Origin of the sequence: Streptomyces sp. NPDC058751, from assembly GCF_042746485.1 — a bacterium.
Classification (GTDB): domain Bacteria; phylum Actinomycetota; class Actinomycetes; order Streptomycetales; family Streptomycetaceae; genus Streptomyces.
Map to the genome: position 1 here is coordinate 1 of NZ_JBHYPZ010000006.1, position 57,671 is coordinate 57,671.

Annotated in this window: 46 protein-coding genes, 1 tRNA gene and 1 rRNA gene (1 of these 48 running past the window's edge); 31 read left to right on the forward strand and 17 right to left on the reverse strand. The window is 71.7% G+C overall.

Annotation, left to right across the window (positions count from 1 at the left end; genetic code table 11):
- The first annotated feature begins 164 nt into the window (after positions 1-164).
- The 3 genes from rrf to ACFW6B_RS07955 all read left to right on the forward strand — a co-directional run bounded on the left by rrf (position 165) and on the right by ACFW6B_RS07955 (position 1,213).
- A 5S ribosomal RNA gene (rrf, locus tag ACFW6B_RS07945) occupies positions 165-281 on the forward strand.
- A 113-nt stretch (positions 282-394) separates the two neighbouring features.
- Complete coding sequence (locus ACFW6B_RS07950; protein WP_386593545.1) at positions 395-1,057, forward strand: DegT/DnrJ/EryC1/StrS family aminotransferase; 663 nt, start codon at positions 395-397, stop codon at positions 1,055-1,057.
- 83 nt (positions 1,058-1,140) lie between these two features.
- Positions 1,141-1,213: transfer RNA gene (locus ACFW6B_RS07955), tRNA-Thr, on the forward strand.
- 105 nt (positions 1,214-1,318) lie between these two features.
- Here ACFW6B_RS07955 and ACFW6B_RS07960 read toward each other — a convergent pair.
- Entirely contained in the window at positions 1,319-4,069 is a 2,751-nt protein-coding gene (locus ACFW6B_RS07960) for a SpoIIE family protein phosphatase (protein ID WP_386593198.1), read from the reverse strand.
- A 421-nt stretch (positions 4,070-4,490) separates the two neighbouring features.
- Between ACFW6B_RS07960 and ACFW6B_RS07965 the strand changes: the two genes are divergently transcribed.
- The 10 genes from ACFW6B_RS07965 to ACFW6B_RS08010 all read left to right on the forward strand — a co-directional run bounded on the left by ACFW6B_RS07965 (position 4,491) and on the right by ACFW6B_RS08010 (position 19,574).
- The gene (locus ACFW6B_RS07965) at positions 4,491-9,986 is read left to right on the forward strand and encodes a HAMP domain-containing protein (RefSeq protein WP_386593200.1); all 5,496 of its coding nucleotides are present in this window, start codon (positions 4,491-4,493) and stop codon (positions 9,984-9,986) included.
- A 332-nt stretch (positions 9,987-10,318) separates the two neighbouring features.
- Positions 10,319-11,002: a two-component system response regulator gene (locus ACFW6B_RS07970; protein ID WP_037620357.1), complete on the forward strand. Its 684-nt coding sequence runs from the start codon at positions 10,319-10,321 to the stop codon at positions 11,000-11,002.
- Positions 11,003-11,138: 136 nt separating this feature from the next.
- On the forward strand, positions 11,139-13,889 hold the full coding sequence (locus tag ACFW6B_RS07975) for a DNA translocase FtsK (RefSeq protein WP_386593202.1): 2,751 nt from the start codon (positions 11,139-11,141) through the stop codon (positions 13,887-13,889).
- Positions 13,890-14,222: 333 nt separating this feature from the next.
- On the forward strand, positions 14,223-15,083 hold the full coding sequence (locus ACFW6B_RS07980) for a helix-turn-helix domain-containing protein (protein WP_386593204.1): 861 nt from the start codon (positions 14,223-14,225) through the stop codon (positions 15,081-15,083).
- Between the two features lie 92 nt (positions 15,084-15,175).
- A complete protein-coding gene (gene rimO / locus ACFW6B_RS07985) occupies positions 15,176-16,651 on the forward strand; it encodes a 30S ribosomal protein S12 methylthiotransferase RimO (RefSeq protein ID WP_386593206.1) in 1,476 nt (491 codons plus the stop codon).
- Positions 16,648-17,433 (forward strand): CDP-diacylglycerol--glycerol-3-phosphate 3-phosphatidyltransferase, encoded by a 786-nt coding sequence (gene pgsA, locus ACFW6B_RS07990; protein WP_386593208.1) that lies wholly within the window; start codon positions 16,648-16,650, stop codon positions 17,431-17,433. The genes rimO and pgsA overlap by 4 nt, the downstream gene beginning before the upstream one ends.
- On the forward strand, positions 17,430-17,975 hold the full coding sequence (locus ACFW6B_RS07995) for a CinA family protein (RefSeq protein WP_386593210.1): 546 nt from the start codon (positions 17,430-17,432) through the stop codon (positions 17,973-17,975). The genes pgsA and ACFW6B_RS07995 overlap by 4 nt, the downstream gene beginning before the upstream one ends.
- Before the next feature lie 109 nt (positions 17,976-18,084).
- Positions 18,085-18,462: a helix-turn-helix domain-containing protein gene (locus ACFW6B_RS08000; RefSeq protein WP_037620346.1), complete on the forward strand. Its 378-nt coding sequence runs from the start codon at positions 18,085-18,087 to the stop codon at positions 18,460-18,462.
- Positions 18,463-18,703: 241 nt separating this feature from the next.
- A complete protein-coding gene (locus ACFW6B_RS08005) occupies positions 18,704-19,174 on the forward strand; it encodes a Dps family protein (protein ID WP_386593213.1) in 471 nt (156 codons plus the stop codon).
- A gap of 100 nt (positions 19,175-19,274) precedes the next feature.
- Positions 19,275-19,574 (forward strand): hypothetical protein, encoded by a 300-nt coding sequence (locus tag ACFW6B_RS08010; protein WP_386593215.1) that lies wholly within the window; start codon positions 19,275-19,277, stop codon positions 19,572-19,574.
- Here ACFW6B_RS08010 and ACFW6B_RS08015 read toward each other — a convergent pair.
- The 3 genes from ACFW6B_RS08015 to ACFW6B_RS08025 are packed head-to-tail and all read right to left on the reverse strand — an operon-like array spanning position 19,522 to position 26,205.
- Complete coding sequence (locus tag ACFW6B_RS08015; RefSeq protein WP_386593217.1) at positions 19,522-20,283, reverse strand: SDR family NAD(P)-dependent oxidoreductase; 762 nt, start codon at positions 20,281-20,283, stop codon at positions 19,522-19,524. The genes ACFW6B_RS08010 and ACFW6B_RS08015 overlap by 53 nt on opposite strands.
- Before the next feature lie 32 nt (positions 20,284-20,315).
- Positions 20,316-21,149, reverse strand: a complete 834-nt coding sequence (locus tag ACFW6B_RS08020) for an Fpg/Nei family DNA glycosylase (RefSeq protein ID WP_386593219.1) — start codon at positions 21,147-21,149, stop codon at positions 20,316-20,318.
- Positions 21,150-21,180: 31 nt separating this feature from the next.
- Positions 21,181-26,205, reverse strand: a complete 5,025-nt coding sequence (locus ACFW6B_RS08025; protein ID WP_386593221.1) for an ATP-dependent helicase — start codon at positions 26,203-26,205, stop codon at positions 21,181-21,183.
- Between the two features lie 160 nt (positions 26,206-26,365).
- Between ACFW6B_RS08025 and ACFW6B_RS08030 the strand changes: the two genes are divergently transcribed.
- Genes ACFW6B_RS08030 through ACFW6B_RS08040 form a run of 3 tightly spaced genes read left to right on the forward strand, consistent with a single transcriptional unit; the run spans position 26,366 to position 28,399 of the window.
- Complete coding sequence (locus ACFW6B_RS08030; protein WP_386593223.1) at positions 26,366-27,268, forward strand: AraC family transcriptional regulator; 903 nt, start codon at positions 26,366-26,368, stop codon at positions 27,266-27,268.
- Positions 27,231-28,094: an AzlC family ABC transporter permease gene (locus tag ACFW6B_RS08035; RefSeq protein WP_386593225.1), complete on the forward strand. Its 864-nt coding sequence runs from the start codon at positions 27,231-27,233 to the stop codon at positions 28,092-28,094. The genes ACFW6B_RS08030 and ACFW6B_RS08035 overlap by 38 nt, the downstream gene beginning before the upstream one ends.
- Positions 28,091-28,399 carry an AzlD domain-containing protein gene (locus ACFW6B_RS08040; RefSeq protein WP_386593227.1) on the forward strand — a complete coding sequence of 103 codons (309 nt, stop codon included), beginning with the start codon at positions 28,091-28,093 and terminating at the stop codon, positions 28,397-28,399. The genes ACFW6B_RS08035 and ACFW6B_RS08040 overlap by 4 nt, the downstream gene beginning before the upstream one ends.
- Before the next feature lie 280 nt (positions 28,400-28,679).
- Here ACFW6B_RS08040 and ACFW6B_RS08045 read toward each other — a convergent pair whose 3' ends face one another.
- On the reverse strand, positions 28,680-29,624 hold the full coding sequence (locus ACFW6B_RS08045; protein ID WP_386593228.1) for a hypothetical protein: 945 nt from the start codon (positions 29,622-29,624) through the stop codon (positions 28,680-28,682).
- 80 nt (positions 29,625-29,704) lie between these two features.
- Between ACFW6B_RS08045 and ACFW6B_RS08050 the strand changes: the two genes are divergently transcribed.
- Positions 29,705-29,899: a DUF3046 domain-containing protein gene (locus tag ACFW6B_RS08050; protein WP_386593230.1), complete on the forward strand. Its 195-nt coding sequence runs from the start codon at positions 29,705-29,707 to the stop codon at positions 29,897-29,899.
- Between the two features lie 94 nt (positions 29,900-29,993).
- Positions 29,994-31,208 carry an AI-2E family transporter gene (locus ACFW6B_RS08055; protein ID WP_386593231.1) on the forward strand — a complete coding sequence of 405 codons (1,215 nt, stop codon included), beginning with the start codon at positions 29,994-29,996 and terminating at the stop codon, positions 31,206-31,208.
- Between the two features lie 3 nt (positions 31,209-31,211).
- Here the strand turns inward: ACFW6B_RS08055 and ACFW6B_RS08060 are convergent, their stop codons facing one another.
- Positions 31,212-31,991 (reverse strand): hypothetical protein, encoded by a 780-nt coding sequence (locus tag ACFW6B_RS08060; RefSeq protein ID WP_386593233.1) that lies wholly within the window; start codon positions 31,989-31,991, stop codon positions 31,212-31,214.
- A 476-nt stretch (positions 31,992-32,467) separates the two neighbouring features.
- Here ACFW6B_RS08060 and recA point away from each other — a divergent pair, with 476 nt between their 5' ends.
- Positions 32,468-33,592 carry a recombinase RecA gene (gene recA / locus ACFW6B_RS08065; protein ID WP_386593235.1) on the forward strand — a complete coding sequence of 375 codons (1,125 nt, stop codon included), beginning with the start codon at positions 32,468-32,470 and terminating at the stop codon, positions 33,590-33,592.
- Positions 33,593-33,595: 3 nt separating this feature from the next.
- Positions 33,596-34,546: a recombination regulator RecX gene (recX, locus tag ACFW6B_RS08070; protein WP_386593237.1), complete on the forward strand. Its 951-nt coding sequence runs from the start codon at positions 33,596-33,598 to the stop codon at positions 34,544-34,546.
- 87 nt (positions 34,547-34,633) lie between these two features.
- On the opposite strand, the gene ACFW6B_RS08075 is transcribed toward recX, so the two are convergent.
- The 8 genes from ACFW6B_RS08075 to ACFW6B_RS08110 all read right to left on the reverse strand — a co-directional run bounded on the left by ACFW6B_RS08075 (position 34,634) and on the right by ACFW6B_RS08110 (position 41,206).
- Positions 34,634-35,047 carry a rhodanese-like domain-containing protein gene (locus ACFW6B_RS08075; RefSeq protein ID WP_386593239.1) on the reverse strand — a complete coding sequence of 138 codons (414 nt, stop codon included), beginning with the start codon at positions 35,045-35,047 and terminating at the stop codon, positions 34,634-34,636.
- Positions 35,044-35,559, reverse strand: a complete 516-nt coding sequence (locus ACFW6B_RS08080) for a cysteine dioxygenase (RefSeq protein WP_386593241.1) — start codon at positions 35,557-35,559, stop codon at positions 35,044-35,046. Before ACFW6B_RS08080 ends, ACFW6B_RS08075 begins: the two co-directional genes overlap by 4 nt.
- A gap of 122 nt (positions 35,560-35,681) precedes the next feature.
- Entirely contained in the window at positions 35,682-35,768 is an 87-nt protein-coding gene (locus tag ACFW6B_RS08085) for a putative leader peptide (RefSeq protein ID WP_386593548.1), read from the reverse strand.
- Between the two features lie 107 nt (positions 35,769-35,875).
- Positions 35,876-37,528, reverse strand: coding sequence for an FAD-dependent monooxygenase (locus tag ACFW6B_RS08090; protein ID WP_386593244.1), 1,653 nt, complete (start codon positions 37,526-37,528; stop codon positions 35,876-35,878).
- A gap of 185 nt (positions 37,529-37,713) precedes the next feature.
- Positions 37,714-38,619 (reverse strand): amino acid ABC transporter permease, encoded by a 906-nt coding sequence (locus ACFW6B_RS08095; protein WP_386593246.1) that lies wholly within the window; start codon positions 38,617-38,619, stop codon positions 37,714-37,716.
- Positions 38,616-39,284 (reverse strand): amino acid ABC transporter permease, encoded by a 669-nt coding sequence (locus ACFW6B_RS08100; protein ID WP_386593549.1) that lies wholly within the window; start codon positions 39,282-39,284, stop codon positions 38,616-38,618. Before ACFW6B_RS08100 ends, ACFW6B_RS08095 begins: the two co-directional genes overlap by 4 nt.
- Before the next feature lie 179 nt (positions 39,285-39,463).
- A complete protein-coding gene (locus ACFW6B_RS08105; RefSeq protein ID WP_386593248.1) occupies positions 39,464-40,306 on the reverse strand; it encodes a glutamate ABC transporter substrate-binding protein in 843 nt (280 codons plus the stop codon).
- Positions 40,307-40,429: 123 nt separating this feature from the next.
- The gene (locus ACFW6B_RS08110) at positions 40,430-41,206 is read right to left on the reverse strand and encodes an amino acid ABC transporter ATP-binding protein (protein WP_386593250.1); all 777 of its coding nucleotides are present in this window, start codon (positions 41,204-41,206) and stop codon (positions 40,430-40,432) included.
- Between the two features lie 341 nt (positions 41,207-41,547).
- On the opposite strand from ACFW6B_RS08110, the gene ACFW6B_RS08115 reads away from it, so the two are divergent.
- Positions 41,548-42,234, forward strand: coding sequence for a response regulator transcription factor (locus tag ACFW6B_RS08115; protein WP_386593252.1), 687 nt, complete (start codon positions 41,548-41,550; stop codon positions 42,232-42,234).
- Positions 42,235-42,243: 9 nt separating this feature from the next.
- The gene (locus ACFW6B_RS08120; RefSeq protein WP_386593254.1) at positions 42,244-43,650 is read left to right on the forward strand and encodes a sensor histidine kinase; all 1,407 of its coding nucleotides are present in this window, start codon (positions 42,244-42,246) and stop codon (positions 43,648-43,650) included.
- 49 nt (positions 43,651-43,699) lie between these two features.
- On the opposite strand, the gene ACFW6B_RS08125 is transcribed toward ACFW6B_RS08120, so the two are convergent.
- Entirely contained in the window at positions 43,700-44,698 is a 999-nt protein-coding gene (locus ACFW6B_RS08125; RefSeq protein ID WP_386593256.1) for a TAXI family TRAP transporter solute-binding subunit, read from the reverse strand.
- Positions 44,699-44,789: 91 nt separating this feature from the next.
- Between ACFW6B_RS08125 and ACFW6B_RS08130 the strand changes: the two genes are divergently transcribed.
- The 3 genes from ACFW6B_RS08130 to ACFW6B_RS08140 all read left to right on the forward strand — a co-directional run bounded on the left by ACFW6B_RS08130 (position 44,790) and on the right by ACFW6B_RS08140 (position 47,753).
- On the forward strand, positions 44,790-45,284 hold the full coding sequence (locus tag ACFW6B_RS08130; RefSeq protein WP_386593258.1) for a MazG nucleotide pyrophosphohydrolase domain-containing protein: 495 nt from the start codon (positions 44,790-44,792) through the stop codon (positions 45,282-45,284).
- A gap of 49 nt (positions 45,285-45,333) precedes the next feature.
- Complete coding sequence (miaB, locus tag ACFW6B_RS08135; protein ID WP_386593260.1) at positions 45,334-46,860, forward strand: tRNA (N6-isopentenyl adenosine(37)-C2)-methylthiotransferase MiaB; 1,527 nt, start codon at positions 45,334-45,336, stop codon at positions 46,858-46,860.
- A gap of 143 nt (positions 46,861-47,003) precedes the next feature.
- Entirely contained in the window at positions 47,004-47,753 is a 750-nt protein-coding gene (locus ACFW6B_RS08140) for a class III extradiol dioxygenase subunit B-like domain-containing protein (protein WP_386593261.1), read from the forward strand.
- A gap of 183 nt (positions 47,754-47,936) precedes the next feature.
- Here ACFW6B_RS08140 and ACFW6B_RS08145 read toward each other — a convergent pair whose 3' ends face one another.
- Positions 47,937-48,200, reverse strand: a complete 264-nt coding sequence (locus tag ACFW6B_RS08145; RefSeq protein WP_386593263.1) for an antitoxin — start codon at positions 48,198-48,200, stop codon at positions 47,937-47,939.
- Between the two features lie 164 nt (positions 48,201-48,364).
- Here ACFW6B_RS08145 and miaA point away from each other — a divergent pair, with 164 nt between their 5' ends.
- The 6 genes from miaA to hflX all read left to right on the forward strand — a co-directional run bounded on the left by miaA (position 48,365) and on the right by hflX (position 56,875).
- A complete protein-coding gene (gene miaA, locus ACFW6B_RS08150; protein WP_386593265.1) occupies positions 48,365-49,303 on the forward strand; it encodes a tRNA (adenosine(37)-N6)-dimethylallyltransferase MiaA in 939 nt (312 codons plus the stop codon).
- A gap of 107 nt (positions 49,304-49,410) precedes the next feature.
- Entirely contained in the window at positions 49,411-49,950 is a 540-nt protein-coding gene (locus ACFW6B_RS08155; RefSeq protein WP_386593551.1) for a hypothetical protein, read from the forward strand.
- A 63-nt stretch (positions 49,951-50,013) separates the two neighbouring features.
- Positions 50,014-50,883: a diaminopimelate epimerase gene (dapF, locus tag ACFW6B_RS08160; RefSeq protein WP_386593267.1), complete on the forward strand. Its 870-nt coding sequence runs from the start codon at positions 50,014-50,016 to the stop codon at positions 50,881-50,883.
- Between the two features lie 314 nt (positions 50,884-51,197).
- Entirely contained in the window at positions 51,198-53,393 is a 2,196-nt protein-coding gene (locus ACFW6B_RS08165; RefSeq protein WP_386593269.1) for a RelA/SpoT family protein, read from the forward strand.
- Positions 53,394-53,656: 263 nt separating this feature from the next.
- Positions 53,657-55,153: a M1 family metallopeptidase gene (locus ACFW6B_RS08170; protein WP_386593271.1), complete on the forward strand. Its 1,497-nt coding sequence runs from the start codon at positions 53,657-53,659 to the stop codon at positions 55,151-55,153.
- Positions 55,154-55,378: 225 nt separating this feature from the next.
- Positions 55,379-56,875, forward strand: coding sequence for a GTPase HflX (hflX, locus tag ACFW6B_RS08175; protein ID WP_386593273.1), 1,497 nt, complete (start codon positions 55,379-55,381; stop codon positions 56,873-56,875).
- A gap of 142 nt (positions 56,876-57,017) precedes the next feature.
- On the opposite strand, the gene ACFW6B_RS08180 is transcribed toward hflX, so the two are convergent.
- A protein-coding gene (locus tag ACFW6B_RS08180) for a trypsin-like serine peptidase (protein ID WP_386593275.1) crosses the window boundary here: on the reverse strand, positions 57,018-57,671 show its 3' portion. It continues 531 nt past the right edge of the window; only the last 654 of its 1,185 coding nucleotides appear in the window; the start codon falls outside the window, past its right edge; it ends in the stop codon at positions 57,018-57,020.

The window sequence follows — 57,671 nt, forward strand, 5'->3', positions numbered from 1 at the left end:
GGTTGATAGGCCAGATCTGGAAGCCCGGTAACGGGTGGAGGTGACTGGTACTAATAGGCCGAGGGCTTGTCCTCAGTTGCTCGCGTCCACTGTGTTGGTTCTGAAACCACGAACAACCGTCGTAGCCGTCATGGCCTCGGCTCCGGTTGACAGTTTCATAGAGTTTCGGTGGTCATAGCGTGAGGGAAACGCCCGGTTACATTCCGAACCCGGAAGCTAAGCCTCACAGCGCCGATGGTACTGCAGGGGGGACCCTGTGGGAGAGTAGGACGCCGCCGAACAAATTTTAGAGAGCTGGTCCCCGAACTTCGGTTCGGGGACCAGCTCTTTTTCGTTTGGTTTCACTTGAAGTTCACGTTGCGCGACCAACCTCTCCATCATGAGTACTGCTGCAATGCTCAGGGCCGCGGGTGTCGGAGCCGGTGACGAGGTCGTCGTTCCGGCCTTCGGGAACGTGGAAGTCGCCGAAGCCGTCACCCGGGCCGGCGCAACGGTCGTCTTCGCCGACATAGACCCGGTGACGTATTGCCTCGACCCTGACGCGGTGGAAGCGGTCGTAACTCCCCGGACGGCGGCGCTCGTCGTCGTGCACCGCTTCGGGCGGACGGCCGACATGGCGCGGCTGCGGGAGCTGGGGCAGCGGCATGAAGTCCTGGTGCTGGAACAGGGTGAGTCCGAGGCGCCGTACGACGAGATCGCGCAGCGCAGGGAGCGGGCCGCCTACCTCGACGGCCGGCTCAGGGGCGTACGCACACCGCTCAGCGGCGACGGACACACCTACCAGCAGTACGTCGTACGGGTGCCCGGCAACGGGCGTCCGGACCGCGACGCCTTCGCTCGTGCCGTACGGGCCAGGGGAGTCGAGTGCCGGGTGCCGGTGAAGACGCCGGTGCACCGCATGCCCGGGTTCCGTCGCGACGTACAGCTTCCCGAGACCGAGCGGGCCGCCGACGAGACCCTTTCGCTGCCCGTGGACGGGACGTTGACCAAGCGCGAGATGCAGCGGATCGTCTCCGCCTGCAACGCGCTCGGCGGGCTGCTGCAACCGGCCTTCTGATCAGGGCCGGACTGGTTGGGAGCACGGCCCAATTCAGGGTATGATCTCTCTTGTTGGCGCGAGGGAAACCTCGAAAGCGACAGGCCCCCCTAGCTCAGTCGGCAGAGCGTCTCCATGGTAAGGAGAAGGTCAACGGTTCGATTCCGTTGGGGGGCTCAGAAAGAAAGGCCTCCGCCCTTGTGGGCGGGGGCCTTTCGCATGTCCTGGGTCGGACGGAACCCGGCTCCCGGGAGACAGGTCCCGGGAGCGTCGGTCGTCGGGTCAGTCCGTGGGGAGGCCGGGGACGCGCATCGCCAGGATCGCCATGTCGTCCGACGGGGCGTCGGAGGCGAAGCGTTCGACCGCGCGCATGATGCGCGCGGCGACCGCGCCGGCCGTCAGCCCCGTGCACGTGGTGAGGACGTCCGCGAGGCCGTCGTCGCCGAGCATGCGGGTGCCCTCGCGCCGCTCCGTGACGCCGTCCGTCACGCACAGCAGGACGTCGCCCGGATCGAGCGTCACCCGCTGCTCGTACAGCTCCAGGTCGTCCATGACACCGAGGAGCGGCTGCGGTTCGGCGGCCGGCTCGACCGTGCCGTCCTGGCGCAGGCGCAACGGGAGCGGATGGCCGGCGCAGACGACCTTCAGGACGGCGCTCCCGTCCTCCTGGGGCCACAACTCGCCGTAGAGGAGCGTCAGGAAGCGGCTGCGGGCGCCCTCGTCGAGGATCGCGGAGTTCAGCCGCTCCAGGACCGCGGGGCCGTCGTAACCCTCGCGGGCCAGCAGGCGCAGTGCGTGCCGGGCCAGACCGGTGACCGCCGCCGCCTCCGGGCCCGTACCGCAGACGTCGCCGATGGCGAAGCCGTACGCGCCGTCACGGATCGGGAAGAGGTCGTAGAAGTCGCCGCCGACCTCGTTGCCCTCGCCGGCCGCGCGGTAGATGACCTCGACCTCGACGCCCTCGATCTGGGGGAGTTCCGGGGGCAGGAGGCTGCGCTGGAGGGACTGGCTGATGGCCGTGCGCTCCGAGTACAGGCGGGCGTTGTCCAGGGCGAGGGCCGCTCGCCGGGAGAGGTCCTCGGCCAACTCCAGGATCTCCTGGCGGAAATGCTCGTCCGAGGGCTTGCCGAGGGTCAGCATGCCGATGACACGGTTGCGGGCGACCAGGGGAAGGACGACGGTCTCGCCGCCGACCGCCGCGGCCGTCGCCAGCGTCGGGCCGATGCCCGAGCCCATCGACGGCTGCCCGCCGAGGCCCAGGCTGCGCATGGAGGTCCGCAGGGCGGCGTCGTGGGCGGCCGCCGCCGGAGCCGACCAGACACGGGCGCCCGGGGTGGGCACCGGGTCCGGCGGGGCGATCTTCGACAGCAACGCCTTGAGGCCGTCGATGAGTTCCTCGTCCTCGTGCAGGACGTACGAGAGGTAGGGGTCGGAAGCCTGGTCGGCGATCGTGTACACGGCGCACCAGGTGGCCAGGGTCGGGACCGTCATCTGGGCCATGAGGGCGAGCGTCTGGTCGCGGTCCAGGGTGCCTGCGAGCAGGTCGGACGCCTCGACGAGGAACGACAGCGAACCGCGGCGCAGACGTTCCAGCTCGCCGAGGCGGGCCGACTCCACCGCGAGGGCGATGCGGTCGGCGGCGAACTGGAGGCGCAGGGCCTCCTCGTTGGAGTAGCGTCCCGGCGATTCGGCCGCGACGCCGAGTGAGCCGGTGAGGCGGCCCTCGACCTTCAGCGGGACCGTGACGACCGAGCGCATGCCGGTGCCGCCGAGGAGGGGTACGGCGCCGGGGACGAGGGTCAGGTCCTCGTGGACGGCGGGCATCCGGGCCGAGCCGTAGCGGCCGGGGCCCGCCTCGACGGGGACGCGGGCGAAACGCTGGCGCGCGGAGGGCAGGCCCGTGGAGGCGCGTACCTCCAACTCCGTCTCGTCGTCGGTCGCGAGGAGCAGGAAGGCGGAGTCGCCGTCGAGCATGTCGCGGGCGCGTTCCACCGTGCGCTGGAGGAGGCCGTCGAGGTCGTCCGGGGCCGGGGAGCCGATGAAGACCTCGAACGGGTCGGCGGCCTGGCCCTCCGCGTGGGCGCCCGTGTCGGCGGCGGGTCCGCGCAACGGGGTCTGCAGGACGGCGCGTTCGTGGTCGCGTACGAGGAGGCAGACGGTGGAGGGCTCGCCGCTCGTGTCACGGACCCGCAGGTGCGAGGCGTACACAGGTGTGACGCGGCCGTCGGCGCAGCGGACGCCGTAACTGCCTTCCCAGCGCGAGAGTTGGAGGGCTTCGGCGATGCCGGTGCCGGTGCCGGGGGTGTGCGGCCAGGCCGCGAAGTCGGTGAGCGGTTTGCCGGTGACCTGCTCGGCCGAGTACCCGAAGAGCTCCTCGGCGTCCTCGTTCCAGGCGTTGACGGCGCCGGTGCGGTCGATCTGGACGACCGCGACGCGCACGCGGCCGTCGGCCAGGGGGAGGAGGTCGGCGGGGAGGGAGGGGCCGGCGGCGCGGGTGCCGATCACGCGCTCGGGGAGGTCGAGCTGGAACCAGACCCGCTTGTGGGTGGGCGTGTAGTCGACGCCCCAGCGGCGGGCCAGGGCCGCACAGAGCTGGAGGCCGCGGCCGCCCTCGCGGTCGGGGCTGCCCATGTTGACGGCCGTGGCCTGGAGCGGGATCTCGCGTTCCGGGTAGCGGTCCGCCACCTCGACGCGTACGCCGTCGTCGCTGCGCAGACACAGGACGTCGGCGGAGGTGCCCGCGTGGACGACGGCGTTGGTGACCAGCTCGCTGGTCAGAACGACGGCGTCGTCGACGATGTCGGCGAAGCCCCAGCCCTGGAGGGTGTCCCGGACGAACGAGCGGGCGGTCGCGACGGACCGTCCCACGGGTTCGAAACTGGCGGCCGCGCGCGCGGTGATCACTGAACTCCCTGTCCGGTCGTCGGCGGCATGCGGGGTTCCGAGGCCGGCCCGCTCCTGCGTGGGCAGAGTGTGGTGCCCTGTCGGCCGGGGATCCTGGGGTGTCCCCCCGGGATGCAGTCCGGTGGTCATGGTGCGGTGCCCCTCCGATGCCTGCCCGCTCGTACTCGTGCCACCGCCCAGGCCGGACGGGACCGGCACGGCTGGACAGCCGCTTGCAAGGTTACTTACCTTCGCGGCCCCCGCGGATGCGGGTCGCGGGTGTTTCCGTCTTGAAGAGTGCGGTGTTTACGTTCGGGCGGACGCGTGGGAGCGCCTCCGGCCAGGGCCGGAGGATTGTCCCGTGGGTGTGCGGACGATGTGCGAAGCTGCCGAACTGTTATGGCCTGGTTGGGCCGGGGTGAAACACTGGGCAGGTTCCAGGAGAAGGTCCGGGCAGGTCGCACGCCTCCCGCGCACCACGGAGAAGAAGTACCCGAGCAGAAGCAGAAGTGCCGAGTAGAAGTACCCGAGTACGCCGAGCAGTATCGGTCGACCCTTGCGGAGGGACACAGTGGAGTCTGGCGCAGCGACGCGGGGCGGTAGGGCGCGCGCGAAAGGCGGACAGTCCCTGAACAGCGGGCGCACACCGCGCAACGGCACCACCGAGGTGGACACGGCGGCCCTGAACCGGCTGCTGGCGGCCCTGGTGTCGATGAGGGACGGCAACTTCCGCAAGCGGCTCACTGTTTCCGGTGACGGCGTGATGTCCGAGATCTCGGCCGTCTTCAACGAGGTGGCCGACCGGAATCTGCATCTGACGGGTGAACTGTCGCGGGTACGGCGCGTGGTGGGCCGTGAGGGCAAGCTCACGGAGCGGCTGGAGGCGGGCACGGGCGAAGGCGCCTGGGCGGCGGCGATCGACGCGTCGAACGCGCTGGTGGACGATCTCGTACGGCCCGTCTCCGAGGTCGGCCGGGTACTGTCCGCTGTCGCGGAGGGCGACCTGTCGCCCCGCATGGACCTGCGGGCGCAGGCGGCGGACGGGAACGGGCATCCGCTGCGCGGTGAGTTCCTGAAGGTCGGCCGGACCGTCAACAACCTGGTGGACCAGTTGTCGACGTTCACCGACGAGGTCACCCGGGTGGCCAGTGAGGTGGGCACCGAGGGCAAGCTGGGCGGACAGGCCCGGGTCCGCGGTATGTCCGGGTCGTGGAAGGACCTGACGGACTCGGTCAACACGATGGCGTACCGGCTCACCGCTCAGGTGCGTGACATCGCTCTCGTGACCACGGCGGTCGCCAAGGGTGACCTGTCGCGGAAGGTCACCGTCCATGTGGCCGGCGAGATGCTGGAGCTGAAGAACACCGTCAACACGATGGTCGACCAGCTCTCCTCCTTCTCCTCCGAGGTGACACGCGTCGCCCGCGAGGTGGGTACGGAGGGCGAGCTGGGCGGTCAGGCGCAGGTGCCCGGTGTGGCCGGCGTGTGGAAGGACCTCACCGATTCGGTGAACCTCATGGCCGGCAACCTGACGGCCCAGGTGCGCGGGATCGCGCAGGTGACCACGGCCGTCGCGAACGGTGACCTGTCGCAGAAGGTGACCGTCTCCGCACGGGGCGAGGTCGCGCAGCTCGCCGAGACGATCAACCAGATGACGGAGACGCTGCGGACGTTCGCCGACGAGGTCACCCGCGTCGCCAACGAGGTCGGTGGCGAGGGCAGGCTCGGCGGTCAGGCGAACGTGCCGGGGGCGGCGGGAACGTGGAAGGACCTGACGGACTCGGTCAACACGGTCTTCCGGAACCTGACGACGCAGGTGCGTGACATCGCGGCCGTGACGACGGCGGTGGCCAGCGGCGATCTGTCGCAGAAGGTCAGTGTCCAGGTCGCCGGCGAGATGCTGGAGCTGAAGAACACCGTCAACACGATGGTCGACCAGCTCTCGTCGTTCGGTGTCGAGGTCACGCGCGTGGCGCGCGAGGTCGGTGTCGAGGGCGAACTGGGCGGCCAGGCCCAGGTACCGGGAGTGGCGGGCACCTGGAAGGACCTGACGGACTCCGTCAACACGGCGTTCCAGAACCTGACCGGTCAGGTGCGCAACATCGCCCAGGTGACGACGGCGGTCGCCAACGGCGATCTGTCGCAGAAGGTCACCGTCGAGGTGGCCGGCGAGATGCTGGAGCTGAAGGTCACCGTGAACACCATGGTGGACCAGCTGTCCAGCTTCGCCGACCAGGTGACGCGGATGGCCCGGGACGTGGGCACGGAGGGCCGGCTCGGCGGTCAGGCCCGGGTGGACGGGGTGTCCGGCACCTGGAAGGAACTCACGGACTCCGTCAACTTCATGGCGGGGAACCTCACTTCGCAGGTGCGGCAGATCGCCCAGGTGACCACGGCGGTGGCGCGCGGTGACCTGTCGCAGAAGATCGACGTGGACGCGCGCGGCGAGATCCTGGAGCTGAAGAACACCATCAACACGATGGTGGACCAGCTCTCCGCGTTCGCCGACCAGGTGACGCGGGTGGCCCGGGACGTGGGTACGGAGGGCCGGCTCGGCGGTCAGGCGCAGGTGCCCGGCGTCGCCGGTGTGTGGCGCGACCTGACCGACTCGGTGAACGGCATGGCCGGCAACCTCACCGCCCAGGTGCGCAACATCGCGCAGGTCGCGACCGCGGTGGCGCGCGGTGACCTGTCGCAGAAGATCGACGTGGACGCGCGCGGCGAGATCCTGGAGCTGAAGAACACCCTCAACACGATGGTGGACCAGCTCTCGAACTTCGCCGAGCAGGTGACGCGGGTGGCCCGCGAGGTGGGCACCGAGGGAATCCTCGGCGGCCAGGCCGAGGTGCAGGGTGTCTCGGGCACCTGGAAGGACCTCACCCAGTCCGTGAACTTCATGGCCAACAACCTGACCAGCCAGGTGCGCAACATCGCCGAGGTCACGACCGCGGTCGCCATGGGCGACCTGTCCAAGAAGATCACCGTCGACGCCCGGGGCGAGATCCTCGAACTGGTCACCACCGTCAACACGATGGTGGACCAGCTGTCGTCGTTCGCCGAGCAGGTGACCCGGGTGGCCCGCGAGGTGGGCACCGAGGGAATCCTCGGCGGCCAGGCGCGGGTGCCCGGCGTCACGGGCATCTGGAAGGACCTGAGCGACAACGTCAACCTGATGGCCTACAACCTGACCATGCAGGTGCGGAACATCTCGCAGGTGGCGGCGGCCGTCGCCAACGGAGACCTGACCCGCACGGTGACGATCGAGGCGCGCGGTGAGGTCGCTCAGCTCGCCGACACGTTCAACACCATGGTGAAGACGCTGAGTTCGTTCGCCGAGCAGGTCACCAAGGTGGCCCGCGAGGTGGGTACGGACGGCATCCTCGGCGGCCAGGCGCACGTCCCGGGAGTCGCGGGGACGTGGAAGGACCTCACCGAGTCGGTGAACGGGATGGCGTCCAACCTGACCGGCCAGGTGCGCAACATCGCGATGGTCACCACGGCCATCGCCAAGGGCGATCTGACCAAGAAGATCGACATCGACGCGCGCGGCGAGATCCTGGAGCTCAAGACCACCATCAACACGATGGTCGACCAGCTCTCGTCGTTCGCGGAGGAGGTCACCCGGGTCGCCCGTGAGGTGGGCACGGAGGGGCAGCTGGGCGGTCAGGCGCGGGTCCGTGACGTCGACGGCACCTGGCGCGACCTGACCGAGTCGGTGAACGAGATGGCCGGGAACCTGACCCGGCAGGTGCGTGCCATCGCGCGCGTGGCGACCGCGGTCACCCGCGGCGACCTGAACCTGAAGATCGACGTGGACGCCTCCGGTGAGATCCAGGAACTCCAGGACTACATCAACAAGATGATCGCCAACCTGCGCGACACCACGATCGCCAACAAGGAGCAGGACTGGCTGAAGGGCAACCTCGCCCGCATCTCCGCGCTGATGCAGGGCCGCCGCGACCTCGACGACGTGGCCTCGCTGATCATGAGCGAGCTGACGCCGGTCGTCTCGGCCCAGCACGGCGCGTTCTTCCTCTCGATGCCGCTGGTCGACGGCAAGGACGCGGGCACCGAGGACGAGGAGGCGTACGAGCTGCGCATGCTCGGGTCGTACGGTTACTCGATGGGCTCCATGCCGACGTCGTTCCGGCCCGGTGAGGCGCTGATCGGGACGGCCGCGCAGGAGAAGCGCACGATCCTCGTGGAGAGCGCGCCGAGCGGCTACCTGAAGATCTCCTCCGGGCTCGGCGAGGCGCCTCCGGCCCAGGTCATCGTGCTTCCGGTGCTCTTCGAGGGAACCGTGCTCGGTGTCATCGAGCTGGCGTCGTTCACGCCGTTCACGCAGATCCAGAAGGACTTCCTGAACCAGATCGCGGAGATGATCGCGACGAGCGTCAACACCATCTCGGTCAACACCAAGACGGAGGTGCTGCTGCGGCAGTCGCAGGAGCTCACCGAGCAGCTGCGGGAACGTTCCGCGGAGCTGGAGAACCGGCAGAAGGCGCTCCAGGACTCGAACGCGGAACTGGAGGACAAGGCCGAGCTGCTGGCCCAGCAGAACCGCGACATCGAGGTCAAGAACACCGAGATCGAGGAGGCGCGGCAGGTCCTGGAGGAGCGCGCCGAGCAACTCGCGGTCTCCATGCGCTACAAGAGCGAGTTCCTGGCGAACATGTCGCACGAGCTGCGGACGCCGCTCAACTCGCTGCTGATCCTCGCCAAGCTGCTCGCCGACAACGCGGACACGAACCTCACGCCGAAGCAGGTCGAGTTCGCCGAGACGATCCACGGCGCGGGTTCCGACCTGCTCCAGCTCATCAACGACATCCTCGACCTGTCGAAGGTCGAGGCGGGCAAGATGGACGTGTCGCCGACCCGTATCGCGCTCGTCCAGCTCGTCGACTACGTGGAGGCGACGTTCCGTCCGCTGACCGCGGAGAAGGGGCTCGACTTCTCCGTACGGGTCTCGCCGGAGCTGCCCGCCACGCTGCACACCGACGAGCAGCGGCTCCTCCAGGTGCTGCGCAACCTGCTCTCCAACGCGGTGAAGTTCACCGACTCCGGGGCGGTCGAGCTGGTGATCAGGCCCGCCGGGGCGGACGCGCCGGTGGCCATCAGGGAACAGCTCCTGGAGTCGGGGGCGCTGCGGGACGCGGACGCCGACCTGATCGCGTTCTCCGTGACCGACACCGGCATCGGGATCGCGGCCAGCAAGATGCGGGTGATCTTCGAGGCGTTCAAGCAGGCGGACGGCACGACGAGCCGCAAGTACGGCGGCACGGGGCTCGGGCTCTCCATCTCGCGGGAGATCGCGCGGCTGCTCGGCGGCGAGATCTACGCCCAGAGCGAGCCGGGGCGCGGCTCCACCTTCACCCTGTACCTGCCGCTGCACCCGAGCGAACTGCCGCCGCAGGGCTACGGACAGCTCGCGCCGGCGATGGAGGCGGGGGAGCTGCTGGCCTCCGAGGGCGAGCTGCACAGCATCGGGATGCCGGCCGAGGTGAAGTCGTACCAGGACGCCCAGAACGGGCCCGCCGCGCTGTTCAGGAGGCGCCGCAGGACGCTGCCGGCGGCCGAGCAGCGAGCGGACGTCTCCGGGCAGCAGGACGGCGGTGACGGCGCCGCCCAGGAGGCGTGGGCGACCGCGGGGCAGCAGGACGCGGGACCGCGGCAGGGCCGGGGCGTCCGCTTCGAGGGCGAGAAGGTGCTGATCGTCGACGACGACATCCGCAACGTCTTCGCGCTGACCAGCGTCCTCGAGCAGCACGGGCTGTCGGTGCTGTACGCCGAGAACGGCCGCGAGGGCATCGAGGTCCTGGAGCAGCACGACGACGTGACGGTCGTTCTGATGGACATCATGATGCCCGAGATGGACGGCTACGCCACGACCACGGCGATCCGGCGGATGCCGCAGTTCGCGGGGCTGCCGATCATCGCGCTCACGGCGAAGGCCATGAAGGGCGACCGGGAGAAGGCGATCGAGTCGGGTGCCTCCGACTACGTGACCAAGCCCGTCGATCCCGATCATCTGCTGTCGGTGATGGCGCAGTGGATGCGCGAGGGGTGACACACTGGGGGGAGTGACCCGGGTCGTCACGGTGTGTCCGTCGTCGGAGCACCGTGCGGCACGGCCGTTCGCGCGGCCCGGCCTCGGATGACTGACTGTGCCCGAAACCGTGTAGAAGCCCGGGATACGGGGAACCTTCTGGTCTCCTGCCGCGTTTCTGCTACGTGCACAGTGACATCACGGTGACAGGGTGTGGCGACGGGCGGGGTACGGCTAGCATGACCGGCACAAGGACGGGCGGCGCAAGGGAGTCGTCCCCCGGGGCGGCGCCAGGCGCTTCCCCAAGTCCTGCGGACAGGGGAGGCCCCATGCCGGGGCGAGGAGGGCGGGCCATGGTGCAGAAGGCCAAGATCCTCCTGGTCGATGACCGGCCGGAGAATCTGTTGGCGCTGGAGGCGATCCTCTCCGCGCTCGATCAGACACTGGTACGGGCATCGTCCGGGGAGGAAGCGCTCAAAGCGCTGCTCACGGACGACTTCGCGGTCATTCTGCTGGACGTTCAGATGCCCGGCATGGACGGATTCGAGACCGCCGCGCACATCAAGCGGCGTGAGCGGACCCGGGACATCCCGATCATCTTCCTCACCGCCATCAACCACGGCCCCCACCACACCTTCCGGGGGTACGCGGCCGGCGCGGTGGACTACATCTCCAAGCCCTTCGACCCGTGGGTGCTGCGCGCGAAGGTCTCGGTGTTCGTCGAGCTCTACATGAAGAACTGCCAACTCCGTGAGCAGGCGGCTCTGTTGCGGCTCCAGCTGGAGGGCGGCGGCAAGGCGGCGCTCGGTGAGGCCAAGGAGCCCGCCGGACTCCTCGCCGAACTCTCCGCGCGGCTCGCGGCCGTCGAGGAGCAGGCCGAGGCGCTGTCCAAGCAGCTCGACGACGACTCCGCGGACGCGGCGGCGGTGGCGACCGCGGCTCATCTCGAGCGCAAACTCACCGGACTGCGCAGGGCGCTGGACGCCCTGGAGCCGGGCACGGGGAGCGGGGCACCGTCGGTGCCGTCGCAGAGCTGAGGTTTGTGCGAGCGGGTCCGGGCGGACCCGCCGGGCCTTGAGGAAGCGTCAGTTCCGCTCCCTGCGAGGGCGACACGATCGGGTGAAGCACTGGGCACACGTGTCCGCTGTCGTCTCCACCGGTAACCTCACACACATGGCCTCACGTCAGTCCGCAGCCAAGAAGCCGCCCGCGAAGAAGGCGGGCGCTCCGACGAAGGCTCCGGCGAAGAAGGCCCCGGCGAAAAAGGCCCCCGCGAAGAAGGCGGTCGCGGGCAAGGCGCCCGCCAAGAGGGCCCCGGCGCAGAAGCCCGCTCCCGCGCCGGCGCCCAACCCGACCGCGGGCGTGTACAGACTCGTACGCGCCCTGTGGCTGGGCATCGCCCATGCCGTAGGGGCCACCTTCCGCGGGATAGGGCGCGGCGCCAAGGGGCTCGACCCGGCGCACCGCAAGGACGGGCTCGCGCTCCTGCTCATCGGTCTCATGCTGATCGTCGCAGCGGGTACGTGGTCCAATCTGCGCGGTCCCGTGGGCGACCTCGTCGAGATGCTGGTCACCGGTACCTTCGGCCGCCTCGACCTCCTCGTCCCGATACTCCTGGCCGTGATCGCGGCCAGGCTCATCAGGCACCCCGAGCAGCCCGACGCCAACGGCCGGATCGTGATCGGTCTGTCGGCGCTCGTGATCGGTGTCCTCGGGCAGGTGCACGTCGCGTGCGGATCGCCGGCGCGCAGCGACGGGATGCAGGCGATAAGGGACGCGGGCGGGCTCATCGGCTGGGGAGCGGCCACCCCGCTGACGTACGCGATGGGCGAGGTCCTGGCCGTACCGCTCCTGGTGCTGCTCACGGTCTTCGGTCTGCTGGTCGTCACGGCGACCCCGGTCAACGCGATCCCCCAGCGGCTGCGGCTGCTCGGGCAGAGGCTCGGCATCGTCCAGGCCGACTCCGACGCGGACCTGCCCGGCGAGGACGACGAGTGCTACGACGAGCAGTGGCGCGAGGGGATCGCCGGGCGCTCCGGCGGGCGTTCGCGCGCCCCCGGGACGTACGGTCCCGAGGGCGCCGAGCAGGAGGCGCTCACCCGCAGGGGCCGCCCCCGGCGGCCCGGCGCGCAGCAGCCCGACATGAACCGGCCGATGGACGCCGTGGACGTCGCCGCGGCCGCCGCCGCGGCGCTGGACGGCGCCGTGCTGCACGGGATGCCGCCCTCGCCCCTGGTCGCCGACCTGACGCAGGGCGTCGCCGTCGAGCGTGACGGGTACGAGGAGACGACGCCGGTACCGGCCGCCCGGGCCAAGGCCGTACCGGGCGCCAAGCGGCCCAGGCAGGAAGTCCTGCCGGCCGAGTCGGCCGTGCCCGACCTCACCAAGGCCGCGCCCGACGCCCCGCGCGAGCTGCCCCCGCGCGCGGAGCAGCTCCAGCTCTCCGGGGACATCACCTACGCGCTGCCCTCCCTCGACCTCCTGGAGCGCGGCGGCCCCGGCAAGACCCGCAGCGCCGCCAACGACACGGTCGTCGACTCCCTGCGCCAGGTCTTCGCCGAGTTCAAGGTGGACGCCGACGTCACGGGCTTCACCCGCGGACCGACGGTCACGCGGTACGAGGTCACGCTCGGCCCCGCCGTGAAGGTCGAGCGGATCACCGCGCTCACCAAGAACATCGCGTACGCGGTCGCCAGCCCCGACGTGCGGATCATCAGCCCGATCCCCGGCAAGTCCGCGGTCGGCATCGAGATCCCCAACACCGACCGCGAGATGGTCAACCTCGGTGACGTGCTGCGCCTCGCGGACGCGGCGGAGGACGACCACCCGATGCTGGTCGCGCTCGGCAAGGACGTCGAGGGCGGCTACGTGATGGCCAACCTGGCGAAGATGCCGCACGTCCTCGTCGCCGGGGCCACCGGCTCCGGCAAGTCGTCCTGCATCAACTGCCTGATCACCTCGATCATGGTCCGGGCGACCCCCGAGGACGTGCGGATGGTCCTCGTGGACCCCAAACGCGTCGAACTGACCGCGTACGAGGGCATCCCGCACCTGATCACGCCGATCATCACCAACCCGAAGCGGGCCGCCGAGGCGCTGCAGTGGGTCGTACGGGAGATGGACCTGCGCTACGACGACCTCGCGGCGTTCGGGTTCCGGCACATCGACGACTTCAACGAGGCCATCAGGAACGGCAAGGTCAAGCTGCCCGAGGGCAGTGAGCGCGAGCTGACCCCGTACCCGTACCTGCTGGTGATCGTCGACGAGCTCGCCGACCTGATGATGGTCGCCCCGCGCGACGTCGAGGACTCGATCGTGCGCATCACCCAGCTCGCGCGTGCCGCCGGCATCCACCTGGTGCTCGCCACGCAGCGGCCGTCCGTCGACGTCGTCACCGGTCTGATCAAGGCGAACGTGCCCTCCCGGCTCGCCTTCGCCACCTCGTCCCTCGCGGACTCGCGGGTCATCCTCGACCAGCCCGGTGCCGAGAAGCTCATCGGCAAGGGCGACGGGCTCTTCCTGCCGATGGGGGCCAACAAGCCGACGCGCATGCAGGGCGCCTTCGTCACCGAGGACGAGGTCGCGGCGATCGTGCGGCACTGCAAGGACCAGATGGCGCCCGTCTTCCGGGACGACGTCACCGTGGAGACCAAGCAGAAGAAGGAGGTCGACGAGGACATCGGCGACGACCTCGACCTGCTGTGCGCGGCCGCCGAACTGGTCGTCTCCACGCAGTTCGGGTCCACCTCGATGCTCCAGCGCAAGCTGCGCGTGGGCTTCGCCAAGGCCGGCCGGCTCATGGACCTCATGGAGTCGCGCGGGATCGTCGGGCCCAGCGAGGGTTCCAAGGCGCGTGACGTCCTGGTGAAGGCCGACGAGCTGGACGGGGTGTTGGCCGTGATGCGCGGGGAAGCAGAAGCGTAGAACCCCGGCGAGGGGGGACGGGACGGCCGGTGACGGCGCGGTGAGCGCGGGGCGGCCGCTCAGTGAGCGGCCGTGTTGTCGGGTGAATGGCGGAACGTCATGTTCCGCACTCGGCTGATATGTGAATGTGACTCACCCGTAAGGAGTCGGTGGGCAACCGTTTCGCCTTGTCGCACGTCAAGTTGTGCGAAGGGACGTCACCATGTCCCTATATCAGGATGACCGGCCATTCTGATGGCGTACAAAGTCCCACCGCCCGGTTGCCCCACCCTTTCGTACCCCCCCTAGACTGAACCTCCAGCACAGGTGGCTACACGCTCGAAAGGCGCCCCCGTGTCCATCGCCAACTCACCTGACGGCAACTCCCCCGAAGACGAGCGTCCGTTCGAAGACGACCCTACGGCTGAGCGGCCCTCGATCGGCCGTGCCCTTCAGAAGGCACGCATCGAGGCCCGTCTGACCGTCGACGACGTCAGCAACGCCACCCGCGTCCGCATCACGATCATCCACGCCATCGAACAGAACGACTTCGCCCCCTGTGGCGGAGACGTCTACGCTCGCGGGCACATCCGGACCCTGGCCCGGGCCGTCCACCTCGATCCGGCTCCGCTGCTCGCGCAGTACGACGCCGAACACGGCGGACGTCCCGCGCCCACGCCCGCCGCCCCGCTGTTCGAGGCGGAACGCATCCGTCCCGAGCGCCGCGGGCCGAACTGGACGGCCGCCATGGTCGCCGCGATCGTCGCGGTGATCGGCTTCGCCGGGTTCACCATGGTCAAGGGCGGCGGCGACGGCGACGACTCGAAGACCCAGGTCGCCGAGGGGTCCACGCCGATCACCACCAAGAAGTCCGCGGCCCCGTCCGCGACCGCCACCAAGCCCGCCGACCCGAAGCCCGAACCGTCCGACAGTGCCATCGCGGCCGCTCCGCAGGACAAGGTGACCGTGCAGGTCAGCGCCGCGGACGGACGCAGCTGGATCTCCGCCAAGGACCACAACGGGCGGATGCTCTTCGACGGGCTGCTGAAGCAGGGCGAGTCCAAGACCTTCCAGGACAGCTCCAAGATCAACCTCATCCTCGGCGACGCCGGAGCCATCCAGCTGTTCGTCAACGGCAAGAAGATCGAGGATCAGTTCCAGCCGGGCGCGGTGGAGCGTCTGACGTACACGAAGGGTGACCCGCAGGTCGGATAGGGGTCACCGGCAGCACACCGTCGACGGGGTTGGCCAAGATCGGCCAACCCCGTCGACATTGGCTCTCGGCCAGACAAAGTAGTCTTGAGCCCATGCCTGAACGCCGTACCGTCGCACTCGTCACCCTTGGCTGCGCCCGTAACGAGGTGGACTCGGAGGAGCTCGCAGGCCGCTTGGAGGCGGACGGCTGGCAACTCGTCGAGGACGCCGAGCAAGCGGACGTCGCCGTCGTCAACACCTGTGGGTTCGTCGAAGCCGCCAAGAAGGACTCCGTCGACGCCCTCCTCGAAGCCAATGACCTCAAGGGCCACGGCAGAACCCAGGCCGTGGTCGCGGTGGGCTGCATGGCCGAGCGGTACGGCAAGGAACTCGCCGACGCGCTCCCCGAGGCCGACGGAGTACTCGGCTTCGACGACTACGCCGACATCTCCGACCGCCTCCAGACCATCCTCAACGGCGGCATCCACGCCTCCCACACCCCGCGCGACCGGCGCAAGCTGCTGCCGATCAGCCCGGCCGAGCGGCAGAGCGCCGGCGAGGAAGTGGCCCTTCCCGGCCACGGCGCGCCCACCGACCTCCCCGAGGGCGTCGCCCCGGTCTCCGGCCCCCGCGCGCCCCTGCGCCGCCGTCTGGACGAATCCCCGGTCGCCTCGGTGAAGCTGGCCTCCGGCTGCGACCGCCGCTGCACGTTCTGCGCCATCCCCTCCTTCCGCGGCTCGTTCATCTCGCGCCGCCCCAGCGACGTCCTGAACGAGGTCCGCTGGCTCGCCGAACAGGGCGTCAAGGAGGTGATGCTCGTCTCCGAGAACAACACCTCGTACGGCAAGGACCTGGGCGACATCCGTCTCCTGGAGACGATGCTCCCCGAGCTGGCCGAGATCGACGGCATCGAGCGCGTGCGGGTCAGCTACCTCCAGCCCGCCGAGATGCGTCCCGGACTCATCGACGTCCTGACCTCGACACCGAACGTCGTGCCCTACTTCGACCTGTCCTTCCAGCACTCGGCGCCCGACGTGCTGCGCTCGATGCGCCGCTTCGGCGACACCGACCGGTTCCTGGAGCTGCTCGACACCATCCGGGCGAAGGCCCCGGGGGCCGGTGTGCGCTCCAACTTCATCGTGGGCTTCCCCGGCGAGAGCGAGGCGGACCTCGCCGAGCTGGAGCGCTTCCTCACCGGCGCCCGCCTCGACGCGATCGGTGTCTTCGGGTACTCCGACGAGGAGGGCACCGAAGCGGCGACGTACGAGAACAAGCTGGACGAGGACGTCGTGGCCGAGCGCCTCGCACGGGTGTCCCGGCTCGCCGAGGAACTGGTCGCCCAGCGCGCGGAGGAGCGCGTGGGCGAGACCGTGTACGTCCTGGTCGAGGGCGTCGACGACGAGGACGGCGCGTACGGCCGGGCCGCCCACCAGGCGCCGGAGACGGACGGCCAGGTCCTCTTCACGAGCGGCGAGGGTCTGACCGTCGGCCGTATCGTCGAGGCCAAGGTGGTCGGTACGGAAGGTGTCGACCTGGTGGCCGAGCCGCTCCCGGGCTCGCTCGAGTGCGCTGAGGAGGCGGCCAGATGACCGGAGCGCCGGCATCCGCGGCAGGCGGCTCCCCGGGCGCCAAAGGCGCGACGGGCGCTCCCGGCGCTCCTGGCGCATCCGGTGCTCCGGGCGCCCCCGACACTTCGGGCGCATCCGGAGCCCAGGGCGCGTCCGGCGCCCCGGAAGGTCCGAGGACGCCTCGCGGCGGGAAGCTGGGCGCAGCGGCCGTCAACCAGGCCAGCCTGTGGAACATCGCCAACATCCTGACCATGATCCGGCTCGTCCTCGTGCCGGGCTTCGTGGTGCTGATGCTGGCCGACGGCGGATACGACCCCGCCATGCGCGCCTGGGCCTGGGCGGCCTTCGCCGTCGCCATGATCACCGACATCTTCGACGGTCACCTGGCGCGCACGTACAACCTCGTCACCGACTTCGGGAAGATCGCCGACCCCATCGCCGACAAGGCGATCATGGGCGCGGCGCTGGTCTGCCTGTCCGGCCTCGGTGACCTGCCCTGGTGGGTCACCTTCGTGATCCTGGGACGGGAACTCGGCGTCACCCTGCTGCGCTTCGTCGTGATCCGCTACGGAGTCATCCCGGCGAGCCGCGGCGGCAAGCTGAAGACGCTGGCCCAGGGCACGGCGGTCGGCATGTACATCCTGCCGCTCACCGGGGCGCTGGCCACCCTGAGGTTCTGGGTGATGGGCGTCGCGATCGTGCTGACCGTGGTCACCGGGCTCGACTACGTGCGACAGGCCGTGGTGCTGCGCCGCCGCGGAATCGCGGAGCGGCGGGCGGCCGCCGCGGAGGCCGAGCGGTGAGTCCCGCGGCCGCCGAGGTGGTGCGACTACTCACGGTGAGGGGCGAGACGCTCGCCGCCGCCGAGTCGCTCACCGGCGGTCTGGTGGCCGCGGAGATCACCGCGGTTCCGGGTGCCTCGAAGGCGTTCCGGGGCTCGGTGACCGCGTACGCCACCGAACTGAAGCATGAGCTGCTCGGCGTCGACGTCACTCTTCTGGCCGAACGTGGCGCGGTGGACGCGCAGGTCGCGGCGCAGATGGCGGCCGGGGTGCGCGAGGCGCTCGGAGCCGACTGGGGAATCGCGACCACCGGCGTCGCCGGGCCCGACCCTCAGGACGGACAGCCGGTCGGCACGGTCTACGTGGCCGTCCACGGCCCCTTCGAAGAGGTCTCCGGAACCCCCCGCGGCGGGAAAGTGGTGCCGCTGCGGTTGAACGGCGGCCGGGCGGAAATCCGTATGGAGAGTGTACGCAGCGTACTCGCGCTGCTTCTCCGGGAGCTCGCGGGCGAACAGACCGGGAATGAACGGGCACAGGATACGGAACAGAACGGGGGGTTTTGATGTTTGCAGCCCTGAGTGAACACGACATCGCTCCCCGCACGGCCGCGGCGCGAGGCGGTACGGTGGGGCGTGAAGGATGCGGCTACGCGGTCCGAGGAGGGAGCCACCGATGATTCTGCTCCGTCGCCTGCTGGGTGACGTGCTGCGTCGGCAGCGCCAGCGCCAGGGCCGTACTCTGCGCGAAGTCTCCTCGTCCGCCCGAGTTTCGCTCGGCTATCTCTCCGAGGTGGAGCGGGGGCAGAAGGAGGCTTCCTCCGAACTGCTCTCCGCGATCTGCGACGCGCTGGACGTACGGATGTCCGAGCTCATGCGGGAAGTGAGCGACGAGCTCGCCCTCGCCGAGCTGGCACAGTCGGCTGCGGCCACAGAACCGGTGCCCGCACCGGTGCGTCGCCCGATGCTCAATTCCGTGTCGGTGACCGGTGTGCCACCGGAACGGGTCACGATCAAGGCGCCGGCCGAAGCGGTCGACGTCGTCGCCGCCTGACGGCCCCAGCTCGCGTTCCCTGAGCTGAAGAAGTACCACCGAAGCCCCGGCCGGGGGCTTCCCCGGGGAGACCTGGAGAAGCCGGGCCGGGGCTTTCGCGTTCCCCGGAGTCCGTCGCGGGCCCGTTTGCCGGTATCCGGTGCGGCCTCCATGGTGGAGGGACCCGGCGAAGCCGGTGCCGGCCGTCGTGACCGGTGAGCCGAGGCCGGCCACCGGACCCGTCGTGAATCGGAGGATGCGGATGTACGTCGTGAAGAGCTCCCTGCCCGACGCGGACCTGAAGACCGTCTCCGAGGCGCTCCAGGGCGCCCTGGTCGATCTGCTGGACCTCTCCCTCGTGGCCAAGCAGGTCCACTGGAACGTGGTGGGGCCCCGCTTCCGGTCCGTCCACCTCCAGCTCGACGAGGTCGTGGACATCGCGCGGCTGCACTCCGACACCGTGGCGGAGCGTGCCTCGACCCTGGGTGTCCCGCCGGACGGGAGGGCGGCCACCGTGGCGTCGAGCAGCGGCGTCGGGAACACGCCCGCGGGCTGGATCAAGGACGCCGACGCCGTACGGACGCTCGTCGAGGCGCTCGGCGCGGTGATCGCGCGGATGCGGGAGCGGGTGGCTGTCACCGCGGATCCGGATCCGGTGAGCCAGGACATCCTCATCGCCATCACGGCAGACCTGGAGAAGCATCACTGGATGTTCCAGGCGGAGAACGGGTGAGCGCCCGGGAGCCGCTTCGCCCCGGCCCGCGCCGCGCGGCGCGGGTGTGCTCCGCTCGCGCGTGAGGCCGGCGGTCCGGTGCCGCGCCGGAGGAGGTGCCATGGCGGGGCGAATAGTGCGCCGGGGGGCTTGTGCGGCGCTCGGTGCGCTGTGGTGGTTCGGCGTGCTCCGGCTCGTTCTGGTGCCCGGTGCCGGGGTCCTCGAGGGAGCGGTCGCCGCGGGCGGGTGGGGGCTCAGCCTGCTGCCGGTGCACTGCGTGCCGAAGTCCCGGGCGGCCGGTGCCGTGGGGTCGGACCGATGGCGGCGGCGCCTGCGGGAGACCTGGCGCCGGCGCGGGGGCGGACGGATCACCAGGGCATGGCGACGCCGCCGTTGGGGCGGAGGATCTGGCCCGTGGTGAACGCCGAGGCGTCCGAGGCCAGGTACAGCACGGTGTGGGCGACGTCCTCGGGCTCTCCGACGCGGCCCAGTGGCGACAGGCGTGCCATGAACGCCTCGGTGTGGGCCTGGCGTTCGCCGTGGCGGTCGGTCATGGGGGTGCGGATCCAGCCGGGCGCCACGGCGTTGACGCGGATGCCGTGCGGGCCGACCTCGGTGGCCAGCGTCTTCGTGAGCTGTACGACGGCCGCCTTGGCCGCGCTGTAGCACAGCAGGCCCGGGCCGCCCGAGTCGATGGCGCCCGATGCCATGGTGATGACGCTGCCGCGGACACCGTTCGCGATCATCGAGCGCGCCGCCTCCTGGCAGGCGTACAGGACGCCCTTGAAGTTGACGCTCAGCACCCGGTCCAGATCCTCGTCCAGGGTCTCCAGGACCGGGCTGCTGTGCATGATCCCGGCGACCGCCGCCATGACGTCGACGCGGCCGCACGAGGCGACGGCCCGCTGGAGCCCGGCCCGGTCGGTGACGTCGAGGGGATGGCCGAGCGCGGTGCCGCCCCGCTCCTTGATCAGGGCCGCCGTCTCGTGCAGGCCCGGCTCGTCGCGGTCCGCGCAGTGCACGGTGGCGCCCGCCTCCGCGAGCAGCACCGCCGCCGCGCGGCCGATGCCGCCGGCCGCGCCGGTGACGAAAGCGGTGCGTCCGGTGAGGTCGTACGCGGGGAGACCCATGAGGGGACGGTACGAAGAGATCTGACGGTCCGTCAATTGGTCGCGCGCAGGCTGGCGGACGGACGGGCCGGCGGCGGGGTGGGGCCCGTCTGGCAGCGGGGGCACCAGTACGTGGGGCGCTCGCGGGATCCGTCGCCCTGGTTCCCCGAGCGGATCGACGTCCCGCAGCGCAGACACGGGCGGGGGGCGCGCCCGTACACGAACAGGTTGTGCTCGCGATGCCCGGTGGTGACGCGGACCGGACGGTCCCGGTTGAAATCCAGCAGTTTCCTGGCGAGCACCAGCAGTCGTGCGGCGCGGTCGGCGGGCAGCACGCCGATGGGAAGCCAGGGGGTGACGCCGAGCAGGAAGCACAGCTCGCTCTTGTATATGTTCCCGATGCCGGCGAGGTTGCGCTGGTCCAGGAGGGCTTCGCCGAGGGGGCGGCCGGGGTCGCGCAGGAGGTTCTCCAGGGCTTTGCCCGGGTCCCAGTCGGGGCCCAGGAGGTCGGGCCCGAGATGGCCGACGGCGCGGGCCTCGTCGGTGGTGCGGAACAGTTCCAGCACGGGCAGGCGGTAGCCGACCGCCGTGCGGTCCACCGTGCCGAGGACGGCCCGGATCTGGTGTGCGGGACCTCCGCTCCAGCGCCGGCCGGCCTCGTACACCTTCCACGAACCGTCCATCCGCAGATGCGAGTGCAGCGTCAGGCCGCCCTCGATCCGGGTCAGCAGGTGCTTGCCGCGCGGGGTGACGTCCAGGACGGCGCGGCCGGTGAGGTCGGCCGTGGCGTACCGGGGCACCCGCAGGTCGGAGCGGGTCAGGATCTTGCCCGCGAGGGCGACGTGCAGGCGCCTCGCGGCCTGCCAGACGGTGTCTCCTTCGGGCATGACTCCAGGGTGGCACGCGCGGGGCGGCCGGTCAGGCGCGAAGGCGGAGTCCGCGCGGGGTGGCGATGAAGCCCGCTCCTTCCAGGAGGGCGCCGAGGGGAGAGGTGAGGGCCGATACGCCGTTGACGCGCTCGACGGTGACCGTGCCGAGCGAGCCCGCGCGGGCCGCGGCGGCGAGGGCGCGGGCCGCCGTGCCCAGCCGGGTGTCCTGCGCGAGGGGGGCGTCCGGGTCGGCCGGCCAGGCCAGCAGGGTCTTGCCGCCGCGTTCCATGTACAGGGCCAGCTCGCCGTCGGCCAGGACGACCAGGGAACCCGCCTTGCGGCCCGGCTTGTGGCCCGCCCCGGTCGGGGACTCGGGCCAGGGGAGCGCCGCGCCGTAGGCGTTCGCGGGGTCGGCGGCGGCCAGCACGACGGCCGGGGAAGCGGTACGGGAACGAGGGCGGGCTCCGGCGGGACCCGCACCGCCGGGGTGGCCGGAACCGTTCGCCGCGTACTGCGGGCCGCCGCGGCCGGACCGGATGCTCCGGTCGCGGGGCGTGTCGGGGTGGGGGGAGCCGGCCGCGAGGGCGGAGTCGGCGGAGAAGGTGTGGTCGTCGCCGAAGTCGAGGCCGAGGGCGGAACCGGGGCCGGGACCGAGCGGGGAATCGGAGCCGAAGACGAGGTCACCGGTGAGTTCGTTCCACTCGGTCCACGTGTCCGGGCCGTCGGCGGCGCCGTCCGGGCCCGGGCCGGAGGGCGGGAAGACAGGGGTGTCCGGGAAGCCGTGGGCGGCGGGGGAGTCGTCCGGGACGGCGGGTTCGGGGAAGGCGGCGTCCCGGTCGCGCGCGTTCGCCACGGCACGGAGCCGGTCGACCGCGCCGTCCATGGCGAACTGGGCCGCGCCGAGCCCCTCGACCACGTAACCCCGCCGCGCCTGGCCGCTGTCCTCGAAGGCCGAGAGGATGCGGTACACCGCGGAGAAGCCGCCCTCGACACCCTCCGCCGCGACCGCTCCCCGGGTCACCACGCCGTGCCGGTCGAGCAGGGTGCGGGCCAGGGCGTGGGCGCGGACGGTGGCGTCGGGCTCACGCCCCGGCAGCAGCGACCAGCGGCCCGCCACCGTGGGGGGACCGGTACGAGACTGGGGACGCGCCCCTCCTGCCAGGGAGCCGTAGCGCCCGCGGGGGACCGAGCGCTTGGCACGGTGGGCCGTGGACCCGGCGGTGCGGCCCGAACCCAGGAGGGACCGCATCGGCGCGAGCGTGTCGTTCGTCAGGCGCCCGGACCAGGCCAGTTCCCAGATCGCGTCGGCGAGCTGCGGATCGGTCGCGTCGGGGTGCGTGGTGGCGCGGACCTGGTCGGCGATCTGCCGGAAGAACAGGCCGTAGCCCCCCGAGAGGGCGTCGAGGACCGACTGGTGCAGAGCCGTCGGCTCCAGGGGGTGCGCGGGCGGGAGGAGCAGGGGCGCTGCGTCCGCGAGATACAGCGACACCCAGCCGTCCTTGCCCGGCAGCGGTCCCGCCCCGGCCCAGACCACCTCGCCGGCGGCCGTGAGCTCGTCGAGCAGGGCGGGGGTGTAACCGGTGACCCGGGACGGCAGCACGAGCTTCTCCAGCGCGGACGCCGGCACCGAAGCTCCCTGCAACTGCTCGACGGCGCGCACCAGCCCGTCGACACCGCGCAGTCCGTGGCCGCTGCCCACGTGCTGCCACTGCGGCAGGAACTGGGCGAGCGCTGCGGGCGGTACCGGTTCCAGTTCATGGCGCAGCGCCGCGAGCGAACGGCGGCGCAGTCTGCGCAGCACCGCCGCGTCGCACCATTCCTGGCCGATGCCCGCCGGATGGAACTCCCCCTGGACGACCCGGCCGCTCGCGGCGAGGCGGTGCAGCGCGCCGTCGGTGACGGCCGTGCCGAGGCCGAAGCGGGCGGCGGCCGTCGCCGAGGTGAACGGCCCGTGGGTGCGCGCGTACCGGGCGAGGAGGTCGCCGAGCGGATCCTTGACCGGTTCGGTGAAGGCCTCCGGGACGCCGACGGGCAACGCCGTGCCGAGCGCGTCGCGCAGCCGGCCCGCGTCCTCGACGGCCGCCCAGTGGTCGGTTCCGGCGATCCGGACCCGGATGGCGCGGCGGGCGGCCGCCAGCTCCCCCGCCCACCCCGGCTCCGCGCCGCGCTCGGCCAGTTCGGCCTCCGTCAGCGGCCCGAGCAGACGCAGCAGGTCGGCGACACCCTCCACGTCCTTGACGCGGCGGTCCTCGGTGAGCCACTGGAGCTCGCGCTCCAGCTCGGCCAGGACCTCCGCGTCCAGGAGCTCGCGCAGTTCGGCCTGGCCCAGCAGTTCGGCCAGCAGCCGCGAGTCCAGCGACAGCGCGGCGGCCCGCCGCTCGGCGAGCGGTGAGTCGCCCTCGTACAGGAACTGGGCGACGTATCCGAAGAGCAGGGAGCGGGCGAAGGGGGAGGGCTCGGGGGTGGTGACCTCGACGAGCCGCACCTTGCGGGACTCGATGTCGCCCATCAGTTCCGTGAGCCCCGGCACGTCGAAGACGTCCTGGAGGCATTCGCGCACGGCTTCCAGGACGATCGGGAACGAACCGAACTCGCTCGCCACCTGGAGCAGTTGGGCGGCGCGCTGCCGCTGCTGCCACAGCGGGGTGCGCTTGCCGGGGTTGCGGCGCGGCAGGAGCAGGGCGCGGGCGGCGCACTCGCGGAAGCGGGCGGCGAACAGGGCCGAACCGCCGACCTGGTCCGTGACGACCTGGCCGACCTCGCCCTTGTCGAAGGCGACGTCCGCCGCACCGACCGGGGCCTGCTCCGCGTCCCACTCCGCGCCCGCCTTCGAAGGCGCCTGGTCGAGCAGGTCCAGGCCCATCAGATCGGCGTCGGGCAGCCGCAGCACGATGCCGTCGTCCGCGTGCATGACCTGGGCGTCCATGCCGTAGCGCTCGGAGAGCTTGGCGCCCAGGGCGAGGGCCCAGGGAGCGTGCACCTGGGCGCCGAAGGGGGAGTGCACGACCACGCGCCAGTCGCCCAGCTCGTCGCGGAAGCGTTCGACGACGATCGTGCGGTCGTCCGGGACGTGCCCGCACGCCTCGCGCTGCTCGGCGAGGTACGCGATGACGTTGCCGGCGGCCCAGTCGTCCAGGCCCGCCGCCAGCAGCCGCAGCCGGGCGTCCTCCTCGGGGAGCGAGCCGACCTCGCGCAGGAACGCGCCCACCGCGCGCCCCAGTTCGAGCGGACGTCCGAGCTGGTCGCCCTTCCAGAAGGGCAGCCTGCCGGGGACGCCGGGCGCCGGGGAGACCAGGACCCGGTCCCTGGTGATGTCCTCGATGCGCCAGGAGCTGGTGCCCAGGGTGAAGACGTCGCCCACCCGGGACTCGTACACCATCTCCTCGTCGAGCTCGCCGACCCGGCCGCCGCCCTTCTTGGGGTCGGCCCCCGCGAGGAACACCCCGAAGAGCCCGCGGTCGGGGATGGTGCCCCCGGAGGTGACGGCGAGACGCTGGGCGCCGGGGCGGCCGGTCACCGTGCCCGCGACGCGGTCCCACACCACGCGGGGCCTCAGCTCGGCGAAGGCGTCCGAAGGATAGCGGCCCGCGAGCATGTCAAGGACGGCGGTGAACGCCGACTCAGGGAGCGAGGCGAAGGGGGCCGCCCGGCGGACCGTGGTGAGCAGATCGTCGACCTGCCAGGTGTCGAGCGCCGTCATGGCGACGAGCTGCTGGGCCAGTACGTCCAGGGGATTGGCGGGGACCCGGAGGGACTCGATGGAGCCGGTGCGCATCCGCTCGGTGACCACCGCCGCCTGCACCAGATCGCCGCGGTACTTCGGGAAGACGACACCGGTGGAGACCGCGCCCACCTGGTGACCCGCGCGGCCCACCCGCTGGAGGCCCGAGGCCACGGACGGCGGCGACTCCACCTGGACGACGAGGTCGACCGCGCCCATGTCGATGCCCAGTTCGAGGCTGGAGGTGGCGACCACGGCGGGCAGACGGCCGGCCTTCAGGTCCTCCTCGACCTGCGCCCGCTGCTCCTTGGAGACCGAACCGTGGTGGGCGCGGGCGATGACGGGCGGCGCCCCCTGGGCCGCGCCCGATCCGCCCATCAGCTCGGCCGGCGCGTGGGCCTCCTCCAGGGGCTCGCCGGTCGCCCTCTCGTACGCGATCTCGTTGAGCCGGTTGCACAGACGCTCGGCCAGGCGGCGCGAGTTGGCGAACACGATCGTCGAGCGGTGGGACTGGACGAGGTCGGTGATCCGCTCCTCGACGTGCGGCCAGATGGACGGCTTCTCCGCGCCCTCCTTGCCGTCGGCGGCCGGGGAGCCGCCCAGCTCGCCCAGGTCCTCCACCGGGACGACCACGGACAGGTCGAACTCCTTGCCGGAGGGCGGCTGGACGATCTCCACCTTGCGGCGGGGCGAGAGATAGCGCGCCACCTCGTCCACGGGACGGACCGTCGCGGACAGGCCGATGCGCCGGGCCGGCTTCGGCAGCAGCTCGTCCAGGCGCTCCAGGGTGAGCGCGAGATGGGCGCCGCGCTTGGTGCCCGCGACCGCGTGCACCTCGTCCAGGATCACCGTCTCGATGCCGGTCAGCGCGTCACGCGTGGCCGAGGTCAGCATCAGGAACAGCGACTCGGGGGTCGTGATCAGGATGTCCGGCGGACGGGTGGCCAGCGCCCGGCGCTCGGCGGGCGGGGTGTCGCCGGACCGGATGCCCACCTTCACCTCCGGCTCGGGAAGCCCGAGCCGCACGGACTCCTGCCGGATGCCGGTCAGCGGACTGCGCAGATTGCGCTCCACGTCGACCGCGAGTGCCTTGAGCGGTGACACGTACAGGACCCGGCAGCGCTTTCGCGGGTCCGCGGGCGGTGGTGTCGAGGCCAGCTGGTCCAGCGCGGCGAGGAACGCGGCCAGAGTCTTGCCGGAACCGGTGGGGGCGACGACCAGCACGTCCGAGCCGGCGCCGATGGCCGCCCACGCCCCGGCCTGGGCCGCGGTGGGCGCGGAGAAGGCCCCCGTGAACCAGCCGCGGGTCGCGGGGGAGAAGCCGTCGAGGGCTCGGTGCGCGGAGCTGACCATGCGTCCATCCTGCACCCGCCCACTGACAATCACGCTGACCTGCGAGGACGCCGCCGCCGAGTGCGGCGGGGAGATCCACGTCGCTCCATATCCGGGCAGACGTGGGCGAAAGCGGTGGACGGCTGCGGCCGGGCGCGGTGCGGTGGCGGACAATGAGGAGGTGGCAGGTTCGGGACAGGAGCGGGCGCGGCACTGGCAGTACGCGGAGCTGCCCGGCGTCGACCTGCTGCGGGCCCGCTACGTCGAGAAGATCTTCGTGCGGCACACCCACGAGAACTTCGTCATCGCCGCCGTCGCCGAGGGCGTCGAGGTCTTCCACCACGGCGGCGCCGACCAGTACGTCGGCCCGGGCTCGCTGGCGCTGGTCAACCCCGACACCCCGCACACCGGGCGCGCGGGCGTCCCCGAGGGCTGGAGATACGGGGCGGTGTACCCCTCGCCGGACACGGTCGCCGAGATCGCCGCCGAGACCACCACCCTGCGCGGCACTCCCGGATTCAGCCGCCCGGTACTCGACGACCCGTACGCGGCGGGCCTGGTCCACCAGGTGCTCAGGGCCGCGGAGGAGGGCAACGCGCTGGCCGCCGACACCCTGCTGCGCGTCGCCGTGACCCGGCTGCTGCGCCTGAACGGAGGACCGCTGCCGCAGCGGGCCGTGCGCACCGCCGGAGGCCGGCTCGCGGCACGCGCGCGTGGCGTGCTGGACGAGCGGATGGCCGAGCCGCCGACCCTGGAGCGGCTCGCCGCGGACCTCGGCACCGGTCCGTTCGCGCTGCTGCGCGCGTTCCGGGAGACCTACGGCATGCCGCCCCACACCTGGCTGACCGACGCTCGCGTCCGCCGGGCACGTCACCTCCTGGACGCCGGGTCCACACCCGCCGAGGCCGCCGTCGCCGTCGGCTTCACCGACCAGCCGCACCTCAACCGCCACTTCAGCCGGATCGTGGGCGTGCCCCCGGGCGCCTACCAGCGGGAGCGCAAGAACGTACAAGACGCCGGAGGGCGACTCCTCGTACCGTCCGAGCGTGGCACAACAGACAGCTCTCCCAGACATACGCAGTGAAGAAGGCGGGAAACCCGACGCGGCCGTCGTCCGCGACGCCCTCGGAGTCGGGGTCGCCGTCGGACTGTCCGGTTTCGCCTTCGGGGTGACCTCGGCCGGCAGCGGGCTCAGCCTGCTCCAGACCTGCGCCCTCAGCCTCCTGGTGTTCACCGGGGCGTCGCAGTTCGCGCTCGTGGGCGCGCTCGCGGCCGGGGGCAACCCGCTCACCGCGGCCGCCGGCGCGTTCTTCCTGGGGGTCCGGAACGCCTTCTACGGGCTGCGGCTGTCCCAGCTCCTGGCCCTCCCGCGCGCGGTGCGCCCGTTCGCCGCGCAGTGGGTGATCGACGAGACCACGGCCGTGGCGCTCGCGCAGCCCACCCGCCGCAGCGTCCGGATCGGCTTCACCGTCACCGGCCTGTCCCTCTACCTGCTGTGGAACCTCACCACCCTGCTCGGCGCGGCCGGGGCCGAGGCCATCGGCGACACCGACGCGTGGGGTCTGGACGCGGCCGGGCCCGCGGTGTTCCTGGCGCTGCTCGCGCCGATGCTGAAGACCGCCACGGAACGTGCCGTCGCGGGAATCGCCGTCCTTCTGGGACTCGGTCTGCTGCCCGTGCTGCCCGCCGGAGTCCCGGTGCTGGTGGCCGCCCTGGCCGCTCCCGCCGTGCTCTGGGCGACGGGGCGCCGCCGCGCGGACACCGCCCGCGACGCCTCCGCAGGAGTGCCGAACAGAGCGTCGGGCGGGTCGCCGGACGGAGCGGTGCACAGGGCACCGGACAGCGCGGTGCACAGGTCGCCGGACGGTGCGCACGACGACGGGCCGGACACGTCAGGAGAAGCGCGTTGAACATCTGGATCGCCATCGGCGTCACCGCCGTCGGCTGCTACGCCGTCAAGCTCATCGGCCTGCTGATCCCCGCGGGCGTGCTGGAGCGGCCGCTCGTCCAGCGCCTCGCCGCCCTGCTGCCCGTCGCGCTCCTGGCCGCCCTCACCGCCCAGCAGACCTTCGCCGACGGGCGGGCCCTCGTCCTCGACGCGAAGGCCGCCGGGCTCGCCGCGGCGGCCGTCGCGCTGATCCTGCGCGCCCCGTTCCTGGTGGTGGTCGCCGCGGCGGTGGCGGTGACGGCCGGGGTCCGCGCGCTGACGGGCTGAGACCCACGCGTGCGGGGCGGCACGCCCACGCGCGGAGCGCGGTACGGGAGGCACGCCGGAGCGCCGAGTACCCGGCGCACCGGAGTCACCGGACACTCGGCGCGTCGGCGTGCTCGGACGCCGAGCGCACCGGGGTGCCCGCACACCTGGTGCGCGGGAGGGCTCGACGCCCGGCGCGCCCGGGTCCCGGGCACTCGGCGCACCGGCGTGTCCACGACCGGCGCCCCGAAGCGCCCTGATGCTCAGTGCGCCGGCGTGCCGGGGCACCGGCATCGTGTCCTCAGCCGACGGCCCTGCCGTACGCCCGGAGGGTGCGCAGTGCCTCGACGGTCACCATGGGGCGGCACTCCAGGGCGGTGCCCGGTGCCCACCGGCGCCAGCGGATCGGCCACCCGCCGTCCTCCTGCTGCTCGTCCGTGAGGTGGTCGAGCGAGCGGGCCATCTCCTCGTCGGTGAACCACGCGCGCGCGAGCGAGTCCGGCGTCCGCGCGTAGTCGTGCGGGAAGTGGTGCTCGCCCGGCGCGTACCCGGACGCCACCGGGTAGGCGTCGAGGCGCCCGGGATCCAGCACGGCGAGCCGCTGCTCACGGACGAGCCGGCCCAGCCGGTCGGCGCTCGCCTCCGCGCGCGGGCGGTCGGGCACGGAGTCCAGGAAGGCGACGGCCGCCTCGATCTCGTAGGGATGGGACTTCTCCAGGGACTCCACCGTCTGCCAGCAGAAGTCCGTGGCCCGGAACAGCCAGGCGTTCCACACCTCGTTGCGGTGCAGCAGGCCCACGACCGGGCCGGTGGCGAGGAGTTCGCTCGGCGGATCGTCGAGGACCGGCACGAAGGGGGCCGCCGGATAGCCGCGCTGGCTGGGGCTGATGGCGGGCAGCGCGCCGTCGGCGTTCGACACGGAGGTCAGATAACGGCACACCCGTTCCACGCGCTGCCCGCCGCAGCGCCCGATCGAGTCGAGCACGCGCAGGGCGTGCCCGGTGTGCAGCGGCTGGCTGACCGGACCGCGCAGATCGGGTTCGAGCGCGTGACCGTACCCTTCGTCGTCGTTGCGGTAGGCGGACAGCGCCGTTTCCACCGCGTCGGCGCCGCCGCCGAGGAAGTGGTAGGCGAAGCGGCGCTGTTCCAGCACGCGGGCGGTGAGCCAGACGAAGTGCTCGGCGCGGGCGAGGGGAGAGTGCGCGGGGGGCGTCTGGGGGAGCCGAGATGCTCCGGTTTCGACCATGCGTCAGACCGTAGGGCGGAAAGCGGTCTCGGCACGCGGTCCCGGCCCGGGCCCACTCTCAGGGGCGGGATACTGGAGTCATGCGGTTGACGGTCTTCTGGCAGCGAATGGCTGATCACTTCGGCGCGGGATACGCCGAGACGTTCGCGCGCGATCACGTGATGACGGAACTCGGCGGGCGTACCGTCCACGAGGCGCTGGACGCGGGCTGGGAGACCAAGGACGTGTGGCGCGTGGTGTGCGCGACCATGGACGTTCCGTACGAGAACCACTGAACAAGGTCACCGGGAACCACCGGACGAGGCCCCGGACCGGGAAAGACCGGGGGGACGTGGAGCCGGTTCCTGTGGCGTGGGCCAGACTTGGCGGGTGGCCCCGACAGACGAGAACGCGCAGGTCGATCAGCAGTCATCACCGCTCGGCACGCCGCCGCCCGGTCCGCCCGGTGGCGGCGACGCCGCCGGACCGGGCACGCGCATGCCGCGCTGGCTGCCCCGCGCCATGGTGCTCGCCCTCGCGCTCGTCGCCGTGTTCCAGCTCGGCAGTTGGGCGTTCCACCAGCTCACCGGCCTGCTGATCAACATCCTGATCTCGTTCTTCCTCGCGCTCGCCATAGAGCCCGCGGTGAGCTGGATGGCCTCACGCGGCATACGCAGGGGACTTGCCACCTTCTTCGTCTTCCTGAGCTCGCTGATCATGGTCGCCGGGTTCGTCACCCTGCTCGGCTCGATGCTCGCGGGCCAGATCATCAAGATGATCGAGGGCTTCCCCGACTACCTCGACTCGGTCATCAACTGGATCAACGCGCACTTCAACACCGACCTCCGGCGGGTCGACATCCAGGAGGGACTGCTCCACTCCGACTGGCTGCGCAAGTACGTGCAGAACAGTGCCACCGGCGTGCTGGACGTGTCCGGACAGGTCCTCGGGGGCCTCTTCCAACTCCTGACGGTCGCGCTGTTCTCGTTCTACTTCGCCGCCGACGGACCCCGGCTGCGCCGCGCGCTGTGCTCGGTGCTGCCGCCGGCCAAGCAGGCCGAGGTGCTGCGCGCCTGGGAGATCGCCGTCGACAAGACCGGCGGCTATCTGTACTCACGCGGCCTGATGGCGCTGATCTCGGGCGTCGCGCACTACATCCTGCTGGAGTCGCTGGGCGTGCCCTACGCGCCCGTGCTCGGTGTGTGGGTCGGTCTGGTCTCGCAGTTCATCCCGACCATCGGCACCTATCTCGCGGGCGCCCTGCCGATGCTGATCGCCTTCACGATCGACCCCTGGTACGCGCTGTGGGTGCTCGTCTTCGTCGTGGTCTACCAGCAGTTCGAGAACTACGTCCTCCAGCCCAAGCTGACCTCCAGGACGGTGGACATCCATCCCGCCGTCGCCTTCGGGTCGGTGATCGCGGGCACCGCGCTCCTCGGAGCGGTCGGCGCGCTGGTCGCCATCCCCGCCGTCGCCACCCTGCAGGCGTTCCTGGGGGCGTACGTGAAGCGCTACGACGTCACGGACGACCCGCGGGTGCACGGGCACCGCATCCGCAGTTCGGAGAGCCTCCTCGCGCGCGTGCGGCGGCGGTTCGGCCGGTGACGGTCACCAGGTGAGGACGGCCCGGACACCGGCGGCGGCGACGGCCGCCGTGTAGAGGCCGACCGCCGCCCACACGATCCGCCGCCGGGTCCCGTCGCTCCAGGCGGTGCGCGAGAGGAGCCAGGCGAGCGCGGGCAGCACGAGGACGGCGTGCAGGCTCACTCCGTGCAGCGGCTTGAGCGGAGCCGTCGAGTGGTACGCGGCCTCCTGGTGGCCGGTCCTGGTGAGGACGACCCCGCGCGCGATCATCACGGCGCCCGAGGCCAGCGCGACGAGCAGGATCGCGAACCCCGAGCGCACGGCGAGCGGCATGCCCGCGGGACCCGTGGGCACGCCGCGGAACGCGGCGGCCGCGAACACGGTCAGCACCACGACCAGGATCCCGCCGCCCACCGCGAGCATCATGGACACCGCCGTGTCGAAGCCGGTCTCCATGTCGAGGTGCGACGGAACCCGGCGCCACGCCTGGAGGGTGATCCCGCCGACCTCCACCACGCAGTCCGCGGCGAACACGACGAGCAGCGCGGTGCGCGGCCTCGCCCCCATCCGCACGTACGACGTGACCCAGGCGACCGCGATCAGGGTCAGCCCGAAGGAGAGCCCGAAGGTGACGGGCTTGCGCCAGGAGACGGGACCGTCCCACGGGCCGCCGTCGACGGCGAAGACCAGCAGGTGCAGGAAGCCGGAGAGGGTGAGCAGGGTGCCCGTCGTCAGACAGAGGCGCTCGGCCGGGCGGAGCGAGGGCTTCGGCGGTGTCAGGGGACGGGTCATCGTCGTCGGCATGGCCCACAGCCTGCCGGGCGGGCCGGGCGGTGTCGTCGTACGGCCGTAGGCGCCGGTCCTACGCCCCCGGGAGTAGCCCCGGTCCGGGGCGGGTACCGGGCCGGGGTGCCCGGGACGTGCCGGGGCGGCCGGCCGGGCGAGGCCTGCCGGGTTCGGGAGGCGGCGGCGGGTGGAGCCGAGCGGGTTCGGGAAGCGGTGCCGGGAACGGGCGACAGGGGTCTGCGCGGGCGGATCTCCGGCCGTTGTCGGACCGCGAACGTAGTCTCGGAGGTGCCGTGTGGCGCGCTTGACACAGAAATCGAACATCCATTCTCATGGAGGTTCCGGCAGGGCTTTCGGCGGGTGATTCGGCATGTTTTCGACAGAGATGTGCCCTGGTTATCCACAGGCCGGACGGGCGTCGGGGCGCATTGTCAGTGGCAGGCGTTAGCGTCTTTGACGTGAAGCGATCGACTCAAGCAAACCGGGTGGAACCCATGGCAGGAACCGACCGCGAGAAGGCGCTCGACGCCGCGCTCGCGCAGATTGAACGGCAGTTCGGCAAGGGCGCCGTGATGCGCCTGGGCGAGCGGCCGAATGAGCCCATCGAGGTCATCCCCACCGGGTCGACCGCGCTCGACGTCGCCCTCGGTGTCGGCGGCCTGCCGCGCGGCCGCGTGGTGGAGGTGTACGGCCCGGAGTCCTCCGGCAAGACGACCCTCACCCTGCACGCGGTGGCGAACGCGCAGAAGGCCGGCGGCCAGGTGGCGTTCATCGACGCCGAGCACGCCCTCGACCCCGAGTACGCGAAGAAGCTCGGCGTCGACATCGACAGCCTGATCCTGTCGCAGCCGGACAACGGCGAGCAGGCCCTGGAGATCACGGACATGCTGGTCCGCTCCGGCGCGCTCGACCTCATCGTCATCGACTCCGTCGCCGCCCTGGTGCCGAGGGCCGAGATCGAGGGCGAGATGGGCGACTCGCACGTGGGTCTCCAGGCCCGTCTGATGAGCCAGGCCCTGCGAAAGATCACCAGCGCGCTCAACCAGTCGAAGACCACGGCGATCTTCATCAACCAGCTCCGCGAGAAGATCGGCGTGATGTTCGGCTCCCCGGAGACCACGACGGGTGGCCGGGCGCTGAAGTTCTACGCCTCGGTACGCCTCGACATCCGCCGCATCGAGACGCTGAAGGACGGCACGGAGGCGGTCGGCAACCGCACGCGCGTCAAGGTCGTCAAGAACAAGGTCTCGCCTCCCTTCAAGCAGGCCGAGTTCGACATCCTCTACGGCCAGGGCATCAGCCGCGAGGGCGGTCTGATCGACATGGGCGTGGAGCACGGCTTCGTCCGCAAGGCCGGTGCCTGGTACACGTACGAGGGCGACCAGCTCGGCCAGGGCAAGGAGAACGCGCGCAACTTCCTGAAGGACAACCCCGACCTCGCCAACGAGATCGAGAAGAAGATCAAGGAGAAGCTGGGCGTCGGTGTGAAGCCCGAGCAGCCCGCCGGCGAGCCGGGCGCGGACGCCGCGGTCTCGGCCACCCCGGACGACGCCGCGAAGACGGTGCCCGCTCCGGCCGCCAAGACCACCAAGTCCAGGGCCGCGGCAGCCAAGAGCTAGTCCATGACACGACGAACCGACTGGGTCGAGTACGCCTATCCCCCCATCCCCGACGGGGCGGGGCGGGGGTACGGCGGGGGAGACGGCGGCCCGGCCGGAGACGGTGACAGGCCGTACGCCGGTGCGGGGGAGTACGGCGGTCGGCCGTACGGCACCGACGGCGAGTTCCACGGAGCCGGCGGTGGGATCCACGGATCCGACGGTTTCGACGGCGCCGGTCCGGACGACGGGGATCCGGACGGCGGCGGTTCGACGGACGGTGACGCATGGCACGGTGACGGCCTGCCACGCGGTCACGGTTCGCCGGACGCGGTCTCCCGACGCGGTGGACGCGCCGGGGGCGGACCGCGTGGCGGGAGGGGTCGTCGACGGCAGGGCGGTTTCGGTGAGCCGTCCGGCGACCCGTGGGACGGAGACACCTCCTCCTCGTCGAGGGCCGAGAAGGAGGAGTCCCCCGGGGACCCGGCTGAGCGGGCGCGCGCGATCTGTCTGCGCCTGCTCACCGGGACCCCGCGCACGCGCAAGCAGCTGGCGGACGCGTTGCGCAAGCGCGAGATCCCGGACGAGGTGGCGGACGAGGTGCTGTCACGGTTCGAGGAGGTCGGGCTGATCAACGACAGCGCCTTCGCGGACGCCTGGGTCGAGTCCCGGCACCATGGCCGGGGACTGGCCCGGCGGGCGCTCGTGCAGGAACTGCGGACCAAGGGCGTGGAACCGACGCTGATCGACGAGGCCGTCGGACAGCTCGACTCCGAGCAGGAAGAGGCGACCGCGCGGGAGCTGGTCGCGCGCAAACTGCGCTCCACACGCGGACTGGAGCGCGAGAAGCGGCTGAGACGCCTCGCCGGCATGCTCGCCCGCAAGGGCTACTCCCAGGGCATGGCCCTGCGCGTGGTCCGCCGGGCGCTGGAGGAGGAAGGCGAGGACACGGAAGGGCTCGACGAGGAATTCTGATTCCGCGGGCGTCCGTCCCGTGCCCTCGCGGGCTCCCGTACGAGGGCAGCTCGTCCGGGTGACCGGCCTCCGCGAGGAGGGATCCGGTCAGCTCTCCGTGCCGGCGGCCGTCACCGGGAGGCCGGCGCTCTTCCACGCCTGGAAGCCGCCGATCATGTCGGTGGCCCTGTGGAGTCCCAGCCGGCGCAGGGACTCGGCGGCCAGGCTGGAGGCGTACCCCTCGTTGCAGAACAGCACGATCCGCAGGTCATGGCTCGTGGCCTCCGGGAGGCGGTGACTGCCCGTGGGGTCGAGCCGCCACTCCAGCTCGTTGCGCTCGACGACGAGAGCGCCGGGGACCAGGCCGTCCCGTTCCCGCAGGGCGGCGTACCGGGTGTCGACCAGAAGCGCTTCACCACGCCGTACGGCCTCGAAGGCGTCCTCGGCCTCGACCCGGTCCAGTCCCGCGCGGACCTGCTCCAGCAAGGCGTCGATGCCGACGGGCCGCCGGATCCCGCTCACTGCCAGTCCTCCGGGCGCTCGACGTGCTCCAGGCGCAGGACCGGGCCCGTACGGCTGTAACGGCGGATCTGCGGGAGCGGCGGGTAGTAGGCGTGGACCGAGATCGCGTGCCGCTCGGTGGACTCGTTGAGCACCTCGTGCACGTGATGGTGGCCGAAGGCGCGGCCGGTGCCCGCGGGCAGCTTCCGCTGCCGGTCGATCTCCTCGGCGAGTTCCAGGGTCTTCCAGCCGTCGGAGGGCAGCCGGGCGGCGAGGGAGTTCTCCTTGAGCTCGCCCGCCGCGGTGAGGAAGGCGCCCACCGATTCGGCGTGGTCGTGCCAGCCGGTTCCGGTTCCGGGCGGCCAGCCGATGAGCCAGGCCTCGCTGCCGCCGGGGCCTTCGAGCCGCACCCACGTACGGCCTTCGGGGTCGAGGGGGAGCGAGGCGATCAGCTCGGCATCGGCTGCCGCACGGCGTACGAAGGCCAGCAGGTCGGCCTGGGTGGGGCCGGAGGCGGCGGAGGGCACGGACACGGCGGGGACAGGGGAAGAGGTGGAGACAGGGGGTGGAACAGACACTTCGGGCCGTCCTGAGAGTTCGCGAGAGGAGCGCGCGGCGGCATGGCGGCGGCGCGCGGGAGAATGAGGATGCGAAGTCAGATGGACGGGCGACACACGCAGCCCGCATAGCGGACGAGGTCCATATGGACCCTCCGCCACAGGCGCACACAGGTGTCGGTCACGATCCGGAGTAGACCATGGAGGCGGGGACCGGTCAACTCACCGTCACCATGTGGACCGTGAGGGCCCGAGGAACAGGGAAACCCCGGGCCGGACGGTCACCGAACGTTCAGCTCCTGCCCGCGGTCGCCTCCGTGGCGTTCTCCGCGTCCGCCTTCGCCGGTCCGCCGAGCGCCACCTCGGCCGCCTCGTACAGATCGGCCGGCCTGACCCCGCCGAGCGCGGTGACCAGGTGACCGTCGGGGCGGACCAGCAGCACGGTGTGCGCCGCCGCGCCCGGGTAGCTCTCCGCGACGAGCAGTTCGGCGGGGTGCGGCAGGGCGGTCACGGCGGCGGCGAGCCGCGGCATGATCCCGGCCGTCACCCAGTGCTTGCGCGCCCACACCCCTGTACCCGGAGCGATCAGCACGACGAGCAGGACCCCGCGCCCGAGCCGCTCCCGCAGCGGCACGAACGAGCCGTCCTCCGCGGTCACCCGCACATCGGCGACCGGCGCGCCGGGCTCGGTGTCGACGACGGCGTGCGACTCGGCGGGCGGGGGCATGAGCGGGGACGCGGTGTACGCCCCCGGTGCGCCCAGCGCGCCGCGGCCCAGGTGGCCGTCCGTGAGCAAGGCGTCGTGCCCGCGGGCGGAGCCGGGGACGTAGGCGCGCAGGCCGCCGCCGCTCCGCAGCAGGGGCAGTGCCTGGTCCGCGGCGCGCAGCCGGGCGGCGACCACCGCGCGCCGTTCCGTCTGGTAGCTGTCGAGGAGCGCGGTGTGCGGGCCGTGGTGCCAGCAGAGGGCCAGCTTCCAGGCGAGGTTGTCGGCGTCCCGCAGTCCCTCGTCCAGGCCCTGGGTGCCGAGGGCGCCGAGCAGGTGGGCCGCGTCCCCGGCGAGCAGGACCCGGCCGGCGCGCCAGCGGCGGGCCAGCCGGTGGTGGACGGTGTGGACCCCGGTGTCGAGCAGTTCGTACGCGGGGGTGGCGCCGCCGCTCCAGCCCCCGAGGGTCTCCCGGACGCGCGCCACCAGCAGATCGGGCGTGACGAGGTCCTTGCCCGGGGGCAGCAGCCAGTCCAGCCGCCAGACGTCCTCGGCGAGCGGACGGGCGCTCACCTCGCCGGTCGAGGGGCCGGAGGTGCGCCAGGGCGTCATCCGGTGCAGCAACGCCTCGCCCGGCCAGGGGAGTTCCGTGCGCAGAGCCGCCACGGCATGCCGTTCGACGGCGGTGCGCCCGGGGAAACGGATGTCCTGGAGCTTGCGCACCGTCGAGCGCGGCCCGTCGCAGCCGACCAGGTAACCGCCGCGCCACCAGGTGCCGTCGGGGCCCCGGGTGTGCGCCGTGACGCCGGAGGCGTCCTGCTCGACGGAGTCCAGGCGGCTGTTCACGGCGACCTTGATGAGCCGCTCGTGGATGATGGCCTCGCGCAGCGCGCCGGTCAGCGCGTGCTGGGCGATGTGCAGCGGAGCGCTGAACTCCTCGCCGTCCGCCGGGCCTTCCGCGCCCGGGAGGGCGTGCCCGTCGAACGAGATCTCGCGCATCACCTGCCTGCGCCGCATCGACCGCCATCCGGCCCAGTGGAAGCCGGCGTCGTCGAGGGGCAGACCCGTCAGCCGTTCGACCAGCGCGACCATGTCCTCGCGCAGCACCACGGTCCGCGCGAGCCGCAGTTCGTCCTTGCCCGGTCCCTCGTCGAGGACGACGGAGGGGACCTCCTGGCGAGCCAGCGCAAGAGCCAGCGTGAGCCCCACGGGCCCCGCTCCGACGATGATCACCGGGTCCACGGCGCGGTGCCCCCCGCCCGGAGCTGTGTCCTGAGGGACGTACGGGAACAGGCAGGTGGGGCAGGGTGCACGATCACAGAACGTATGCAACCCATTGCCGCTGCTTGCGTCAAGTGACGGGGTCAGCGGCGGTCGCGTCACTGACCCCTTCGGTCACACGTATCGACCGATGTTCGGACGATACGTCAGATCCCGCCCCCGCCCCCGCCCCCGCCCGCACCCGTGGCCGTCGTACCGGCGATGGTCGCGTCGTTCGGCGAGAGCACCGCGCCGGTCGTCTTCTTGCCGCGACGCACCCGCCCCTCCAGCCAGGAGGCGAAGCTGGTGAGCGCGAAGTTCACCACGATGAAGATGACGGCGACCACGATGAAGCTCTGGACGACGTTCGCGTAGTTGGCCGCGAGGGTGCTGCGCGCCGCGAGGAGCTCGTGGTAGCCGATCATCACACCGCCCAGCGCGGTGTCCTTCACGATGACGACGAGCTGGCTCACGATCGCCGGGAGCATCACGGTGACCGACTGCGGCAGCAGGATGCTGGTCATCGTCTGGCCCTTGCGCAGACCGATCGCGTACGCGGCCTCCGTCTGTCCCCTGGGGAGCGCGAGGATGCCCGCCCGTACGACCTCGGCGAGGACCGAGGCGTTGTAGAGCACCAGGCCGGTGACGACCGCGTAGAACGGACGGTCCTCGCTCGCGACGTCCGCGTACCGGGCGTAGAGCTCGTTGGCGAACAGCATCAGCAGCAGGACCGGGATGGACCGGAAGAACTCGACCACGGCGCCCGCCGGGACGCTCACCCAGCGGTGGTCGGAGAGGCGCGCGATACCGAGGGCGGCGCCCAGGGGGAGGGCGATCACCACACTGACCGCGGCGGCCTTCAGCGTGCCCCAGAGACCCGGGAGCAGATACGTGTTCCAGGCGTCCGCCGTGATGAACGGCTCCCACAGGTCCCATGCGAGCTGGCCCTTGTCGTCCATGGCCAGCCACACCCACCACAGGAGCAGCGCGAGCAGGGCGACGAAGACCACGGAGAGGAGCACGTTGCGGCGCTTGGCACGGGGGCCGGGAGCGTCGTAGAGGACGGAGGTCATCGCTTCACCGCCAGTCGCTTGCCCAGCCAGCCGAAGAAGAGGCCGGTGGGGAGGGTCAGGACCACGAACCCGAAGGCGAAGACCGTGGCGATGAGGACCGTCTGGGCCTCGTTCTCGATCATCGTCTTCATCAGGCTGGCGGCCTCGGCCACGCCGATGGCGGCGGCCACGGTCGTGTTCTTGGTCAGAGCGATCAGCACGTTCGCCAGCGGGACGACGACGGAACGGAACGCCTGCGGCAGCACGATGAGCCGCAGGGTCTGTCCGAAGCCGAGCCCGATCGCGCGGGCGGCCTCGGCCTGGCCCACCGGCACGGTGTTGATGCCGGAGCGCAGCGCCTCGCAGACGAAGGCCGCGTGGTAGCCGACCAGACTGAGCACCGCGAGCCGGAAGTCCAGGAGCTCGAAGTCGTCGGGGGCGCCCAGCGTCACGCCGAAGATGTCCGCGAGACCGAGCGAGCTGAACACGATGATGACCGTCAGCGGGATGTTCCGGACGATGTTCACGTAGGCGGTGCCGAAGCCGCGCATGAGCGGGACCGGGCTGACCCGCATCGCGGCCAGCAATGTGCCCAGGACCAGGGAGCCGAGGGCGGAGAAGACGGTGAGTTTCACCGTCGTCCAGAACGCCCCCAGGACGTCATAACCTTGAAGAAAGTCGAACACGATCTCCCGCGCTTCCGGGTGGTGGCGTACGTGGCGGACGGGGTGGGCGCGGCGTGCCGCCGCCGTGATCGCGGCGGGCGGCGGCACACCTGCGGGGCCCCGTGCGAACCGCGGTCTCCCGCGTTGCCCGAGGGCCCCGAGTTACCCGGTGATCCCCCTGCTGCTGGGCGAGGCCCGCGTTACTGGACGATGACGCCGATCTTCGGGGCCGGCTCGTTCTTGTAGCTCGCCGGGCCGAAGTTCTTCTCGACCGCCTTCTGCCAGGCGCCGTCGCTGACCATCTTCTCCAGCGCGGTGTTGATCTTCTTCTCCAGCTCGGCGTCGCCCTTCTTGATGCCGACGCCGTAGTTCTCGTTGCTCAGCTTGAGGCCGGCGAGCTTGAACTGGCCCTTGTACTTGTCCTGCGCGGCGAAGCCCGCGAGGATCGAGTCGTCGGTGGTCACCGCGTCGACGGCGCCGCTCTGCAGGGCGGCGATGCACTCCGAGTAGCCGCCGTACTGCTTGAGCTGGGCCTTCGGGGCGATGGTGTCGTGGACGTTCTGCGCCGAGGTCGAACCGGTCACGGAGCACAGCTTCTTGCCGTTGAGGTCCGTGCCCTTGGCGATGGTCGCGTCCTTCTTGACCAGCAGGTCCTGGTGGGCCAGCAGGTACGGGCCCGCGAAGTCGACCTTCTGCTTGCGCTCGTCGGTGATCGAGTAGGTGGCCGCGATGAACTTCACGTCACCGCGGGAGAGCGCGTTCTCGCGGTCGGCGCTCTTGGTCTCGATGAACTCGATCTGGTCGGGCTTGTAGCCGAGCTCCTTGGCCACGTAGGTCGCGACGTCCACGTCGAAACCGGCGAAGGAGCCGTCCGGCTGCTTCAGGCCGAGACCGGGCTGGTCGTACTTGATGCCGACCTTGATCTTGCCGCCGCCCGAGGACGAGGACCCGCTGTCGTCGTTGTCGCTCGAACCGCACGCGGTGGCGGTCACGGCGAGCGCGAGCGCGACGGCCGAGGCGGCGGCTGCCTTGCGGAGCTTCATGATGAACATCCTTTGAGTGAGAGCGGAGTACTGCCGTCGACGGGCGGGTGGAGCGAGCGGTCCCCGGGCCGGGCGGAGCGAGTGGTTCCCTGACCGGGTCCCCCGGGTTCCTGGCCGGGAACGTCAGTGGTGCAGGATCTTCGAGAGGAAGTCCTTGGCACGGTCGCTGCGCGGATTGCTGAAGAACTGGTCCGGCACGGCCTCTTCGACGATGCGGCCGTCGGCCATGAAGACGACCCGGTTGGCGGCGGAACGGGCGAAGCCCATCTCGTGGGTGACGACGATCATGGTCATGCCGTCCCGGGCGAGCTGCTGCATGACCTCGAGGACCTCGTTGATCATCTCGGGGTCCAGTGCCGAGGTCGGCTCGTCGAAGAGCATGACCTTGGGGTCCATCGCCAGCGCCCGCGCGATGGCGACGCGCTGCTGCTGGCCGCCCGACAGCTGCGCAGGGTACTTGTCGGCCTGCGTGCCCACGCCGACGCGGTCGAGCAGGGCGCGGGCCTTCTCCTCCGCGGCCTGCTTGCCGGTCCTGCGGACCTTGATCTGCCCCAGCATCACGTTCTCGAGCACGGTCTTGTGCGCGAAGAGGTTGAAGGACTGGAAGACCATGCCGACATCGGCCCGGAGCCGGGCGAGCGCCTTGCCCTCCTGGGGCAGCGGCTTGCCGTCGATCGAGATGTCACCCGAATCGATCGTCTCCAGGCGGTTGATGGTGCGGCACAGGGTGGACTTCCCGGACCCGGAGGGCCCGATGACCACGACGACCTCGCCACGGGTGATCGTCAGGTCGATGTCCTGGAGCACGTGCAACGCGCCGAAGTGCTTGTTGACGCTCTTCAGGACGACCAGTTCGTCGGTCCCGGCCATGGCGTCCTTGGCCGCCGATGCTTCGGTCATCGCTTGGGGGCTCCGTCCTCCTCGGTTTCGCAGGAGAGTAGTAACCCCTCACGACCAGCGTCATTACATCTGAGGGGAACTTGAGCATCACGATCTGATAGCAATCGGACACGTGTCGTAGCGGACGCACGGACGCGCGTACCGGCTGGGTAACGGAAACCCCCGGTGCCCCGGAGCCTCTTGACGTCGTCCTTGTCCATCGGCGTGACTTCCTTGGTGCACACGCGCGTGTTCTGAGGAAAAGGGACCGTTCGGCCGATGGAACCGCCACCGTCGGCCGATGGGAACCGAAACAGTACGACCGATCGAATGGTACGACCGATGAGCCGGAGGGGGCCGGAATGAGACTGCTTCTCGTCGAGGACGACAACCACGTCGCGGCCGCCCTGTCCGCGGTGCTGGCGCGGCACGGCTTCCAGGTCACGCACGCCCGCAGCGGCGAGGAGGCCCTCCAGGCCCTCGTCCCGGAGAGCGACGGTTTCGGTGTCGTCCTGCTGGACCTGGGCCTGCCCGACCAGGACGGCTACGAGGTCTGCGGCAAGATCCGCAAGCGGACCGCCACCCCGGTGATCATGGTCACCGCGCGGGCGGACGTCCGCTCCCGCATCCACGGCCTCAACCTCGGCGCCGACGACTACGTGGTGAAGCCGTACGACACCGGCGAACTGCTCGCCCGGATCCACGCCGTCAGCAGGCGCAGCGCCCACGACGACGCGTCGGCGCCCGGGGAGAGCCTGGTGCTCCTGGGCCCCGTACGCATCGAACTCCCCAACCGCCAGGTCACCGTGGGCGGTTCGGCGGTCCAGCTCACCCGCAAGGAGTTCGACCTGCTCGCCCTGCTGGCCCAGCGCCCGGGCGTCGTGTTCCGCCGGGAGCAGATCATCAGCGAGGTGTGGCGTACGAGCTGGGAGGGGACCGGCCGCACGCTGGAGGTGCACGTGGCGTCGCTGCGCTCCAAGCTGCGCATGCCGGCGCTGATCGAGACCGTACGCGGCGTCGGGTACCGGCTCGTCGCCCCGGCCTCGTAGCGGGCCCGGGTGCGTACCCGCCTGCTGCCGCTGCTCATCGTCCTGATGGCGGCCGTGCTGCTCGCGCTCGGCGTCCCGCTCGCGGCGAGCGTCGCGGCGGCGCAGCAGCAGCGCGTGGTCGTCGACCGCATCGACGACACCGCGCGCTTCGCGGCCCTCGCCCAGTACGTCACCGACTCCCCGAGCCGCTCCCTGGCCGGCTTCCCGGACGAGCGCGGCGAGACCCTGCGCACCGAGCTCACCCGCTACCACGAGGTGTACGGCATCCGGGCGGGCGTCTTCTACCGCGACGGCAAACCGATGGCCAACGCTCCGGGGAACTGGTTCCTGCCCAGGACCGGCGCGGCCCGCAACGCCTTCAGGGAGGCGCTCGGCAGTCGCCGCAGCCACGACCCCGAACAGGTCTGGCCCTGGCAGCGCAACCGTCTCGTCGTCGCCTCCCCGGTCATCAGGGACGGCGACGTCATCGGCGTGGTCGTCACCGACTCGCCCACCGGGCAGATGCGTTCGAAGACCCTGCACGGCTGGCTGGTCATCGGCGCGGGCGAGTTCGCCGCCATGCTCCTCGCGCTCGGTGCCGCGCTGCGCCTGACCGGCTGGGTGCTCAGGCCCGTACGCGTCCTCGACGCCACCACCCACGACATAGCGACCGGCCGGCTGAAGTCCCGGGTCGCGCCCGCCGGCGGGCCGCCGGAACTCCAGCGTCTGGCGCGGTCGTTCAACGAGATGGCGGACAACGTCGAGAGCGTGCTGGAACAGCAGCGCGCCTTCGTCGCCGACGCCTCCCACCAGCTGCGCAACCCGCTCTCGGCGCTGCTCCTGCGGATCGAACTGCTCGCCCTCGAACTCCCGGAGGGCAACGAGGAGATCGCCTCGGTCCGCACCGAGGGCAAGCGCCTCACCCAGGTGCTCGACGACCTGCTCGACCTGGCCCTCGCCGAGCACGCCGAGGCCGACGTGCGCCTGACCGACATCGGCGCGCTCGCCGCCGAGCGCGTGGCGTCCTGGCAGCCGGTCGCCGACAGCAGGGGCGTACGGCTGTCCGGGAACTGCCCGCCCACGACCGCGTGGGCCGACCCCATCACCTTGTCCAGCGCCCTGGACGCGGTGATCGACAACGCGGTCAAGTTCACGCCCGAGGGGGAGGGCGTCGAGGTGACGGTCGCCTCGAACGGCGAGTCCTCGACCGTCGTGGTCACCGACGGCGGCCCCGGCCTCGGCGACGAGGACCTGGCCCGCATCGGCGACCGCTTCTGGCGCAGCACCGCCCACCAGAACATCAAGGGCTCGGGCCTCGGCCTCTCCATCTCCCGGGCCCTGCTCGCCGCGGGCGGCGGCTCCATCGCGTACGGCCACCACGAACCGCACGGCCTGCGGGTGACGGTGACCGTGCCCAGGTCGGAGCCGGTGACCTGAGGGGTCCCGCGGGGCGCCCCCGGCGGTCTCCCCGCCGCGGACCTGGCGCCTACGGCTTGACCGACCGGTAGTAGCGGCGCGCGCCCTCGTGCAGCGGCAGCGGATCCGTGTAGACCGCCGTGCGCAGGTCCACGAGCTGCGCCGCGTGCACCAACTCGCCGATGTGGTCGCGGCTCCCGATCACCGTGCGGGTGAGCTCCTCGGTGAGGTCCGCGTCCGCGTCCTCCCGGGTGATCAGGAAGTTGGCCACGGCCAGCGTCGGCACGGCGGAACCGCGCTGCGCCGCGGGGTAGGCGTCGGCGGGCATCACGGCCGACCGGTAGTAGCGGGAGGCGCCGCCCTGCCGGTGCAGGTTCTCGACGAGGTCGCTGCCGATCGGCACCAGCCGGATGTCGTCGGTCTCGGAGAGCTCCTGGACGGCGTTCGTCGGCAGACCGCCAGACCAGAAGAAGGCGTCGATCTCGTGCTTGCGGAGCAGGTCCGGCATGGTCGCGATGCCGTCGTCGAGGGGCGTGACGTCCTTCTCGGGATCGAGCCCCGCCGCTTCGAGCACGTGGTTCGCGATCAGCCGCACCCCGGATCCGCCCGGTCCCACGGCGACCCTCATGCCCTTCAGGTCCTTCACGGACTGCACGGGCGAGGAGCGCAGGACCACCAGGTGCACGTAGTCGTCGTAGAGCCGTGAGCAGCCGCGCAGCCGGTGCGATCCAGGCTTGTCCTGGAGGACGTACGTCTGCACGGCGTCCGCCGCCGCGATGGTGAAGTCGGCCTCGCCCCTGGCCACCCGGCTGATGTTGTCCTGTGATCCGTCACTCTCCAGCAGCTGCACGTCCAGGTCGGGCAGGTCCTTGGCGATGGCGCCCTGAAGGAGCTTGCCGTACATCTGGTAGACCCCGGTCGGGGTGCCCGTGCTGAAGGTGATCTCCCCGCTCGGGGACTCCTCGCCCAGCGGCAGCAGCCACCACAGCAGCAGCCCGACGACCGCGCAGACGGCCGTCGAGCCGGACAGCGCGCGACGGCGGCCGGTACGGGTGAGTGCCTGGAACATGCGCGCGATCCTGCCAGCCGGGGGCCGGTCCTGGCCAGGGCCGGCCCCCGGAGCCGGGAGGGGCGTTCCAGCGGATCGGTAGGCTCGCCGGATGCAGTCGTCCCAGCCGCCGCAGGTCCAGTCGTCCGCGTCCTCCGCCCCTCCGGGCCGGCCGCCCGGTCACGCCGGGGCACAGGCCCCGCCGTCGGCCTCCCCCGCCGCCCTGGTCCGTGAGTTCCATCTCGCCTTCGGCCTCGACGTCCGCGGCACCCCGGCCGAGGTCTCCCCGGAGCTCGCCGCGCACCGGGGCGAGCTGCTGGCGGAGGAGGCGGCCGAGGTCGCCGAGGTCGCGGTCGGCGGCCCGCTCGACCGGCTGGCGCACGAGCTCGCCGACGTCGTGTACGTGGCGTACGGCACGGCCCTCGTCCACGGGGTCGACCTCGACGCGGTGATCGCCGAGATCCACCGGGCCAACATGACGAAGATCGGCCCCGACGGGCACGTCGCCCGCAGGGCCGACGGAAAGGTCCTCAAGGGCGAGCACTACCGGGCACCGGACGTGTCGGAGGTGCTGCGGCGGCAGGGGTGGAGCGCGCCGGAGGCGTAGGGACGCCCGGGCGTCCGGACGTACTCCCGGCACCGCCTACCCTTGTCCCATGAGCAGCGGCGACCGGAGTCAGGCAGTGGACGTTCAGGAATCCAAGACGTACGAAGTGCGCACCTACGGGTGTCAGATGAACGTCCACGACTCCGAACGGCTCTCCGGCCTCCTGGAGGACGCCGGTTACGTGCGGGCGCCCGAGGGTGCGGACGGGGACGCGGACGTCGTCGTCTTCAACACCTGCGCCGTGCGCGAGAACGCCGACAACAAGCTCTACGGCAACCTCGGCCGCCTCGCCCCGATGAAGACGAAGCGCCCCGGCATGCAGATCGCCGTCGGCGGCTGCCTCGCCCAGAAGGACCGCGACACCATCGTGAAGCGGGCGCCCTGGGTGGACGTCGTCTTCGGCACGCACAACATCGGCAAGCTGCCGGTCCTCCTGGAGCGCGCCCGCGTCCAGGAGGAGGCGCAGATCGAGATCGCCGAGTCCCTGGAGGCCTTCCCCTCCACGCTGCCCACCCGCCGCGAGAGCGCGTACGCGGCCTGGGTGTCGATCTCCGTCGGCTGCAACAACACCTGCACCTTCTGCATCGTCCCCGCGCTGCGCGGCAAGGAGAAGGACCGCAGGACCGGCGACATCCTGGCCGAGATCGAGGCACTCGTCGGCGAGGGCGTCTCCGAGATCACCCTCCTCGGCCAGAACGTCAACGCCTACGGCAGCGACATCGGCGACCGGGAGGCCTTCAGCAAGCTGCTGCGCGCCTGCGGGAAGATCGAGGGCCTGGAGCGCGTGCGCTTCACCTCGCCGCACCCGCGCGACTTCACCGACGACGTCATCGCCGCCATGGCGGAGACCCCGAACGTGATGCCGCAGCTGCACATGCCGATGCAGTCCGGCTCGGACACCGTCCTGAAGGCCATGCGCCGCTCGTACCGCCAGGAGCGCTTCCTCGGGATCATCGAGAAGGTCCGGGCCGCCATCCCGCACGCGGCGATCACCACCGACATCATCGTGGGCTTCCCCGGCGAGACGGAGGAGGACTTCGAGCAGACCCTCCACGCCGTCCGCGAGGCCCGCTTCTCGGCGGCCTTCACGTTCCAGTACTCCAAGCGCCCCGGCACCCCGGCGGCCACCATGGAGGGGCAGATCCCCAAGGAGGTCGTCCAGGCGCGCTACGAGCGTCTCGTCGCCCTCCAGGAGGAGATCTCCTGGGACGAGAACAAGAAGCAGGTCGGCCGTGTCCTGGAGCTGATGGTCGCCGAGGGCGAGGGCCGCAAGGACGGCGCCACCCACCGCCTCTCGGGCCGCGCCCCCGACAACCGGCTGGTCCACTTCACCAAGCCCGAGGCGGAGGTCCGCCCCGGTGACGTGGTGACCGTCGAGATCACGTACGCCGCCCCGCACCACCTGCTCGCCGAGGGCGCCGTCCTGGACGTGCGCCGCACGCGCGCGGGGGACGCCTGGGAGAAGCGCAACGCCGCCGAGGCCGCCAAGCCGGCCGGCGTCATGCTGGGCTTGCCGAAGATCGGCGCCCCGGCGCCGCTCCCTGTCGCCACGGGCAGCGGCTGCGGCTGCGACTGACCGCACGCCTTCCCGGGCGTCGCCGTCCGGTGGAACTGCCGAGCCGTCCGGCGGAGCCGACGACGGGGCGCGGTGGCGAGTGGGCCGGGGGATTCAGGGCGGGGACGGGCGGGGCCGTGGTCCGCGGCGTTACGCTGCGGATCATGCTCGTAGCCGCCGCAGTCTGCCCCTGCCCTCCGCTGCTCGTCCCCGAGGTCGCCGCCGGAGCGGCCCCCGAGCTGGACGCCGCGCGCGCCGCCTGCACGGACGCGCTCGGCGTGCTGGCCGCGTCCCGTCCCGACCTGCTGGTGGTCGTCGGCCCCGCCGACCGGAGCGGGCGCGGACCCCATCCGCAGGGCACCCGCGGCTCGTTCGGCGGCTTCGGGGTCGACCTCACCGTGCGCCTCGGCCGCCCGGACACGGACGGCGCGGACCCCGGCACCGACGGGGCGGTCCCCGATTCCCCGGAACGTGAACTTCCGGCCTCCCTCGCCGTCGCCGCGTGGCTGCTGGAGCGCACCGGCTGGTCCGACGCCCCGGTGGAGGGGCTCGGGGTCGGTGAACCCCTGGAGTCCGAGCGGTGCTTCCGGGCCGGGGAGCAGATCGGCGGGCGGGCCGGGCGGGTGGCCCTGCTGGTGATGGGTGACGCCAGCGCGTGCAGGACCCTCAAGGCGCCGGGCTACCTCGACGGGCGCGCGGAGGGCTTCGACGCGGAGGTCGCGCGGGCGCTCGGGGCGGCCGACGTCGCGGCCCTCAAGGCGCTGGACGCCTCTCTGGCGTACGAGCTCAAGGCCGCGGGGCGCGCTCCCTGGCAGGTCCTCGCGGGCGCGGCCGAGGGCGCGGGACTCGGCGGCGCCCTGCTCCACGACGACGCTCCCTACGGAGTGGGATATCTGGTGGCCGCCTGGTCGTAGGACGCGCGGCCCCCGTGAGCCGCGCGGCTCACGCAGGCCGTGCGGGTCTCGTGGGTCCTGTGGGCCGCGCCCGTCCCGTGGGCCACAGGGCTCGTGGACCTCGGCGGTCTCCCGGGTCCGGACACGACGGACGGCCGGAAGCAGCCCGGGTGCTTCGCGGCCGTCCGCCGACGCGCGGTTCGTTCAGGGCGCCGGAGGCGGGGCCGGAGCGTCCGGCGGGCGCGCGTCCTTGCCGCCGTCCTTGTGCGCGAGGCGGTCCATGGCGTGCTTGGCCTTGCCCGCGCCTGTGTGGATCTTGTTGCTGTACTTGTGCTTGGTCTTGTCGTCGACCACCCTCGCGGCCTTGTCGAGGCCGTGATTCACCTTGTGCCCGTGCTGCTGCGCGAGCCCGGAGACCTTGTCCTTGGCGGGCTCCAGCTTGGCTCTCAGATTGTTCATCAGACCCATGGTTCGCCTTCCCCGGCGGGACGGTTGTGTGCGAGCCCTTTCCGGGCAAAAGCACCGATATCCGATCCTTACGTTACTCGTGGGGGCGGGGTTCCGCGTCGCCCGGAGCGGTCCCCGCGCCGGCGCGGGGCGGGGGAGGTCCCGGGGTTTGCGAGACTGGGACCGTGAGCAGCGCACCCCCCGCACCCCGGGTCATCGCCGTCGTCGGACCGACCGCGGCAGGAAAGTCCGATCTGGGCGTTTTCCTCGCCAGGCGCCTCGGCGGCGAGGTCATCAACGCCGACTCGATGCAGCTCTACCGCGGGATGGACATCGGCACCGCCAAGCTGACACCCGCAGAACGCGACGGCGTCCCCCACCACCTCCTGGACGTCTGGGACGTGACGGTCACCGCCAGCGTCGCCGAGTACCAGCGGCTCGCCCGTGCCCGGATCGACGCGCTGCTCGCCGAGGGGCGCTGGCCGATCCTGGTGGGCGGCTCCGGACTCTACGTCCGCGGCGCCGTCGACAAGATGGAGTTCCCCGGCACCGACCCCGCCGTGCGCGCCCGTCTGGAGGAGGAGCTCACCCTGCGCGGCTCCGGAGCCCTGCACGCGCGGCTCGCCATGGCCGACCCCGGGGCCGCCCAGGCGATCCTGCCCAGCAACGGCCGCCGGATCGTCCGCGCCCTGGAGGTCATCGAGATCACCGGCAAGCCCTTCACCGCCAACCTCCCCGGCCACGACTCCGTCTACGACACCGTCCAGATCGGCGTCGACGTGGCCCGCCCCGAGCTCGACGAGCGCATCGCGCGCCGCGTGGACCGGATGTGGGATGCCGGGCTCGTGGACGAAGTCCGCGCGCTGGACGCGCAGGGTCTGCGCGCCGGGCGCACCGCCTCCCGCGCGCTCGGATACCAGCAGGTCCTCGCGGCGCTCGCCGGGGAGTGCACCGAGGACGAGGCCCGCGCCGAGACCGTACGCGCCACCAAGCGCTTCGCGCGCCGTCAGGATTCGTGGTTCCGCCGCGACCCCAGGGTGCATTGGCTCAGTGGGGCCGCGGCGGAACTCGGGGAACTGCCGGAGCTCGCACTGGCATTGGTCGAACGACCGGTCACAGCCTGATCACGTCATGGCATCGGGACGCTCCGGCCGTCATCCGGGCCTCCGGTGCCGTGCCATCATCGAGCTTCGATCGACCAGTGAAGTCCGAGTTGGGAGGGCGCGTGGCGATGGAGGCCGGCCCTCGCGACACTGCACGAGGCACCGAGTACGGTGCTGATCGGGACGGAGTTCGTCTGAGCATCGATCCGGACGCCGAGCACGGCGTCGAGCCGGAGCTGGGCGGAGAGCGACTGAGCTCCGACGGTCCCGAGGACACCCCCGACGGGGTGATCGACGACGGCCCCGAGCCCGGTGAGATGTCCCCGGAGCCCGAGGTGGAGGTCGAGCTGCGGCCGCAGCGCCTGCTGCGCATCTGGCAGCTCGCGCCCATCGTGGCGCTGGCCTCGACGGGCTCCCTGATGTTCGCGTTCCCGCTCGCGTTCGAGTTCGGTGACGGCGGTGCCGTGGTCGCCATGCTCGGGCTGTTGATCTGCCTGTGCGCCGCCGGCTGGGGCATGATGGCCGCCCGCCGGGTCGGCTACGCGCTGCCCGGCTTCCCGCCGCGCGGCTCCGGCCGGCGCGCCGACTGGCGGGTCGTCCTCGCGTACGTCGTGATCGTCGCCGCCGTGGCCGTGCTCGCCGTGGGACGCGTCGCCCGGCTGCGCTGACCCCCGTACCGGTACCCGCACCTCGCGGGCGGGGTCGTCGTCGCGACCCCGTACGATCGAGGAATGAGCACGCGGATCGCCTTCCTCAAGGGCCACGGGACCGAGAACGACTTCGTGATCATCCCGGACCCGGAGAACGTCATCGACCTTCCTCCCGCCGCCGTCGCCGCCCTGTGCGACCGCCGCGCGGGCATCGGCGGCGACGGTCTGCTGCACGTCGTGCGGTCCGCCGCGCACCCCGAGGCCGCCGGGATGGCGGCCGAGGCGGAGTGGTTCATGGACTACCGCAACGGCGACGGCTCGGTCGCCGAGATGTGCGGCAACGGGGTGCGCGTGTTCGCCCGCTACCTCCACCGCGCGGGACTCGTGGCCGAAGGCGACACCGCGGTCGCCACGCGCGGCGGCGTGAAGCCCGTCCACATCGCCAAGGACGGGGACGTCACCGTCGGCATGGGCAAGGCGCTCCTCCCCGGGGGAGAGGTCACGGTGAGCGTCGGCGGACGGAGCTGGCCCGCCCGCAACGTGAACATGGGCAACCCCCACGCGGTCGCCTTCGTGGACGACCTCGCGCACGCCGGCGACCTGTTCGCACCGCCGCCGTTCAGCCCCGCGTCGGCCTACCCGGACGGGGTCAACGTCGAGTTCGTCGTCGACCGGGGACCGCGCCACGTCGCTCTGCGGGTCCACGAGCGCGGCTCCGGCGAGACCCGCTCCTGCGGCACGGGCGCGTGCGCCGTGGCCGTCGCCACCGCACGCCGCGACGGCGCCGACCCCGCCGTGACCGGCACCCCGGCGACGTACACCGTCGACGTGCCCGGCGGACGCCTGGTCATCACCGAACACGCGGACGGCGAGATCGAGATGACGGGGCCCGCCGTGATCGTCGCCGAGGGCGAGACCGACGCGGAGTGGCTGGACGGCGCGCTGCGCTGAGCGGAGCCGCACGGAACGCGCCGCGCCGAGTCGCACAGGGCGCGGCGTACCGGGCCGAGTCGCACGGAGCACGCCGCGCCGCAGCAGGACGGACGTCGTACGTCCTTGCCGTCCGTTCCAGAAAATCGAATCCGTAAACCCCGAAACCTTCGCTCGAATGGGTGATCCGTTTCACGCTCGGCGAGAGACGGTCTGCCGGGCGTGGTGGGGTCGGTAGCATCAAGCACCGGCCCGGACGGGGGATCGACACCATCTCCTGAGCCGAGTACGCCATGGGGCACCCGTCCGCCGGTCCGACGCAGCCGGAGGTGCCCATGAGTGCGGAGGCGACGAATCCCGCGACGCCAGGCTCCGCCACGTCCGCCGGCCAGCGCCCGGCGTCGCTGGAGCCGGAGGCGCCCCCGGCGCACCGCAGGAAGGCGCGGCCCCGGATCGACCTGCGCCGGCTGGGGCGGGCCGCACTGCTCGGGCCCGCGGCCCGCGACCGGCTGCCGGACGCGATCGGGCACGTGGCCGAGGCCCACCGCGCCCACCACCCCGACGCCAAACTGGAACCCCTGCGCCGGGCCTGGGTGCTCGCGGAGTCCTCGCACCGCGGCCAGATGCGCAAGAGCGGCGAGCCGTACATCACCCATCCGCTCGCCGTGACCCTGATCCTCGCCGAACTCGGCGCCGAGACCACGACGTTGACCGCCTCCCTGCTCCACGACACCGTCGAGGACACGGAGGTGACGCTCGATCAGGTCCGCGAGGAGTTCGGCGACGAGGTCTGCTATCTCGTCGACGGCGTCACCAAGCTGGAGAAGGTCGACTACGGCGCCGCGGCCGAACCGGAGACCTTCCGCAAGATGCTGGTCGCCACCGGCAACGACGTCCGGGTCATGTCGATCAAACTCGCCGACCGGCTGCACAACATGAGGACCCTCGGGGTCATGCGCCCCGAGAAACAGGCGCGCATCGCCAAGGTGACCCGGGACGTGCTCATCCCGCTCGCCGAGCGCCTGGGCGTGCAGGCGCTCAAGACCGAACTGGAAGACCTCGTCTTCGCGATCCTGCACCCCGAGGAGTACGAGCGCACCCGGGAGCTCATCTCCGAGAACGCGAACCGCGGGGACGACCCCCTCGCGGAGATCGCCGAGGAGGTGCGCGCGGTCCTGCGCGACGCAGGGATCCAGGCCGAAGTCCTCATAAGGCCGAGACACTTCGTCTCCGTGCACCGGGTGTCGCGCAAACGCGGCCCGATGCGCGGCGCCGACTTCGGACGCCTGCTGGTGCTCGTCAACGAGGACGCCGACTGCTACGGGGTCCTCGGCGAACTGCACACCTGTCTCACCCCGGTGGTCTCGGAGTTCAAGGACTTCATCGCCGTCCCCAAGTTCAACCTGTACCAGTCGCTGCACACGGCCGTCACCCGCGGCGACGGCCAGGTCGCCGAAGTCCTCATCCGCACCCACCAGATGCACAAGGTCGCCGAGGCCGGGGTCGTCGCGCTCGGCAACCCGTACGCGCCGCCGTCCGAGGAGCAGCCGGACGGCGCGGGCGAGCGCCCCTTCGACGGCGAGCGCGCCGACCCCACCCGCCCCGGCTGGCTCTCCCGGCTGCTCGACTGGCAGCAGGGCGCCCCCGACCCGGACACCTTCTGGTCGACGCTGCGCGAAGACCTCGCCCAGGACCGGGAGATCACCGTCTTCCGCGCCGACGGGGGCTCGCTCGGCCTTCCGGAGGGCGCCAGTTGCGTCGACGCGGCGTACGCGCAGTACGGCGAGGACGCGCACGCCTGCATCGGCGCCCGCGTCAACGGCCGCCTGGCGACGCTGAGCACGGTCCTGAGGGACGGCGACACCGTTCAGCTCCTCATGGGGCAGGACCCCGCCTCGGAGCCGTCCAGGGAGTGGCTGGAGCACGCGCACACCCCCGCCGCCCGGATCGCCATCCAACGCTGGATGGCCACCCACCCCGCACCCGGCGAGGAGAAGGCGGCCGAAGCCTCCGCCGCCGGCCCCCGCCCGCCCGCCGCGGCCCCGGTCCGCCCCGCCGAGACGCAGACCGCCCGCCCCGCGAGCGCCGTCACCGACCCGCCCGGCGCGTCCGTACGCATGGCGGGCTGCTGTACGCCCGTGCCGCCCGACGAGGTGACCGGCTTCGCCGTCCGCGGGGGAGTGGTCACCGTGCACCGCGTCGAGTGCGCCGGAACGGCACGCATGAAGAGCGCGGGGCGCCCGGAGGTCGCGGTGCGCTGGGGCGACACCACCGAGTGCCGGGTCACCCTGGTCGCCGAGTCGTTCGGACGCCCGCACCTGCTCGCCGACCTCACCGAGGCCATCGCGGGGGAGGGGGTCGCCGTCGTCTCCGCGACCGTCGAACCCCCGAGCCAGCAGCGCGTACGCCACACCTACACGCTCCAACTCCCCGACGCGGCCCGCCTCCCCGGCCTGATGCGCGCGATGCGCAACGTGCCCGGCGTGTACGACGTGAGCCGCGCCCAGCATCCGGCGACCGCGGCCCAGTAGACGGGCGGCACCGGCCCCGGGTCGGCGGGCGGTCTCGCGGACCCGGGCGACGGAGGCGCGGAAGCGGGCGTTCGGTCGGCGGACCGGGCGACGACGGGCCGGCGGCCGGTCGCGTGGACCGGACGACGGCGGACCGGCGCCAGGAGCGGGTGTTCGAGGCCGACAGTCGCGCGCCGCCCCAAAGAGTCCCGGTACCGACCCGTTCGGGTGGGCCGGACGCGAGTCGGCCACGCGCGACAGGTGCGCGCTGGTAGCCGTGGTCCATGCCGCACAATCCCACCCCCGCGCCCGCACGCCCGAGGAACCGCCGCGTCACGGCGGCCCTGCTCGCCTCGGCCGTCTCCGTCTGCCTGATCGCCGCGAGCGCTCCGGACCCGGCCGTGCCCCTGGGGGTCGGCGACCGCCTCTTCCCCACCCTGGGCAACCCCGGCTACGACGTCGAGTCGTACGACCTCGACTTCACCTACCCCGGCAGCAACGACAAGCCGCTCACGGCCGTCACCACCATCGACGCCGTGACCACCGCGGCACTCGACCGCGTCAACCTCGACTTCGCGCACGGAAGCGTCCGGTCGGTCGAGGTCGACGGAGCCCCCGCCCGCTTCACCCAGGCCGGCGAGGACCTGGTGGTGACCCCGCGCGAACCGTTGATCGCCGGGAGCCCCCTGCGCATCACCGTGCGTCACACCAGCAACCCGGTGAGCGCCAAGGGCCAGGACGGCGGCTGGGTGCGGACGAAGGACGGGCTCGCGATGGCCGCCCAGGCCGACGCCGCGCACCTGGTCTACCCGTGCAACGACCACCCCTCCGACAAGGCCGTGTTCACCATCCGGGTGACGGCTCCCGAGCGGTACACGGCCGTCGCCAACGGCCTGCCCGAGGGCACCCGCCGGGCCGGCGGGACCACGACCTGGACGTACCGCACCGAGCACCCCATGGCCACCGAGCTGACCCAGGTGTCCATCGGCCGCTCCGCCGTGGTCCACCGGCGGGGGCCGCACGGACTGCCCGTACGCGACGTGGTCCCCAGTGCCGACCGCGCGGCGCTCGAACCGTGGCTGCGCAAGACCCCCGGCCAGATCGCCTGGATGGAGGGCAAGGTCGGACGGTACCCCTTCGAGACCTACGGGGTGCTGATGGCCCAGGCGCAGACCGGCTTCGAGCTGGAGACGCAGACGCTGTCGCTCTTCGAGAAGGAGCTCTTCACCCAGCCCGCCTTCCCGGAGTGGTACGTCGACTCGGTCATGGTGCACGAGCTGTCGCACCAGTGGTTCGGCGACAGCGTCACCCCCCGCACCTGGTCCGACCTCTGGCTCAACGAAGGGCACGCCACCTGGTACGAAGCCCTGTACGCCGAGGAGAAGGCGCACAAGCCCATGGAGAAGCGGATGAAGGCCGCCTACCGGCTGTCCGACTCCTGGCGCGCCGCGGGCGGCCCGCCCGCGCGGCCCAAGGGGCCCAAACCCGGCCAGAAGATCAGCATCTTCCGGCCGAACGTCTACGACGGCGCGGCCCTGGTCCTGTACGCGCTGCGCCAGGAGATCGGGCACCGGGCCTTCGAGCGCCTGGAGCGCACATGGGTGAGCCTGAACCGCGACGGAGTGGCCTCGACGGCCGACTTCACGGACCTCGCCTCCGCCGTCGCCGCACGCGATCTGAGCGGCTTCTTCAAGGTGTGGCTGTACGCCGACAAGACACCGCCGATGCCGGGGCACCCGGACTGGAGGAGCGACGCCCCGAAGGCACGCGGGACCACGTGAGGAAGCCGTCCGGGTGCCCGCGGGCGTCCGTGCGTGTCCGCCGGGGCCCGATAAGTCGCGTGACGGGCCAGGCCGTGCCGTGCGACCATCTTCGAGCCGGCGGCAGCGGCCCCCTTCGGAGGGCCGACCCGGCCGGAACCGGGAATCTCCCGGGGGCCCCGGACGTTGTTCCCTCTGACGGACGGCATTCGCCGGCCCGCCGAAACCGCTCTACGTAAGGATCCAATGACCTCCTCTTCTTCCCCTTCCCAGGACGCGCAGACTTCCGCGCAGAACTACCCCGAAGGTCTTCGGGCCGATGCCCTGATGGAAGAGGACGTCGCCTGGAGCCACGAGATCGACGGAGACCGGGACGGCGAGCAGTTCGAACGCTCCGAGCGCGCGGCCCTGCGCCGTGTGGCGGGCCTCTCCACCGAGCTCGAGGACGTCACCGAGGTCGAGTACCGACAGCTCCGCCTGGAGCGCGTCGTCCTCGTCGGTGTCTGGACCTCGGGGACCGTCCAGGACGCGGACAACTCGCTGGCCGAGCTGGCGGCGCTCGCGGAGACCGCCGGAGCGCTCGTGCTCGACGGTGTCGTCCAGCGCCGTGACAAGCCCGACGCGGCCACGTACATCGGTTCCGGCAAGGCCAACGAGCTCCGGGACATCGTGATCGAGACCGGCGCCGACACCGTGATCTGCGACGGTGAGCTGAGCCCCGGCCAGCTCATCCATCTCGAGGACGTCGTCAAGGTCAAGGTCATCGACCGTACGGCCCTGATCCTCGACATCTTCGCCCAGCACGCCAAGTCCCGTGAGGGCAAGGCGCAGGTGGCGCTCGCGCAGATGCAGTACATGCTGCCGAGACTGCGGGGCTGGGGTCAGTCGCTGTCCCGTCAGATGGGCGGCGGCAAGGGCGGCGGCCTCGCCACCCGTGGTCCCGGTGAGACCAAGATCGAGACGGACCGGCGCCGTATCCGCGAGAAGATGGCGAAGATGCGCCGGGAGATTGCGGAGATGAAGACCGGCCGCGAGATCAAGCGTCAGGAGCGCCGCCGCAACAAGGTGCCCTCGGTCGCCATCGCCGGTTACACCAACGCCGGCAAGTCGTCCCTGCTCAACCGCCTCACGGGCGCGGGCGTCCTCGTCGAGAACGCGCTGTTCGCGACCCTCGACCCGACCGTGCGCCGGGCCGAGACCCCGAGCGGGCGGCTGTACACGCTGGCCGACACGGTCGGATTCGTACGCCATCTGCCGCACCACCTGGTCGAGGCGTTCCGCTCCACCATGGAGGAGGTCGGTGACTCCGACCTGATCCTGCACGTCGTGGACGGTTCGCACCCGGCACCGGAGGAACAGCTCGCCGCGGTCCGCGAGGTCATCAGTGACGTCGGCGCGACCAAGGTGCCCGAGATCGTGGTGATCAACAAGGCGGACGCGGCGGACCCGCTGGTGCTCCAGCGCCTGCTGCGGATCGAGAAGCGTTCCATCGCGGTCTCGGCGCGCACGGGCCAGGGCATGGACGAACTGCTCGCGCTGATCGACAGCGAGCTGCCGCGCCCCTCGGTCGAGGTCGAGGCGCTCGTTCCGTACACGCACGGCAAGCTGGTCGCCCGCGCCCACACCGAGGGCGAGGTGATCTCCGAGGAGCACACCGCGGAGGGCACCCTGCTCAAGGCGCGGGTCCACGAGGAGCTGGCGGCGGACCTCGCTCCGTACGTCCCGGCGTCGGCCCTCCGCTAGGCGGACACCCCGGCACCTCGCCGGGCGCCCGGTCGGCGCGTCCTCCGGGCGACCGCTCCGGATGTACGAAGGCCCGCCCCCTGACGAGGGGGGCGGGCCTTCGTCTTTGGCACGTGCACGCCGGTTCCTGCCGGCGGGGGGCCTACCGGCCGCCGTACTCCTCGCTCATCCGCTGGTAGAGCGCCTGGGCGCCCTTGCCGAGCTGCGGTCCGGCCAGCCAGGTGTGCGCGGCCGGGCCGATCGAGGTGTTCGAGACGAGCGCGGTCCGGCCGTCGACGACCCGGAACCAGCCGCCGCCGGACGAACCGCCGGTCATGGTGCAGCCGATGCGGTACATCGTGGGCACGGCCGGGCTCAGCGAGAGACGGCCCGGCCGGTCGACACACTTGAACATGCTCAGTCCGTCGTACGGCGGCGCGGCCGGGTAGCCCCAGGCGCCCACCGTCCCGGCTTCCCGGGCGGACGGAGCGGAGAAGTCCACGTCCAGGGCGTTGCCGACGGTCTCCTCCAGCGACCTGCCGCCGTTCCCCGGCTTCACGTGCAGCACCGCGTAGTCGTACGGGGCGCCCGCGCCGCCCGTCTCGTCGCCGCCGGAGATCCACTCGTCGGAGGTCGCGGCCCAGTCCGCCCACCACTGGCCGTACGGCGCGATCTCCTGAGCGGCGGCGCCGGCGAGCTCCGCCTCGGACCCGCCCCGGTCGTTGTAGGACGGCACGAAGGTGATGTTGCGGTACCAGCCGCCGTCACCGCCGGCGTGCACGCAGTGGCCCGCGGTCCACACGAGGTTGGACCTCCC

Coding starts and splice junctions, on each gene's coding strand:
- ACFW6B_RS08025 (WP_386593221.1), bottom strand. CDS start 26,205: ATGGTCAGCTCCGCGCACCGAGCCCTCGACGGCTTCTCCCCCGCGACC.
- ACFW6B_RS08020 (WP_386593219.1), bottom strand. CDS start 21,149: ATGCCCGAAGGAGACACCGTCTGGCAGGCCGCGAGGCGCCTGCACGTC.
- ACFW6B_RS08115 (WP_386593252.1), top strand. CDS start 41,548: ATGAGACTGCTTCTCGTCGAGGACGACAACCACGTCGCGGCCGCCCTG.
- ACFW6B_RS07960 (WP_386593198.1), bottom strand. CDS start 4,069: ATGACCACCGGACTGCATCCCGGGGGGACACCCCAGGATCCCCGGCCG.
- ACFW6B_RS08105 (WP_386593248.1), bottom strand. CDS start 40,306: ATGAAGCTCCGCAAGGCAGCCGCCGCCTCGGCCGTCGCGCTCGCGCTC.
- ACFW6B_RS08010 (WP_386593215.1), top strand. CDS start 19,275: ATGGCGGGGCGAATAGTGCGCCGGGGGGCTTGTGCGGCGCTCGGTGCG.
- ACFW6B_RS08045 (WP_386593228.1), bottom strand. CDS start 29,624: ATGGTCGAAACCGGAGCATCTCGGCTCCCCCAGACGCCCCCCGCGCAC.
- hflX (WP_386593273.1), top strand. CDS start 55,379: ATGACCTCCTCTTCTTCCCCTTCCCAGGACGCGCAGACTTCCGCGCAG.
- ACFW6B_RS08110 (WP_386593250.1), bottom strand. CDS start 41,206: ATGACCGAAGCATCGGCGGCCAAGGACGCCATGGCCGGGACCGACGAA.
- recX (WP_386593237.1), top strand. CDS start 33,596: ATGACACGACGAACCGACTGGGTCGAGTACGCCTATCCCCCCATCCCC.
- pgsA (WP_386593208.1), top strand. CDS start 16,648: ATGACCGGAGCGCCGGCATCCGCGGCAGGCGGCTCCCCGGGCGCCAAA.
- ACFW6B_RS08125 (WP_386593256.1), bottom strand. CDS start 44,698: ATGTTCCAGGCACTCACCCGTACCGGCCGCCGTCGCGCGCTGTCCGGC.
- ACFW6B_RS08130 (WP_386593258.1), top strand. CDS start 44,790: ATGCAGTCGTCCCAGCCGCCGCAGGTCCAGTCGTCCGCGTCCTCCGCC.
- ACFW6B_RS08015 (WP_386593217.1), bottom strand. CDS start 20,283: ATGGGTCTCCCCGCGTACGACCTCACCGGACGCACCGCTTTCGTCACC.
- ACFW6B_RS08170 (WP_386593271.1), top strand. CDS start 53,657: ATGCCGCACAATCCCACCCCCGCGCCCGCACGCCCGAGGAACCGCCGC.
- dapF (WP_386593267.1), top strand. CDS start 50,014: ATGAGCACGCGGATCGCCTTCCTCAAGGGCCACGGGACCGAGAACGAC.
- ACFW6B_RS08060 (WP_386593233.1), bottom strand. CDS start 31,991: ATGCCGACGACGATGACCCGTCCCCTGACACCGCCGAAGCCCTCGCTC.
- ACFW6B_RS08165 (WP_386593269.1), top strand. CDS start 51,198: ATGAGTGCGGAGGCGACGAATCCCGCGACGCCAGGCTCCGCCACGTCC.
- ACFW6B_RS07975 (WP_386593202.1), top strand. CDS start 11,139: ATGGCCTCACGTCAGTCCGCAGCCAAGAAGCCGCCCGCGAAGAAGGCG.
- ACFW6B_RS08005 (WP_386593213.1), top strand. CDS start 18,704: ATGTACGTCGTGAAGAGCTCCCTGCCCGACGCGGACCTGAAGACCGTC.
- ACFW6B_RS08000 (WP_037620346.1), top strand. CDS start 18,085: ATGATTCTGCTCCGTCGCCTGCTGGGTGACGTGCTGCGTCGGCAGCGC.
- ACFW6B_RS08145 (WP_386593263.1), bottom strand. CDS start 48,200: ATGGGTCTGATGAACAATCTGAGAGCCAAGCTGGAGCCCGCCAAGGAC.
- ACFW6B_RS08140 (WP_386593261.1), top strand. CDS start 47,004: ATGCTCGTAGCCGCCGCAGTCTGCCCCTGCCCTCCGCTGCTCGTCCCC.
- recA (WP_386593235.1), top strand. CDS start 32,468: ATGGCAGGAACCGACCGCGAGAAGGCGCTCGACGCCGCGCTCGCGCAG.
- ACFW6B_RS08095 (WP_386593246.1), bottom strand. CDS start 38,619: ATGACCTCCGTCCTCTACGACGCTCCCGGCCCCCGTGCCAAGCGCCGC.
- ACFW6B_RS07970 (WP_037620357.1), top strand. CDS start 10,319: ATGGTGCAGAAGGCCAAGATCCTCCTGGTCGATGACCGGCCGGAGAAT.
- miaB (WP_386593260.1), top strand. CDS start 45,334: ATGAGCAGCGGCGACCGGAGTCAGGCAGTGGACGTTCAGGAATCCAAG.
- rimO (WP_386593206.1), top strand. CDS start 15,176: ATGCCTGAACGCCGTACCGTCGCACTCGTCACCCTTGGCTGCGCCCGT.
- ACFW6B_RS07950 (WP_386593545.1), top strand. CDS start 395: ATGCTCAGGGCCGCGGGTGTCGGAGCCGGTGACGAGGTCGTCGTTCCG.
- ACFW6B_RS08050 (WP_386593230.1), top strand. CDS start 29,705: ATGCGGTTGACGGTCTTCTGGCAGCGAATGGCTGATCACTTCGGCGCG.
- ACFW6B_RS08155 (WP_386593551.1), top strand. CDS start 49,411: ATGGAGGCCGGCCCTCGCGACACTGCACGAGGCACCGAGTACGGTGCT.